54 protein-coding genes, 1 tRNA gene, 1 rRNA gene, 2 pseudogenes and 1 riboswitch are annotated in these 57,671 nt (G+C 42.8%); of the genes and pseudogenes, 16 read left to right on the forward strand and 42 right to left on the reverse strand.

All coding sequences use genetic code 11. The features are described 5' to 3' along the window. The first annotated feature begins 136 nt into the window (after positions 1-136). Complete coding sequence (locus tag DYE48_RS11795) at positions 137-448, forward strand: hypothetical protein (RefSeq protein ID WP_115823806.1); 312 nt, start codon at positions 137-139, stop codon at positions 446-448. Between the two features lie 28 nt (positions 449-476). Here DYE48_RS11795 and DYE48_RS11800 read toward each other — a convergent pair whose 3' ends face one another. The 5 genes from DYE48_RS11800 to DYE48_RS11825 form a co-directional block, all read right to left on the reverse strand. Continuing rightward, positions 477-1,043 (reverse strand): hypothetical protein, encoded by a 567-nt coding sequence (locus tag DYE48_RS11800; protein WP_115823807.1) that lies wholly within the window; start codon positions 1,041-1,043, stop codon positions 477-479. Beyond that, entirely contained in the window at positions 1,040-1,939 is a 900-nt protein-coding gene (locus DYE48_RS11805) for a hypothetical protein (RefSeq protein ID WP_115823808.1), read from the reverse strand. Before DYE48_RS11805 ends, DYE48_RS11800 begins: the two co-directional genes overlap by 4 nt. Before the next feature lie 370 nt (positions 1,940-2,309). Beyond that, complete coding sequence (locus DYE48_RS11810) at positions 2,310-2,528, reverse strand: hypothetical protein (RefSeq protein WP_115823809.1); 219 nt, start codon at positions 2,526-2,528, stop codon at positions 2,310-2,312. Next, positions 2,525-2,983 carry a hypothetical protein gene (locus DYE48_RS11815; RefSeq protein ID WP_115823810.1) on the reverse strand — a complete coding sequence of 153 codons (459 nt, stop codon included), beginning with the start codon at positions 2,981-2,983 and terminating at the stop codon, positions 2,525-2,527. Before DYE48_RS11815 ends, DYE48_RS11810 begins: the two co-directional genes overlap by 4 nt. 352 nt (positions 2,984-3,335) lie before the next feature. Further along, positions 3,336-3,722, reverse strand: a complete 387-nt coding sequence (locus tag DYE48_RS11825) for an ectoine synthase (protein WP_115823812.1) — start codon at positions 3,720-3,722, stop codon at positions 3,336-3,338. A 176-nt stretch (positions 3,723-3,898) separates the two neighbouring features. Between DYE48_RS11825 and DYE48_RS11830 the strand changes: the two genes are divergently transcribed. Next, on the forward strand, positions 3,899-4,594 hold the full coding sequence (locus DYE48_RS11830; protein WP_167449502.1) for a toast rack family protein: 696 nt from the start codon (positions 3,899-3,901) through the stop codon (positions 4,592-4,594). A gap of 122 nt (positions 4,595-4,716) precedes the next feature. Here the strand turns inward: DYE48_RS11830 and DYE48_RS11835 are convergent, their stop codons facing one another. From DYE48_RS11835 to DYE48_RS11855, 5 genes are all read right to left on the reverse strand, one after another. Next, positions 4,717-5,532 (reverse strand): GGDEF domain-containing protein, encoded by an 816-nt coding sequence (locus DYE48_RS11835; RefSeq protein WP_115823814.1) that lies wholly within the window; start codon positions 5,530-5,532, stop codon positions 4,717-4,719. 121 nt (positions 5,533-5,653) lie between these two features. Further along, entirely contained in the window at positions 5,654-6,565 is a 912-nt protein-coding gene (locus DYE48_RS11840) for a methyl-accepting chemotaxis protein (protein WP_115823815.1), read from the reverse strand. A 167-nt stretch (positions 6,566-6,732) separates the two neighbouring features. Beyond that, positions 6,733-7,203 carry a GNAT family N-acetyltransferase gene (locus DYE48_RS11845; protein ID WP_244199413.1) on the reverse strand — a complete coding sequence of 157 codons (471 nt, stop codon included), beginning with the start codon at positions 7,201-7,203 and terminating at the stop codon, positions 6,733-6,735. A 15-nt stretch (positions 7,204-7,218) separates the two neighbouring features. Then, positions 7,219-7,479: a hypothetical protein gene (locus DYE48_RS11850; protein ID WP_115823816.1), complete on the reverse strand. Its 261-nt coding sequence runs from the start codon at positions 7,477-7,479 to the stop codon at positions 7,219-7,221. A 122-nt stretch (positions 7,480-7,601) separates the two neighbouring features. Then, positions 7,602-8,816: an EAL domain-containing protein gene (locus tag DYE48_RS11855; protein ID WP_115823817.1), complete on the reverse strand. Its 1,215-nt coding sequence runs from the start codon at positions 8,814-8,816 to the stop codon at positions 7,602-7,604. Between the two features lie 214 nt (positions 8,817-9,030). Here DYE48_RS11855 and DYE48_RS11860 point away from each other — a divergent pair, with 214 nt between their 5' ends. Next, on the forward strand, positions 9,031-10,722 hold the full coding sequence (locus tag DYE48_RS11860) for an N-acetylmuramoyl-L-alanine amidase (protein WP_115823818.1): 1,692 nt from the start codon (positions 9,031-9,033) through the stop codon (positions 10,720-10,722). Between the two features lie 146 nt (positions 10,723-10,868). Here DYE48_RS11860 and DYE48_RS21175 read toward each other — a convergent pair whose 3' ends face one another. Continuing rightward, positions 10,869-11,042, reverse strand: a complete 174-nt coding sequence (locus DYE48_RS21175; protein WP_167449503.1) for a hypothetical protein — start codon at positions 11,040-11,042, stop codon at positions 10,869-10,871. A gap of 252 nt (positions 11,043-11,294) precedes the next feature. Next, positions 11,295-12,368: a PQQ-dependent sugar dehydrogenase gene (locus DYE48_RS11865; RefSeq protein ID WP_208639655.1), complete on the reverse strand. Its 1,074-nt coding sequence runs from the start codon at positions 12,366-12,368 to the stop codon at positions 11,295-11,297. 341 nt (positions 12,369-12,709) lie between these two features. On the opposite strand from DYE48_RS11865, the gene DYE48_RS11870 reads away from it, so the two are divergent. Continuing rightward, positions 12,710-13,708: a tRNA dihydrouridine synthase gene (locus DYE48_RS11870; protein WP_115823861.1), complete on the forward strand. Its 999-nt coding sequence runs from the start codon at positions 12,710-12,712 to the stop codon at positions 13,706-13,708. Positions 13,709-13,938: 230 nt separating this feature from the next. On the opposite strand, the gene DYE48_RS11875 is transcribed toward DYE48_RS11870, so the two are convergent. The 3 genes from DYE48_RS11875 to DYE48_RS11885 all read right to left on the reverse strand — a co-directional run bounded on the left by DYE48_RS11875 (position 13,939) and on the right by DYE48_RS11885 (position 15,606). Further along, on the reverse strand, positions 13,939-14,205 hold the full coding sequence (locus DYE48_RS11875) for a hypothetical protein (RefSeq protein ID WP_115823819.1): 267 nt from the start codon (positions 14,203-14,205) through the stop codon (positions 13,939-13,941). 279 nt (positions 14,206-14,484) lie between these two features. Next, positions 14,485-15,246, reverse strand: coding sequence for an aminoglycoside adenylyltransferase domain-containing protein (locus DYE48_RS11880; RefSeq protein ID WP_115823820.1), 762 nt, complete (start codon positions 15,244-15,246; stop codon positions 14,485-14,487). A 12-nt stretch (positions 15,247-15,258) separates the two neighbouring features. Beyond that, positions 15,259-15,606, reverse strand: coding sequence for a DUF4260 domain-containing protein (locus DYE48_RS11885; protein ID WP_115823821.1), 348 nt, complete (start codon positions 15,604-15,606; stop codon positions 15,259-15,261). A gap of 502 nt (positions 15,607-16,108) precedes the next feature. Here DYE48_RS11885 and DYE48_RS11890 point away from each other — a divergent pair. Further along, entirely contained in the window at positions 16,109-16,963 is an 855-nt protein-coding gene (locus DYE48_RS11890; protein ID WP_115823822.1) for a hypothetical protein, read from the forward strand. Positions 16,964-17,016: 53 nt separating this feature from the next. Further along, positions 17,017-18,144 (forward strand): toxic anion resistance protein, encoded by a 1,128-nt coding sequence (locus tag DYE48_RS11895; protein ID WP_115823823.1) that lies wholly within the window; start codon positions 17,017-17,019, stop codon positions 18,142-18,144. A gap of 810 nt (positions 18,145-18,954) precedes the next feature. Here the strand turns inward: DYE48_RS11895 and DYE48_RS11900 are convergent. Then, complete coding sequence (locus DYE48_RS11900; protein ID WP_115823824.1) at positions 18,955-20,751, reverse strand: BMQ_0737 family morphogenetic spore coat protein; 1,797 nt, start codon at positions 20,749-20,751, stop codon at positions 18,955-18,957. A 1,050-nt stretch (positions 20,752-21,801) separates the two neighbouring features. Between DYE48_RS11900 and DYE48_RS11905 the strand changes: the two genes are divergently transcribed. Then, positions 21,802-22,128 (forward strand): PadR family transcriptional regulator, encoded by a 327-nt coding sequence (locus tag DYE48_RS11905; RefSeq protein ID WP_115823862.1) that lies wholly within the window; start codon positions 21,802-21,804, stop codon positions 22,126-22,128. 18 nt (positions 22,129-22,146) lie between these two features. Further along, complete coding sequence (locus DYE48_RS11910; protein WP_115823825.1) at positions 22,147-22,806, forward strand: HAAS signaling domain-containing protein; 660 nt, start codon at positions 22,147-22,149, stop codon at positions 22,804-22,806. A gap of 90 nt (positions 22,807-22,896) precedes the next feature. On the opposite strand, the gene DYE48_RS11915 is transcribed toward DYE48_RS11910, so the two are convergent. From DYE48_RS11915 to DYE48_RS11980, 13 genes and pseudogenes are all read right to left on the reverse strand, one after another. Next, the gene (locus tag DYE48_RS11915; RefSeq protein WP_115823826.1) at positions 22,897-23,616 is read right to left on the reverse strand and encodes a putative immunity/bacteriocin fusion bifunctional protein; all 720 of its coding nucleotides are present in this window, start codon (positions 23,614-23,616) and stop codon (positions 22,897-22,899) included. A gap of 397 nt (positions 23,617-24,013) precedes the next feature. Beyond that, a pseudogene (locus DYE48_RS11920) lies at positions 24,014-24,136 on the reverse strand (aminoglycoside adenylyltransferase domain-containing protein); the annotation flags it as partial. A 115-nt stretch (positions 24,137-24,251) separates the two neighbouring features. Next, positions 24,252-25,229, reverse strand: coding sequence for an Ltp family lipoprotein (locus tag DYE48_RS11925; RefSeq protein ID WP_244199415.1), 978 nt, complete (start codon positions 25,227-25,229; stop codon positions 24,252-24,254). Between the two features lie 687 nt (positions 25,230-25,916). Next, a complete protein-coding gene (locus DYE48_RS11935) occupies positions 25,917-26,675 on the reverse strand; it encodes an HpcH/HpaI aldolase family protein (RefSeq protein WP_115823828.1) in 759 nt (252 codons plus the stop codon). Next, the gene (locus DYE48_RS11940) at positions 26,672-27,400 is read right to left on the reverse strand and encodes an alpha/beta fold hydrolase (RefSeq protein WP_115823829.1); all 729 of its coding nucleotides are present in this window, start codon (positions 27,398-27,400) and stop codon (positions 26,672-26,674) included. The genes DYE48_RS11935 and DYE48_RS11940 overlap by 4 nt, the downstream gene beginning before the upstream one ends. Further along, the gene (locus tag DYE48_RS11945) at positions 27,400-28,023 is read right to left on the reverse strand and encodes a cupin domain-containing protein (RefSeq protein WP_115823830.1); all 624 of its coding nucleotides are present in this window, start codon (positions 28,021-28,023) and stop codon (positions 27,400-27,402) included. Before DYE48_RS11945 ends, DYE48_RS11940 begins: the two co-directional genes overlap by 1 nt. A 91-nt stretch (positions 28,024-28,114) precedes the next feature. Next, positions 28,115-29,548, reverse strand: coding sequence for an aldehyde dehydrogenase family protein (locus DYE48_RS11950; protein ID WP_115823831.1), 1,434 nt, complete (start codon positions 29,546-29,548; stop codon positions 28,115-28,117). Between the two features lie 13 nt (positions 29,549-29,561). Beyond that, a complete protein-coding gene (locus DYE48_RS11955) occupies positions 29,562-30,761 on the reverse strand; it encodes an iron-containing alcohol dehydrogenase (RefSeq protein WP_115823832.1) in 1,200 nt (399 codons plus the stop codon). Between the two features lie 47 nt (positions 30,762-30,808). Continuing rightward, on the reverse strand, positions 30,809-31,972 hold the full coding sequence (locus DYE48_RS11960) for an ester cyclase (protein ID WP_208639656.1): 1,164 nt from the start codon (positions 31,970-31,972) through the stop codon (positions 30,809-30,811). A gap of 51 nt (positions 31,973-32,023) precedes the next feature. Beyond that, positions 32,024-32,788 carry an SDR family NAD(P)-dependent oxidoreductase gene (locus DYE48_RS11965; protein WP_115823833.1) on the reverse strand — a complete coding sequence of 255 codons (765 nt, stop codon included), beginning with the start codon at positions 32,786-32,788 and terminating at the stop codon, positions 32,024-32,026. Positions 32,789-32,810: 22 nt separating this feature from the next. Continuing rightward, positions 32,811-33,830, reverse strand: a complete 1,020-nt coding sequence (locus DYE48_RS11970; RefSeq protein WP_115823834.1) for a LacI family DNA-binding transcriptional regulator — start codon at positions 33,828-33,830, stop codon at positions 32,811-32,813. Between the two features lie 65 nt (positions 33,831-33,895). Next, positions 33,896-35,485, reverse strand: coding sequence for a sodium:solute symporter family transporter (locus DYE48_RS11975; RefSeq protein ID WP_115823835.1), 1,590 nt, complete (start codon positions 35,483-35,485; stop codon positions 33,896-33,898). Between the two features lie 43 nt (positions 35,486-35,528). After that, on the reverse strand, positions 35,529-36,533 hold the full coding sequence (locus DYE48_RS11980; RefSeq protein WP_115823836.1) for an ester cyclase: 1,005 nt from the start codon (positions 36,531-36,533) through the stop codon (positions 35,529-35,531). A 584-nt stretch (positions 36,534-37,117) separates the two neighbouring features. On the opposite strand from DYE48_RS11980, the gene DYE48_RS11985 reads away from it, so the two are divergent. Next, positions 37,118-37,837, forward strand: a complete 720-nt coding sequence (locus DYE48_RS11985) for a hypothetical protein (protein WP_115823837.1) — start codon at positions 37,118-37,120, stop codon at positions 37,835-37,837. Between the two features lie 237 nt (positions 37,838-38,074). Here DYE48_RS11985 and DYE48_RS11990 read toward each other — a convergent pair whose 3' ends face one another. Beyond that, positions 38,075-39,334 carry a GntP family permease gene (locus tag DYE48_RS11990; protein ID WP_115823865.1) on the reverse strand — a complete coding sequence of 420 codons (1,260 nt, stop codon included), beginning with the start codon at positions 39,332-39,334 and terminating at the stop codon, positions 38,075-38,077. A gap of 525 nt (positions 39,335-39,859) precedes the next feature. Here DYE48_RS11990 and DYE48_RS11995 point away from each other — a divergent pair. Both DYE48_RS11995 and DYE48_RS12000 read left to right on the forward strand, forming a co-directional pair. Continuing rightward, positions 39,860-40,216 (forward strand): response regulator, encoded by a 357-nt coding sequence (locus tag DYE48_RS11995; RefSeq protein WP_167449504.1) that lies wholly within the window; start codon positions 39,860-39,862, stop codon positions 40,214-40,216. 391 nt (positions 40,217-40,607) lie between these two features. After that, a complete protein-coding gene (locus DYE48_RS12000; protein ID WP_115823839.1) occupies positions 40,608-40,757 on the forward strand; it encodes an aspartyl-phosphate phosphatase Spo0E family protein in 150 nt (49 codons plus the stop codon). 487 nt (positions 40,758-41,244) lie between these two features. Here DYE48_RS12000 and DYE48_RS12005 read toward each other — a convergent pair whose 3' ends face one another. The 6 genes from DYE48_RS12005 to tenA are packed head-to-tail and all read right to left on the reverse strand — an operon-like array spanning position 41,245 to position 45,671. Next, a complete protein-coding gene (locus DYE48_RS12005; protein WP_115823840.1) occupies positions 41,245-42,264 on the reverse strand; it encodes a thiazole biosynthesis adenylyltransferase ThiF in 1,020 nt (339 codons plus the stop codon). Next, a complete protein-coding gene (locus tag DYE48_RS12010; RefSeq protein WP_115823841.1) occupies positions 42,261-43,028 on the reverse strand; it encodes a thiazole synthase in 768 nt (255 codons plus the stop codon). The genes DYE48_RS12005 and DYE48_RS12010 overlap by 4 nt, the downstream gene beginning before the upstream one ends. 2 nt (positions 43,029-43,030) lie before the next feature. Then, entirely contained in the window at positions 43,031-43,234 is a 204-nt protein-coding gene (gene thiS / locus DYE48_RS12015) for a sulfur carrier protein ThiS (RefSeq protein WP_115823842.1), read from the reverse strand. After that, positions 43,231-44,358: a glycine oxidase ThiO gene (gene thiO, locus DYE48_RS12020; RefSeq protein WP_115823843.1), complete on the reverse strand. Its 1,128-nt coding sequence runs from the start codon at positions 44,356-44,358 to the stop codon at positions 43,231-43,233. Before thiO ends, thiS begins: the two co-directional genes overlap by 4 nt. Then, a complete protein-coding gene (locus DYE48_RS12025) occupies positions 44,355-44,969 on the reverse strand; it encodes a thiamine phosphate synthase (RefSeq protein ID WP_167449505.1) in 615 nt (204 codons plus the stop codon). Before DYE48_RS12025 ends, thiO begins: the two co-directional genes overlap by 4 nt. A 3-nt stretch (positions 44,970-44,972) precedes the next feature. Then, on the reverse strand, positions 44,973-45,671 hold the full coding sequence (gene tenA, locus DYE48_RS12030; RefSeq protein WP_115823845.1) for a thiaminase II: 699 nt from the start codon (positions 45,669-45,671) through the stop codon (positions 44,973-44,975). Positions 45,672-45,827: 156 nt separating this feature from the next. Beyond that, a riboswitch (TPP riboswitch) is annotated at positions 45,828-45,936 on the reverse strand. A gap of 153 nt (positions 45,937-46,089) precedes the next feature. Between tenA and DYE48_RS12035 the strand changes: the two genes are divergently transcribed. From DYE48_RS12035 to DYE48_RS12055, 5 genes are all read left to right on the forward strand, one after another. Beyond that, positions 46,090-46,905 carry a YitT family protein gene (locus DYE48_RS12035; RefSeq protein ID WP_115823846.1) on the forward strand — a complete coding sequence of 272 codons (816 nt, stop codon included), beginning with the start codon at positions 46,090-46,092 and terminating at the stop codon, positions 46,903-46,905. Positions 46,906-47,358: 453 nt separating this feature from the next. Continuing rightward, positions 47,359-47,673, forward strand: coding sequence for an ArsR/SmtB family transcription factor (locus DYE48_RS12040; protein WP_115823847.1), 315 nt, complete (start codon positions 47,359-47,361; stop codon positions 47,671-47,673). Positions 47,674-47,759: 86 nt separating this feature from the next. Beyond that, positions 47,760-48,188, forward strand: a complete 429-nt coding sequence (locus tag DYE48_RS12045; RefSeq protein WP_089652953.1) for a DMT family transporter — start codon at positions 47,760-47,762, stop codon at positions 48,186-48,188. 11 nt (positions 48,189-48,199) lie between these two features. Next, complete coding sequence (locus DYE48_RS12050; RefSeq protein ID WP_089652952.1) at positions 48,200-48,664, forward strand: DMT family transporter; 465 nt, start codon at positions 48,200-48,202, stop codon at positions 48,662-48,664. Between the two features lie 844 nt (positions 48,665-49,508). Further along, positions 49,509-49,940, forward strand: coding sequence for a restriction endonuclease (locus DYE48_RS12055; protein WP_244199416.1), 432 nt, complete (start codon positions 49,509-49,511; stop codon positions 49,938-49,940). Between the two features lie 134 nt (positions 49,941-50,074). Here the strand turns inward: DYE48_RS12055 and DYE48_RS12060 are convergent. From DYE48_RS12060 to DYE48_RS12085, 6 genes and pseudogenes are all read right to left on the reverse strand, one after another. Then, a pseudogene (locus tag DYE48_RS12060) lies at positions 50,075-51,183 on the reverse strand (flavin monoamine oxidase family protein). Between the two features lie 606 nt (positions 51,184-51,789). Then, a complete protein-coding gene (locus DYE48_RS12065) occupies positions 51,790-52,221 on the reverse strand; it encodes a hypothetical protein (protein ID WP_115823848.1) in 432 nt (143 codons plus the stop codon). 102 nt (positions 52,222-52,323) lie between these two features. Next, positions 52,324-52,887 (reverse strand): hypothetical protein, encoded by a 564-nt coding sequence (locus tag DYE48_RS12070; RefSeq protein WP_115823849.1) that lies wholly within the window; start codon positions 52,885-52,887, stop codon positions 52,324-52,326. Between the two features lie 163 nt (positions 52,888-53,050). Beyond that, positions 53,051-56,812, reverse strand: coding sequence for an AAA domain-containing protein (locus DYE48_RS12075; protein ID WP_115823850.1), 3,762 nt, complete (start codon positions 56,810-56,812; stop codon positions 53,051-53,053). 547 nt (positions 56,813-57,359) lie between these two features. Continuing rightward, positions 57,360-57,473: ribosomal RNA gene (gene rrf / locus DYE48_RS12080) — 5S ribosomal RNA — on the reverse strand. A gap of 78 nt (positions 57,474-57,551) precedes the next feature. Next, positions 57,552-57,628: transfer RNA gene (locus DYE48_RS12085), tRNA-Met, on the reverse strand. Positions 57,629-57,671: the final 43 nt, after the last annotated feature.

Below are 57,671 nucleotides of genomic sequence, written 5' to 3' on the forward strand. Positions count from 1 at the left end.
TACCATACATTTCCTGAGTGTGAAGAAATATTCAGAAAATGATAGAAAAGGAAACGATTGTCCCGTTTCTATAGTCCCAAGTTCTAAACCTGCTTTCTCTGAATAAAATGATGGAGGATTAATTGGAGGTGTTTGTATGTCAGCAGCACGTATTCTCATGTGGGTGACCGCTGTTTTGGAAGCATGTTTAGGTATCCCATTTGTTGGCGGAACCTTTGTCATCTCATTATTATGGACTCCTTTAGCCGTCATGCTTATCCTTCATATCATCACACTTGTGCTCTCTCAGCAGAAAGGGAGAGAAACGCGAGGGAGCATCCTCGGAATCGTCACCTCATGCGTCGGCTGGGTTCCTTTTGTCGGTATGGTCATGCACATTTTGACAGCGATCTTTTTATTCATTGATGCGGCGGAAAGCGATCCGGAAATGGAAAAACAACCCGCTTAAAAAGGCGCCTCATGCTGAGGCGCCTTTTTTAATAGAGTGCAATTTTATGGTGTTCGTTATGAAAAGCCCGGATTAAGACCAGGAGCATAATCTCAAGGATAATAACCACAGCTATTCCTACGATGAATAGTGGGATGGCCATATTTTCCGAAAGGTTCATGGAGAAAGGCAATAAAGCATAATAAATAATGTGAGTAGTCACATATACCCTGAATAGCTTCTGTGTTCTCCTTTCAAGATCCTCATCTTCCTTTTTCTTTGCCCAATCAATCAACACATAGAAAAGGTAAAAAATGAGCACGAGTTTAATCAAACCGAGAGACTGATGGTAAATCGTAAGAGGGTCGAAGCCAATATTGACACCTTCGTTCGTACCTGCCGGCTGACCTAAAAAGGATTGTGGAATAGCAGTAACACTGATGATCAAGGCTGTCGATCTCGCCCCTTTCATACCTTTCAAGTTCCCATCCATTCCATTTAATGCACTTAATACGAGGAGATACCCGATAAAATCAGCCAGTACCTCAATTTGACCGAAATGAATGTCGATCAAAACAAGAAGCAAACCTCCGAAGATCCGATGAAATGGATTCATTGGCTTCCCCTCCTTTCAATAAGGAGTTCCATCTGTTCTGGTGAGAATTGCGGGTCATTCGATACGAGAAAATTCTGTGTGAAAGGCTCGCCACTTTTCGTCGTCCCTTCCATTTGGATTGAAAAAGAATAGGAGCGAATCGCATCGGTCTTTTCTTGCATCGTCAGCCTGATTCTTTCCCCACGCTCCATTTCAATTGGAAAGTCTATATTTTTCATAGAAGCCCCTGCCACTTCGCTCCAACCCTTATCCAGTTCTTTAGAGTACGTACGGGGTCCTCCCCCATCAGGCGTACCTGTTGAATCGATCGATGGAGTGTACAATTTCATCTTGAAATCATCATGAACTTCAGGGAACGGTGAGGACATCGATTCTATTTCTAACTCTTCTTTTACGGTGTAAGATCGAAAGGAACGGCCGTTACTGCTTCCTGAACTTGATTGTTGACGGAAAATCCCATTTCCCTTACTCAACTCACTTGATTCAACCGTGCCAATATCAGCTGTTATTGTTTTGCCTCCATTAAACTGAATCGTGGCTTCACCTTCATGATCGACTCCCAATTCTCTCATTTGCTGCTCATCAAACCTTGTTTTTTTCAATAAATAGTGTGTGGACCTGCTTCGGACATCCGGCCCATAAGCAGGATTATCGTTTGGAAATCCATAATAATCTGATTCCGCATATAAAGTGGTACCATCACTAAACTCTACACTCACGACACGTGCCGGATCACCTCTATTTGTTAAGTAATAAAGCTCGAACACCCCGGCACCACCATAAAAATGTTCGAGAAAAATCGGTTCCTCCAATTGTTTGGATTGATAAAACCATAAGTTACCTCCCCAACTGATCGCGATGATCAGCAGTGCGAGTATAAATGTTTTTCCTTTCATATGTATCTTCCTAACTTTTAATCTTTTCGTTGGCCGTGATTGTCCGTTCATGACCGCGCGCGGCTCAAACTTCCTGCGCGCGACTCAAACTTCCTGCGCGCGGCTCGGACTTCCTGTGCGCGGCTCGGACTTCCTGTGCGCGACTCAGATTTCCTGCGCGCGACTCGGACTCCCTGTGCGCGACTCGCATTTTTAAAATGGATGAAATTCCAGCACCTACCACAAAAGAAGCCTGGCTTTCCGGAGACCTCTACCATGTAAGAGGCCGCGAGTGGACCGAAGAACAAGCGATTCTGTTATTATGTACAACCTTGATGATTGACCTAACCTACCATCACAGATAGAGCTAGTTCATGGCTCTTTTCTTATATCATGAGTGCGATTTGAATGAAAGCAAGGAGGAAGTAAAATGCCGCGTATTTCTTTTGATCATCCATCCAATTTCTACACCAAGTAATAAAAAGAGTGCTCCGATGATAAGTGCATTGGTTTGGGAAGAAGGGTTGAATCCTTCATGAAATAAACTGACCGTCATCCAGATGATAGCCATGACACCGCAGACGGCGATGAAAATTCTAAATGCTTTCATGCGGCCATCCTCCTACCCTTTATGTATTCTTCATAGTAATACTCTTTCGCTTTCCATTTCTTAATACCATCTCTGAACCCCACAGCTAGCCCAATAACCAGGAATAGACCAAACATCATCCATGAAGCATTTGCTCCGATAATTGCAGGAAACAACACTTCTAAACTTTTGGATAGTGAAGATCGGAATTGAAAGAGAAACCGACGTTCCCTCCACCGTTCATCCCAAATCTGCCACAACTCTTCATTCGTTTTCCTACTCATATACGTTTCATAAACAAAAAATCCATAAAAGATAACAGCCCCCAGATAAAAGAGGCCCGGAATCATTTCAAAAAAGATCTGCCCAAAACCGATACACAATACCATCAATAAAAATAGATGCCACATAGAGCTGCGAGCTTTGTTCCTGATCTTTTTCTGATCGACGCTTTCTTTTTCTAATGCCTCTTCCATATAAACCCCTCGCAATATGTAATCAGATGAATAATAGACCATATAATGAGATACCAAAAATGAGTACACATAGAGTAATCGTGATCAGCGGCTCTCCTTTCTTTCCTGATTCACGCATATCCATCACTCTCATGATTACGATGGAAGTTGCCAGGAAAATCCAGCCCCATTCTGTTCGGAAGGGAAGATCTGTGAACAACATTAAAAGAAAAATGAGGACGGAAGCCCCTAAGAAAATATGTCCAACCTATTCCCAGGTTTTCACAACGACCCTCCTCACCCCATCCGGTCCCATTGTAACAAAAATTTCCGTTTTTATGGAAAAAAATAACCCTTCCTGGACTAGGAAAGGTTAAGATTCATCGACTGGATACACCCCATCTTCATCATGGACCTCATCCCCGCTGATGGGTGGACTGAAGACACAGATCATCCTCATATCCGTTTTCGCCCGTAACAAATGCTCATCATGTTCATCGAGCGCATAGAGGACGCCCTGCTCGATCGGCCATGTCTTTTGATCTTTGAGCGTGACGACTTCACCTTCGCCTTCGATACAGTAGACCGATTCCAAGTGATGCTTGTACCAAATGTGCGTTTCCGTACCTGCACGGATGATCGTGTCATGGACCGAATAGCCCATCCCATCCTTTTTGACGATAAGACGCCGGCTGTTCCACGTCCCTCCATCGACATCCTGACTCGTCCCGATTACATCTTTTAAAGCAACGACTTTCACAAGATCTCCTCCTTCTTTTCCAATCTATTCCCTATTCAAAAGAGTAGAACGCCCCTTTCAAGGACTTATGGAAGTAAAATACATCTCGAGACCTATGAAAGATACACCCACAGCCGCTGAGCAAATACGCTGAAGAACTCTATACTGGTTTTAGATGGAAAAAAGGAGCGGTGATGATGAAGAAGTTATACAAAACCCTTGTAGGCGCAAGTGCTTTGATGACATTGGCTGGATGTTCATTCGTCCATGCTGGTGAACAGGTGGAAGAGACACAGCGGATCCAACAAGATGATGCAGAAGAACTGAAAGTGGAAATCGATATGGGTGTCGGAGAGCTTACTTTAGGTACAGGATCGGAAGACTGGCTGGAAGGTTCGTTCATTTATCCTGAAAACCATTTGACTCCAGATCTTTATTATCAAGACGGCACCATCAGGCTTTCCCAAACGAAAGAAAAAAAGAAATTCATCAACAATCAAAAGAGTGAGTGGGACGTTCTCGTAACTAAAAGGATCCCTGTCGATCTTTCCATCCAAACGGGTGCAGCGGAGTCCACACTGGATCTATCCGCAGCGAAATTGCAGAACCTTTCCATCGAGGCTGGTGTAGGGGAAATGACCGTCGATCTATCCGGTGATTATGAGGAAAGCTTTGATGCAAAAATCGAAACAGGGGTTGGGGAAAGTACTGTTTACGTGCCTAAAGAAACAGGTGTGAAAATCACTGCAGAGAAAGGGATTGGGGATATAACAACGGATGGCCTCACAAAAACGGGAGATTCATGGGTGAACGAAGCGTATGATTCTAGTGAAACACGCATTCATATCGATGCTGAAATGGGAGTCGGAGACTTGAAGTTCATCGTAAAATAAAATCTATTGGACTTTTCTTGGAACGATAAGGACCTATAAGGGACAATGCGCTTAGGATGAGAAAATTTATGAAACAAAGAAAGCCGCTTGGACCATGTCTAAGCGGTTTCCTCTTATCGGCTTTAAGATTGCAGTCGAACTTTGCGCATATTTTTCGCTTTATACATCTCCTGATCCGCCTCATCCAAAATGCTTACAAAATCCCTATGACCAAATTCGAATTCACATACCCCGATGCTGACGCTGACACGGATGTGGTGTCCATCTTGGCAAAAAGGCGATTCGAAAGCATGGTGAATGCGGCTACCTAATTCTTCCGCACTCTCCCCATCCTGTATTTTTTGCAGAATAACAAATTCATCGCCGCTCAACCTGTATACTTGTGCGGTCTTTTTCACTATTTTCTGCAGGACGGCAGCGATGGATTTGAGCATCTCATCACCTGTCATGTGGCCGTATGTATCATTGATTTTCTTGAATTCATTCACATCAATGAACAACAGGGCACATGCACCGCTCTCATCGCCATTGAGGAAACGCTGCTGTAGGGCCTGCCTGTTCGGGATACGGGTCAGATCATCATGAAGGATGGTGTTCTGGGAGTGCTCCAAATTGACGAGCGTTTTGTTGATGTTCCGATTCAACTCACCGATAATGCCTCCGGAACGAAACTGCGTTCTTGCTGACAAGTCCCCGTTTCTCACTGAATTCAACACCTGGTTCACATGACGGATGAATATTTTTGTAAAGTAAAAATAAACCAAATAGTTGACCATTCCCAACAGCGATCCCGCGAAGACCGAAGCAATCATGAAGAATAAGAACAGCTGCCCGGGGATCGGGATGAACTGATTGAGCACAAGCGAAAAACTGATGCCCATGAGAACACCGAGAGCGATATAGATGACGAGCATCCACCTTAAATCATTCGTTATCATATCAAGACGACCTTTCCAAAAGGGTACGAATAAATACGCTCCTAAGACATCATTTAGACCTAGGCATATTTACCTCTAAGAGAAAAATACCCCTCCTGCTACATTTGAAACTTTCGGATGTTCAAATGATTCCGGACAAGGCCTCCGCTTCTTTTTTCAACGATTCCGCGGACCCAACGACTTCCTTGTAACCCGCTGACGCTTCGTTGATCTGCACTTGACCGCTTTCCACGTCTTTTCTGATCTGCTCGGTTCCTGATGTGATATTGGAAATCTCTTTTGTAATATTATCGATATTTTCACGGACCTCTCCGATCGATTCTTCCACTTTCGTTGAAAGCTTCCTTACTTCCTTCGCAACGACATCAAACCCGCGTCCATGCTCCCCGGCACGAGCCGCTTCAATGGCTGCATTCAATGACAAAAGGTTCGTCTGGGCAGCGATATCGCGGATCGTCTTCACGACTCCCTGGATGTCTTCCGCTTGTTTACGCAAATCTATGAGAACATCCGTATTCTCTTTCGATTTGACAGCGATTTCATTGATTTTGTCATTCAGTTCTTCATGTTGGCGGACCCCTTCTTCGGCCCTTGCATTTAATGTGGCGGACATCTCCTTCAAACTTTCCACCACTTCAGTGATTTCACTTTGACGCTTCGTAATATCTGTCGCGACTTTCATGACACCGACGATTTTAGCGCCATCGTAAACAGGCATGTAGGTCGCTTCAAGCCATACACGATTTCCTTTCGCATCTTTTCGCTCGATTTTATCCTGGTAGCTGCGCCCTCTCAACAAGCCGTTCCAGAACGTATCGTATTCCCTGCTCTTGGCAAAATCATCAAAACAAAAGTTCTGATGATGCAGGCCGATCATGTCATCGGTCGATCTGAACTGCATCGTGGATGAGAAGATTTCATTCACATAGGACACTTTCCGATCTGTACCGAATTGGATCATCGCCAAATTCTGTTCAGCCGCTTCAAACATCAGATCTTTCCTCACACCAGACTCTTCTAACTTATGTACCATCTTACCAGTCCTCTCCCGTCTAATAATCCATAATACCTATCTGTGTATTTGTTCATTATACTCAGAGGAAAGATGTCTGGCAATTTATAATGTTTAAGACGAGGGAATATAGCTGAAACTTTACAAAACGAAAACAAAAGCCCGGAACAACAGTCCCGGACTTTCGATTATTCTTTGATCATGGTAATGAAAGGACACACATCCGTCTGAAATGAATCTCGTTTGATAAAACCCATGTTCTCATACAGACGGATGGCCCGCTTGTTGAATGTCGCCACCGACAGCCGCACCGGTTTCCCTTCATGTTCCTGCTCGATTACGTCGAGGACCGTTTTTCCAAAAAGGTTCCCGTTCCCCTGCCCTGTAAGTAAAGGATGCATGCCGAGGCCCATGTCGACAGCCGCTTCATCATAGACGCCATCCTTCTCACCAGCCGGGACTTTCGCACTCTCTCCCGTACAAAAGAAGCCGATGAGTGCTCCAGTCTCATCCAATACCGAACGATAACTTCCGTCCAACCGCTCGACCAGTGTCTCTTCTGACAGTTCCACATTGTAAAAATCATAAGGCGGCTCGTACGTCCACCGGAGAGATTCCTCCGCATACTCTTTCGTCATTTCCTGTACAGAAAGCTTCACCCTGCTCCCCCTCTTTCAGCACCAGTCTTCTTCGTAATGTTCCATTTCAGCAAGCATCATCTGCAGCCGCGACTTTTCCGGTGCTTTTTTGATGTTATGTTTCTTTTCATACCGATACGCGCCTTTCCGGTGCGCTTTCGCCAGTTTTCCAGGGTGTTTCAACCACGGCCTGGGGGCACTTTCCTCATACTGTCTTACGTTCAGCAAAAAGTCCAGATGCTGCCGGATGATGCGCTCCCTGTGATGGCGGTAATAATCGGTACTTCTGTTTTTCATGGTTCCACGTCCTGTTCCTCGAGATTTGACACGATCCCGTAAGGAGGTTCAAGGAACTCCCTCTCCCTACAGGAACGTATCAAACGGCGTGGTTGTCATCATGATTTACACCTCCGTTTGGATCAGGCGAGCAGACACTCGTGCTCATAGAGGTACGCATACCTCAAGTCGATGAAAAGGAAGTGCTGATCCGTCAGCGGAAAACTGAACGTCCGCACCATTTCCTTCGTTTCGATATCTGAATAAAGACCGGAAAGCAACCCCGTATTGAGCGCCTTCATCTGCATGACGTTCTCTAAGAAATACGGACGGAACGCCCAATTGGAGCCACGCTTATGCGGCTCCAGTTTCCACGTATCGGCCTTTTTCCTGAAGTTCGAGGACACTTGCTGACCATCGATGTGGCAGACGAACATCCGGAAGCTTTCTTCATCGAATTTCTCTGTCACCCCTTCGATGAAAACATCCGCCTTCTTCGGCCCTTCCCATTTGGGCAAGAGATCCTTCACTTTCTTCTCCCATGCTTTAATGAAATCATGGCGCTGCTGCAGGAGACTTTTTTCACGCTGGACGTAGCCGGCCATCTTTTCCCCGATATTCAGGGCCAGTGACTCCCGGTCGACCGGTTGGAAGGCGGGATAACCGAGATAGAAGCCTTGGTAGTAGCGGCTGCCATGTTTCCATGCGAAATAGAGCTGATAATCATCTTCTATGTTTTCAAAAAGGAGTGCAGCCCCGATCCTGTGAGCGAGCATCGACATCGAGAACATGATGTCATGAAACGTGTCGCCGTTCTGCTGGCGGATGATCCTCGAGTCGATCTTCAGAATATGCGGCTCCAGCTGTCGGATGCGGTCGATGTTGGAGCTTTTTGCACCTACATGGTCGACAGCGATCTGGATGCCGTACGTTTTATAATAGAGGAGCAGATGGTTCAACGTCTCGAATTCTTCATCGAAATCATGCTCCGTGACTTCAATGACGATCCGCTTCATATCCAACCCTTTTTGTTCATAATCAAGCAGAGATTGCAACAGGTCGTCCCCATCATTAATCATCAGCTGCTTCGCATTGCGGTTGATGAACAACATCCCATCGGTCCCTTTTTCTAAAATTTGTTCGACTGCAAGCCTTAGTACATGCTGATCGACTTCGACTTTGAATTCTTCCGGAACGTCGGGGTCGAGGAAAAAGGGGCCTAAACTATGCCATGTTCCATCCTCTTCGTAACGCGCCAAAACTTCGTGGCCGATGACGTCTTGATTGATTGCGCTGACGATCGGCTGGAAGACTGGTCTGATTTTATGTAAATTGCCTAAGATATCCAGTGGATCCATATGTCCCCCTCCTGCTCTTCATCTTTATCTGTATCCATTATACATGATTTTTTCTTCTATTAATAAATGATAGGTCCATGATTTGGAAGCGAGCCCTACCCGGGAATAAAGTTTTATCATTAGAAGAATTGATCCGAATCCCTTATATGTGACTATACCTTTGGTCTGATATATTCATATAATACGGGGAAGTCCAGAAAGGAGACTGACTACTATGAAAACTGTTGTCATAGATGCTGGTCACGGAGGGTCGGATCCGGGCGCGACTTATCGCGGTTACCAGGAGAAGACCTTCAATTTGTCTATCGCCATGAATGTCCAACGCATCCTTTCGCAAAATTACCAAGTGAGAATTCTCATGACAAGAACGACAGACGTTACGTTATCCCTCGGCGCCCGTACGAGTCTTGCCAACCGGGTGAACGCCGACTTTTTCCTATCAATCCACAACAATGCAGCTGGAGGAAGCGGATTCGAAACGTATATCTATAACGGCCCGTTGAGTCCGAATACGCGCACCTATCAAAACATCATCCACGACGCCACGTACCGTGCGATCAGAGGTTACAATGTGCGCGACCGTGGCAAAAAGCGCGCCAACCTATATGTAACGAGGGAAACAGATATGAGCTCCCTTCTCGTCGAAGTGCTGTTTGTCGACAACCCGGGAGACCTCGCCCTGCTCAGAAATTCCACCTTCATCAATGATGTAAGCCGTGGCATCGCAGAAGGCGTCGCGGATGCCCTCAACCTTCCGAGAATGCAAACCCCTCCATCACCACCAGGGGATGACACGTTATACAGGGTCATCGCAGGATCTTTCCAAAACCGCGAAAATGCTGAACAACGGATCGAGGCGCTTGCCGGCCAAGGGTTCCCCGGCTTTGTCGTACCGACGACGATCTCAGGCACGACGTATTACCGTGTGCAAACAGGCGCTTTTTCTAATGAAGAAAACGCAAAAGAACAGGTAGAGCGTCTGAAGCGCATCGGAATTACGGATGCCTTCATCATACGCGGTGAAGATGACCCTGCTCCTCCACAGCCGGAACCGGAAGAGCCGGAAGACGGCTTGTACCGCGTCATCGCAGGATCGTTCCGAAACCGCGAGAATGCGGAACAAAGAATCGCGGCCCTCGCACAGGAAGGCATCGACGGCTTCATCGTCGAGGCAGAGATCAACGGAGTGACCTATTACCGCGTCCAGACCGGAGCATACTCAGATAAGGAAAACGCTGAGGCCCAAGTGGAAAGGCTCCAATCCATCGGCATCTCTGGTGCGTTCATCATCGGTGGCCCACCGAGTGAGCCAGGTCCAGAACCAGAGCCTGAGCCGGAACCAGAACCGCAACCTCCCGTCGACGACGGCGGTTATAAGATCCTCGGCGATATGTATTTGACGGCCTGCCAGCTCGATTCTTACGCGAAAACCGTCAACCCGGACGCCCCGGACCTCGGCCGCTTCTATTTGAAATATGGAGAAGCTTACGGCATCCGCGGCGACGTCGCTTTCGCCCAGGCACTCAATGAAACCAACTACTTCCGCTTCACCGGAGATGTGAGAGCAGATCAGAACAACTATGCCGGCATCGGCGCGACCGGTGGTGGCGCACGGGGAGCCACTTTTGACACACCAGAAGAAGGCGTCCACGCCCACATCCAGCACCTTTACGCCTATGCATCAACAGACCTGATTCCAGCAGGACTGGAAAAAGTCGATCCACGCTTTGACCTCGTCACCCGCGGCATCGCACCGACGTGGACCCGTTTGAATGGCCGATGGGCTGTTCCTGGCGAGACATACGCCCAGCTGATTTTGCAGCTTCATGAGCGGAATATCAATCATGCGCTTGAGGAGATGGAAGAGCAGCGGGGACAGTTGAATGATGTGCTTGATGAGATATAAAAATGAGCCAGTCTCCTTACTAGGAGTACTGGCTTTTTTGTTGGCTATGTGAGAGTGCTAACTTCTATAGGAACTATTTCAAACAGATTCATTAAGAGCAAGTAAAGCCTTACAGAAAAACTCATCTTCTTATCCGTGCATGAATATTAAAAACTAGTCGCTATCCAGATAAGTAAGAACGCAAATCCTACTGCAGCTACGAGGTGAACCCAATTCCCCTTCATTTTCCCCTTCGCCATATCCAAGTCCCTGAGAATAATCGCTCCCCAACCTACGACAACCAATAGAATAACGATGACAGACATAATCGTATCATTCATAAGAGCCCTCCATTTATTGTTCCATAGGACTCTATTACATGGAAAGTCCGCTTACAAAACTACTATAAGCTAAGTAGTGGTTTGCTAAAAGAAGTAGGATTTGCACAAAAACGTTCAGAGTGAAAGGTAGAATGATATTACAAGTGACAACGTTAGTCCTGATATAAAATGAAAGATGAATCGTCTTTCCTCTCGCTTCATTGGATCGTTAAAGCACAATAAAGAGAGCTGATCCTGAATAGACGTTTCGTATTAATCAGAAAGCGCCATTCTGTATAACCGATCGTCATTTTCCTGTCCTGTTCCTCGACCATCTAAATTATTACTAATAAAGTAAAGGGATCCATCTTCAATGAAAACATCTCGAATTCTGCCAAGACCTGTGACCAGTTCTCGATGTTCATTCGTTTCTAAATCAAATTCCAAAACAGCCGTTCCTCTAAGAGCGGCAACGTATAATTTCTCATCATTATCGGCCATTCCAGATGGAGCCCATGTTGTTTCGCTTCCTGAAGTGAATAAAGGGGAAATCAGATCTTCCTGTTCTTCTTCTCCTTCAATCACCGGCCAACCGTAATTTTGACCAGCTTCAATCCGGTTTACTTCATCGTTGGCATTATCCCCATGTTCACTTGCATACATCGTCCCATCCGATAACCAAGTCATCCCTTGAGGATTGCGGTGTCCATAGCTATAGACGTAGGAATCCGAAAATGGGTTATCACCCGGGATCGATCCATCTATGTTCATTCTTAAAATTTTACCGCCTAATGAATCAAGGTTCTGTGCGATTTCACGTTCAGAAGCATCTCCTGTCGCTGCATAAAGTTTTTCATCAGGGCCGATCTTCATTCTTCCTCCATGATGGTATGTACCACTGGGAATTTGGTCAAGGAGCAGATCCTCTTCCCTCCACCCATCATTTTCCAACCGAAGGGTTACGATCCGATTAAATTGTTCTTCCTTATCTTCATACGTATAATAAGCATAGGCAAGGTTCGATTCGGAAAAGTCAGGAGCTAGTACAAACCCAAGTAAGCCTGCCTCTGATGCTGTGGATACTTCTTCTTCAAGCTCCACCCTTTGTCGTTCTACTTCCCCCTCTTCTATTTTGACAATGTTCCCTGATCTTTCTGTTAAATAGAATGTATCTTCCGATTTTTGGATCGACCACGGAACCTTCAGATTTTCTGCCATCACTTCTACATCTTCAACAGGCAGGGACGATTCTTCTTCCGGGTTATCAGAAGAATCAGGTTGTTCATTTTCAGAACAACCTGCTATTAAAAAGACAGTCGTTATCGATAACGCTAAGATTTTTTTCAATTATATATTCCTCCCTATCTTACCTTCATCTATTGTTAATCTTTCGGATCATTGCGTTTTATGTTTTTATATACCCTAAAATAAATAGGAATAAATGTTCTCAATCGTTTAGTCGTCCATTCCCAGACTCACTCATCCATTTTTTCAATGGCAGCTGTAAAATCTTCATTCCTCTAAAGGCTCTATCTTTGATACCAGCTTATCCCCTTGCACTTTTCGCTATATACCATTAAAGTATATAATGGTTCAAATCCTGCCGAAATGGTAATGGATATAGAAGAAACATGAATATTCACAACAACAACTACGATCATTCTTATAAAGAAAGGGTTCAGATATATATGAAAGAAAATTTCTGGCATGAGCTGCCGAAACCGTTTTTTGTACTGGCACCGATGGAAGCCGTGACGGACGTCGTGTTCCGTCATGTCGTGAGTGAAGCGGCGAGACCTGACGTGTTTTTCACAGAGTTCACGAATACGGAAAGCTACTGCCATCCAAAAGGAAAAGACAGCGTACGCGGGCGTCTGACGTTCACAGAAGATGAACAGCCGATCGTCGCCCACATTTGGGGAGACAAACCCGAATACTTCCGTCAAATGAGTATCGGAATGGCTGAAATGGGCTACAAAGGAATCGATATCAACATGGGCTGCCCTGCTCCGAACGTTGCGACGAAAGGGAAAGGCTGCGGACTGATCCGTCGACCGGATGTCGCAGCGGAGATTATCCAAGAATCCAAAGCCGGCGGGCTTCCTGTCAGTGTGAAGACCCGTCTCGGTTATACGGAAGTGGACGAATGGCGCACATGGCTGAAGCACCTATTGGAACAGGATATCGTCAACCTTTCCATCCACCTTCGTACGAAAAAAGAAATGAGTAATGTCGACGCACACTGGGAGCTTATTCCGGAGATCAAGAAACTCCGTGACGAAGTAGCTCCACACACGCTTCTGACGATCAACGGCGATATCCCTGACCGTCAAAAAGGACTTGAACTTGTTGAGAAGTACAGCGTAGACGGAGTCATGATCGGACGTGGGGTCTTCCACAACCCGTTCTGCTTCGAAACAGAGAAGAAAGAGCACACGAGTGAAGAACTGCTTGACCTTCTGCGTTTGCAGCTTGACCTGCATGATAAGTATTCCGCAGAACTCGAGCCGCGTCTCTTCAAACCGCTTCGCCGCTTCTTCAAGATTTACGTTCGTGGATTCCGTGGTGCAGGTGAGCTCAGGAACCAACTGATGAATACAGAGTCTACGGATGAAGTACGTGCGCTGTTGGATGAGTTTACGGAGAATGAAGGAGTTAAAGAAGAACAGAGTTTTTCGATTTCTTAATTTATAACAACCAATCTCTAGAGAGAAATGCCATCGATGCTTTTCTCTCTTTTTTCATTTGGCTCTGATAAAAGTCATGTCCTCTTGCGACTGGCACACATACTTGTTTGTTACGTATGTCTCATTTGTAGCACAGCGAATAACCTTCAAAAGAGATGCAATAAATCCCTAGAGGAATAATTATAAAAAAAAAAAGCATGGAATCTTATCCATGCTTTTTTTCTAAGATATTAAGCTTCGAGTCCTGTGTAATGAACATCTTCATAAACACGCCCAAGCGATGTGTGCAGACGTTTAGAAATACTCTCCGCCTTTTCCATCGACGTATCGGTTTTAACAACAATCGTTTCGAAGTTTCTCTTCATACTTTTATTGGGCCATACATTCACGAATACGTCATATAACGAGTCATCTTCCTCGGTCGCCTGCAAGTAAGAGATCGTGATATAGTTTCCGCCAATATCTTCTATTTTTTGTGTAATTTGATTGTAATCCATCTGTTTCACCTCTAATAATAATTAATCTTCTGCTCAAGAAGCCAAAGAATGCCTTATCTACTATACATGAATTAGAGGGAAGATGATAGTCCGTTTTTGACCTGGGATTAGGAATAAACCATTCTGTGGAGAAGGACGCAGTGTAGTCTTTATATACGCGGTGTTTTTCTGGTGAGTTCAATATTTTAGTGGTTTCAAGATATCGTCTGCTCGCCTCTACTCATCGTTGCTCCCTCTCATTCGACTGTAGCAACGAACCAACTTCACGAAAGCCTACCATTATTTTTGCCTCCCCACCTTCTCTAGAAGGGAAGCCTCTATTTTTCCTTGATAATGCCGTTTGAATGATGAAAGTTCTTCATCTGAGATCGAAATCTCATCCCCCCGCCTACGCTTCAATACTTTCTCCACGGTTTTTGAAAAAGGAGAATTCAACGCCCACTGGCCGGCCTCATCCTTCGAGTAGATGCGTTCATCTTCCATATAATAATAGATCCGGAGAATGTTCAACACACTATAAACCGGGTCCTTCTCGACATTTTCCAGACAATCCTCATAGTCGCTCAGGATCGAATTCACATAGTCCTCTTTCGGAACGGGAGGGAATACTTCATCGGCCGGTTTTCCGAACAACACACACCCGCTGTGATGGATGATGGTCAGATGAGCGGCCAAGTCTGCGTCTCTCCGTGCTGCCCCGTCCGAATAAGTAGATACGCCCTCGAGAAAACGATTCCTCCAGTCCTCGCTGTAGTGGTAATCAAACGGGCACGGGTGCTGCCATTCGTTTAGTTGACGGCGGTTCAATACAGAGATTTCAATCGGATAAGGAGATCCCGACCGCTCGAGCAGAAAATCTGTCAGCTGGACGGCATCCATCCGGGACATCGGTCTTTCCGTCACGACGATCAAATCGACATCACTTTTCTCAGGCACAAACCCGCCTAATACGAGCGAACCATGCAGATACACGCCTGTTAAATTCTCACCGAAAATTTCATAGAACTTCTCCGTACAACCTACAAGAAAAGAATCGACCATTGATTTACCCTCCTAGACTTTTTGAAGATGAGTGTCCTTGAAACCGGTCGGATATTTCAACCCATACCCGAGCATCCTGTCCATCCCGTTATGCGCCATCCAGATCAAGCTGATCATCAGGAGCCCATCCAGGGATGCGAGATTAGCAGCTACGATGAACAATAACGGTAGAACGTAACTATGGGAAAGGTTATAGACAACCGCCCCTACTCTCTCATTGACGAGGTATCCGAGCATGGAAATGTCGAAGATCAATAAAAGGAATACGAATGCGAGCCAGCTGAAATCATTTTGCTGGTAGAAATACAGGCTTGCCATGAATACGAATGCCCCTTCCAAATGAAGGAAAACCCTCGTCACTTGAACCCCTCCTGTTCATGACTCTCAACACCAACATCGATCTATATCCATTTTGATAGGAATACTTGTATGACCAACATATCATTTTTCATTGGATTAAAGTTCAAATTTTAATAAACCTTTACAAAATGTTTAGTTATATAGCTTTGATAAAGATCGTAAGCCTCACTCCTGTTTATCAGAAGGGCTTCAGCACACGATACATAGCTAAAGACCGCACATACTTTCAATCAGTACACCTCAATGAAAACATTCACCCCCTACTACCATTCAAACTTTGAATAGTGTGATGTAAAATTGTGAAACATTATAGCTCTTATATACGTATATTCATAGTAAATGGAAGATAGATTTCCCACAGACAATAACTCCGACCCCTCCTTCTCATGTGGAGGTGACGTAGGCATATCTTAGTCTGAAACCCCATTTTGTGGTATTCTTGAAGTATTATAGATACATTTAGTCGCGGAAAAAGGAAAGACGGAAAAGGGGCTGACGAAGCATGGAAAACCTCAATTCTTTTATGCTTGAGAATTTGGAAAGAGCATTCATGCCACATACCTCCGAATATCAGCGCTACATCGATTTTCAAACGATGAGAGATATGAAGCAGGTGATCAAAGGGAAACGCCCTGTTTATTTCGATCTGGATATAAACGAACTGGTAGAGATGAACAAGCGATATATAATGGATGGATTTTGGAACGGTGTCTTCTTCTCCGCCGTGATCCCCAAGTCCAACACATTCAGGGGGACCCTCGAGTTTTACGGCAAGCCGCCGAAAATGCTGTTGGGCCGCTTTGAATGGATCGAAGAAGAAAATGCCTTCTTCCCTACTTTCTTGAAAGAAGAATTCACGAGAAAAAAAGGACTCGGAGGTACGCTAAGAGATTTTTCAGAAGTACTGTTCGAACATGTGAATACCTATGTCGAGCACATGGAAGTATCCGGAGAGAGTACAATGTTTGAACATCCTGAGGAACCAATCTTCGAAGACTGGGACTTCCCGTTTCTCGAAAACCATCCGGACCTTCAGCAGGAGTGGGCCTCCTTGAAGGAACGGACAGAGAAACAGTTCAGACGGATGGAAGAACTCGACATCGAAGAGCAATACGCCCTTGAGACGATGATGGACAAAGACGTCCCTGACTTCATCGCCTCGTTCCAACGATTGTCGGATGAAAATAAGGAAAATCGGAAACATGAACTGGTGGAGACGATGTATGATCTGCAGAAGTTCATCGAAACACTGGAGCGAAAAGAAGAAGAAAGCCATACGCAGAACTTTGCCAGAAGCAAAGGAATCATTGCTTCGAAATATAATAAGGAAGACGAAAACTTTCTTTCGCGAAAGTAAACGACCGTTTTGTTTTTCTTAAAACCAACGAATGACATACAGGAGGTATGGACATGAGTAAACATTCTCCCTATAAAGATAAAGAAGCGGAAATGAACCAACAGGACCTGAGAGAAGCGATGACGCTGATTGAAAAAGAAGATATCGACCGCCTGAACGAAGAGGCCGAAGCCTACGCAGGAAGGTTCGATTCATCCAGCGACGACTCCTTAACCGATGTGATGAGAGAACTCGGGGACCTCGGAGAAAAAGAACAGCGCGTCGCCGGGGAAACGATGGAAACGTTGAAGCGCCCTGTCAACGACCTCATGACTAAAGGCAATAACGAGATCCCAGAGACGTTGAAAGAACTTGAGACGATCGTATCGGACCTTGATCCGAAGCGCACCGAAGGCAACGGCGTGCAGAAGTTCTTCTATAAGCTAAGCAAAAAGCAGCCCATCGACCGTTACATGAAGAAATATGAAACCGTCGACTCGAAGATCGATACCGTCGTCCGCAGCCTGCTTGCAGGGAAAGACCGTCTGGAAGAAGACAGCGTCGAATTGCAACTCATCAAAGAAAATGCCCAGAAGCGTATTTATGACCTGGACAAGCAGATTTATCTAGGGAAGAAGCTGTTCGAGCTTTTGAAAGAAAAAGAAGCGACCGGGGAATACGACCTGGCGCTGCTTACAGAAGGAAAAGAGAAAATCATTACGCGGACGAGAAACATGACGCAAATGAAGAGTGTCTTGCACCAGAGTATTTCTTCTGTCGATATCATCAAGAAAAACAATGAAAAGCTGAAGGAATCGATCCGTAATGCGGTTACGCTGACGAAAAATATCATTACCGTCTCAGCTTCCATTCAGCTGGCGCTGAATAACCAGCGGAAAGTGATCGATACGGTGAACGGCGTCAATAAAGCGACCGAGGAGATGCTGCTTTCGAACTCCAGGAATCTGAAGGAGAATGCGCAAGAGACGACAGAGATGATGGAGAATCCTGCGATCAGTATGGAAGCCCTTCAGGAGTCTTTTGATAATGTATTTGATGCATTGAAGACTACTGAACAGTCGTCGGAGCGGATTATTGCTTCGAGCGAGCAGTTTATTGAAGAGATGGATACTTTGAATGAAAATGTGCGGAAACAATTGTCCCAGACGGGTAGTTATAAGCAAAGAGCGCTTCGTGACTGAAGCGCTCTTTTAATTTTAATTACTGGACAGATTAGTTGGTGGACTGGATAGATTATTTAGTAAATTGGTCAAATTAATCGAGTGAGAGCGCTCTTTTTCACGGAAAAAAAGCACACCTTGAAGCCAAGTATTAAAAAAGCAGGATCTGAATACATGTATAACCTGCTATCCATGGTGTCTGACGCTGGCCCGGATGTGTCAAATGAGGCACTCTTACAGCGATCGCTTCATAAAATCCAAGGATCTCAACAATGTGGGTCTGACTCCATGACTCCTATGCAGTTCCCCTCTTCCTTTATCTGCTATTCTGAAATCTTCGCACCAGAGCAGACCGCGTTACACCCCGCAAATGGCACCTGTGAAATGGTCTAAACAAATTTTTAAGAAGCTTAATGGACCGGTCACCTCACTACTTTAACTGACTTACCTTCCCTACATTACTTAAGCGTATTGCAGACACGAGAACATTTCAGATTTTTTCATGTTTGGAAGACGAGCAGATGAGATGACGGCACACATGGAGTCAGACCCACAGGGATGAGAGCATTGAAGTGCATGAAGCGTTCGCTGTAACAGTGCCTCCTGCTTTTGCATCCGGGCCAGCGTCAGACACCATGGATGGCAGGATGATCCTGTATCGATCTTTTACTTGGTCTTGCTGCACAGGGTTTCTGGACAGGAGAAGTCGTTATTAAATAGACATCCATCATCCTGTGTTATTACCATGTAAAAAAAGTGCCTGCCCCCACTTCGTCAATATTTTATCGAAGTGGGGATCAAGTACTTCCTTTCTACCAATTTAAAAGTATTTTACATAATTACTGTATTATCAACCAAATCGAAATCATCGAGCGACATTGTGAAAGTACTTCCACTAGTTGTAAAACCGACCGGAGCGATCATAGAAGAGGTATCGTCCACCGTACCCCAAGGCTGAGCTACATCCAGGATATTTCGCACCACTTGAATTTGATCGTCGTTAGGTGAAGTTCCACCGCCGAAGCGGTAATCCACGTAAACAGCAAATCGATTTTCATTCGGATTGATAATGGTATTTTCTTCTATAAGAATGGTATCAAGGCCGGGGAAATTAATTGGTAGAAAAATGATGGAACTCCCCGAGCGTGTCTGGTGATCAATATCATTCTCACGAATAAAGAGAGACACGTTCATAAAACCTGACGTGTTTAAGAGCGCAAATTGGGTGTGCCGTTCCATGGAGTTTCCTTCGATTCGAATTGTGCCATCAAACACGTCATTGCTATTTGCCTGCTCGAACGTGAGTGTCCCTCTGCTTGTGGGACTACCCAAAAAAGTATTGTCGGTAATTACGGTATCTCCTAAGACTCCTTGGAATTGTATAGAGTTCTCATCTCCGGTGTGGATGAAGGTATTCCCTGTAAGTGTCAGGTCTTCTGCTTTAATAAAAGCATTTCTCTCCCCACCCGATATCACCGATTCCCTAATTGTGATTCCTCGATAATAATCAGCAGTTCCCCTCTCAGGTATTACCAGCAAGGATTCGTCTCCAGCGGTCGGATCTGTGGGACCAAAGAAAGAAAGCTTCGAGATGGTGATGTTATCGGCTCGTAGTCTGAGACTTGTGGTATTGGTCAATGAATCCGGAAAGATCACATTCGTTTCTTCGGCTGAAAACCCCGTGATCGTTAGTGGTTTATCAATTGTGAGGAACGTGGTTTGTGGATAATTACCTGGAAAAACAATCAACGTATCATTGGGGTTTGCGTCGTCTACTGCTGGTTGTATTTCATCATAGAAGATACCTTGATTCACATTGAAGACTCTTCCGCTTGGTACTTGACAGCTAAAATCCTGTGGAAGCTCTATAGCACCCGAAGGGCATGGCACACAAGCTTCGGAAGTTTGGGTTAGGACTAAACCACAATTCCCGTTTGAACAGACCAGTGTTTCGTTACATGGAGTGGTACATGGATAACAGACTAAGTCCCCTGCAGAGATCCCGCCACATACACCTTCGGCCGCAGTGACTTCATACAGACATATAAGCGGAGGGATGGAGACAGTTAGTGTTGTATCTATTTGATTTTGCACCCAATCATATACGCGGTCGGTATTAAAACAAAATGCCTCTTCGGCTTGGTTTGGACTTATGGAATTCCGTTCACGACACGGCAGGGGATCCTCCGACAATTGCGGCGGGCATGAAAGTGGAGGAGCGGGCTTAGGACAAGGGCGCTGAAATTCTTGTTCTCTTGGTTGGCAGAACATAGCCTCAAGCTCCACAGTGACGTCAGCAGTCGATTGAACGCCGACGCATAAGTTCACATTGACATCAGCGAGAGTTTCATTTGGGTTATCGACAATTGTACAAACAAAACAATCTGAACTTGCGATTTGGCATTCTACACTTGTACCGGATGGTGCGCATAAGTAATACGTTTCACATATGCTGAAATCTGCTGTCCCGCTTCTGCCGTCGTCAAGCGTCACGTTCATTGTACCTGTAATTAAAACCCGGACTTTCTGGAGGGTAATGACTGCACCACTAGGGAGCGTAAACTGTTGTTCACTACGTCCACCAGGCTGAGGAATCTCTGAACAACTTACATTGGTGATTGTACACATGAATACTTATCTCCTTTTGATAAGTGAGCTATGAAAGGAAATAGTTTGAAAGTCATTTCCATTTTTACCACCTTCTTTATATTGAAGTTAAAAGTTATAGTATTCATATGCTCTTCTAACTTCTTACGATTGTGCGGAGGCGGATGTCAGCAGCCGACCACCGGTACGTTATGTAAAAAAAGTGCCTGACCCGCGCCAAGTGAACACTTTAGCTCAGTAGGGCTCAGGCACTTCCTTTCAAACATTCTTTTTCACAGAAAAAAACACACCTGATTACCAAGTAAAAAAAGCAGGATCTGTATGCATGTACAACCTGCTATCCATGGTGTCTGACGCTGGCCCGGATGTGTCAAATGAGGCACTCTTACAGCGATCACTTCATAAAATCCAAGGATCTCAACAATGTGTGTCTGACTCCATGACTCCTATGCAGTTCCCCTCTTCCTTTATCTGCTATTCTGAAATCTTCGCACCAGAGCAGACCGCGTTACACCCCGCAAATGGCACCTGTGAAATGGTCTAAACAAATTTTTAAGAATCTTAATAAATCGGCCACCTCACTGATTTAACTGACTTACCTTACTCACATTAATTAAGCGTATTGCAGACACGAGAACATTTCAGATTTTTTCATGTTTGGAAGACGAGCAGATGAGATGACGGCACACATGGAGTCAGACCCACAGGGATGAGAGCATTGAAGTGCATGAAGCGTTCGCTGTAACAGTGCCTCCTGCTTTTGCATCCGGGCCAGCGTCAGACACCATGGATGGCAGGATGATCCTGTATCGATCTTTTACTTGGTCTTGCTGCACAGGGTTTCTGGACAGGAGAAGTCGTTATTAAATAGACATCCATCATCCTGTGTTATTACCATGTAAAAAAAGTGCCTGCCCCCCACCTCGTTAACACTTTACCGCATCGGGGGTCAGGCACTTTCAGTTAGGGAAACCTGAAGGATTTATACTTAAACACACGAAAAATAAATCAGTAGATAAGTTTTCACTATATACGTTTTACACATAGTGATTTTTGTTGTACAATACAAATATGAAAACAAATGATTCTTGGAAAGTGCAGTTACGTAAAGGTGTTTTTGAGATTTTAGTCCTTTCCTTCATTAGCAAGAAGCCGATGTATGGCTATGAAATTAATGCAGCCATTAACGAATTCCCAGAATTTGAAATTCCAAATGGCACCATTTATCCCATACTTCGAAGATTGCTTAAAAACGAATGGGCTACTGCTTATTGGATGAAGTCATCGAGTGGACCAGAGCGTAAGTATTACGAAATAACTGAAGAAGGAGGTAAGATTTTAAAGGATCGAATTGAGTTTTACAGAACACTGAACGATACGCTTTCGTCCCTAGAGTAAGGAAAAAGGAGCTGGAAAATGGATAAAAAACAATTCTTTTCTATTGGCAGTGTAAGGAGCTATCTTGATGATCTTAACAAAAATTTGCAAAGCTTACCATTAGAAGAGAGAAATAAATACTTAGCAGAAATAAAAGCAGATATACACGCTAGTGCTTTGGATATCGAGGAAAACAATAAGATTGAAAGTGAAGAAGTCCTAGCAAAAGAAACATTGCAATCGTTTATGTCACCGGAAAATTTGGCAGACGAAATACTCAATGAACATAAAAATGATTTTGCTGATAATCATAAAGCTAATAAATCTACTGCTCAACTTTTCACTGGGTTTAGTGTCGGGGGCCTAGGAGCTTTATCCGTTCCTATACTTATCGGCTTTATAAATATTTCTGCCACCCTTCCATTTCTTATCGCTATACTAATCGGTACAGTAACAATAATAGTAAATAAGAAAGTACTTTGGAATCAACAGATGGTTAGTTACTTTAAGAAGACAATAAGATATTCCACATTTGGGTATCTTGCTTTAGGGTTCGGATTCTTTGCAATTAGATTGATCATTTCAGGAGAGCTCGACAATTTCGTTATTTATTATACTTTATTCTATTTGGCTATTGGAGCCCTATACATTTTAGCCTTAAATAAAGTTTATCAAAGAAAAGCAGTACAGTTGCAATAATATTAATAGCGTTTCTTGTAATTAAACCAAAATAAAAGAAGCGCATCTAATTAGATGCGCTTCTTAATCTTATGTTTTAAATTGATCATTTTAAGTAAAGGAGCAACCCACAAGGAAAGCTGCATTACATGCCAGGGAAGCTGCAACACCAGCAGCCGGAATAAATACTGCAAGTCCACCTGTAGCTGCTGTACATGCCAGCAAGCCAGAAGCGCCACAAGCAAAACTGATTCCGTTAAATGTGAAGTCAGCTGTTTGGAACTGACCAGATCCCTCAGTGTTGGAAGTTTCCTGTTTAACATCATAGGACACTAAACTTTGAACTTGGAAATCTTCAGCTAACGTAGTGTCAACTTTATTAAACTCGTACCTGATTACCTCATCATTTGCTAAGTCTACCCACACAGCTTTTTGTGCAAGCTTATTTTCATTTTTAATGTAGAATTCTGTAACGATTCCTACATGTTCATAAACCTTCTCGTCATCCTTTAGGTTTTTAAAACTAATGTAACTAGACGTTTCCTCTTCCTTAGTATACCCCTCTGTTTCCAACTGGTCGAAAATCATGGCATAATCAGCATCTTTTTCGGAAACCAAATGATCCAATTCATTTACAACGCTTTCCCCAGGTTCCATATTTGTTGTAGTCCCATCTTCCTCAAGCTGGGCAATCAATTCATCAACATTGGCACCTTGGCATTCCTCACAATCACCAGATAATGTAGAAGCTGCGCTTACTGGGGTAGCTGTGTTTGCAAATGGCATGGCTAGAAGTGTGATAGCCATCATAGAAACTAAAATTTTCTTCACATGACTTCTCTCCCTTTTTTTGTAATTATGTTGCAACACAATAAGAACTTTATCACCCTTATTTTACAAAAACAACATAATTTACCAAAACTGGTACATAAGTTACATACCTAGTGAGTGGAAATAGTAAATAAGATTCAAGTGTAGTTGTTTCTTATATAGTTAAATTTTATATACCGCTAGAGTATTGACACCTAGATAGCAGCCATTTTTTGATGCCTTAAGTTTTCCTATAAATGCCTGGTACACTACTGTCTTTAAAAAAACTCCCTAATCTTAGGGAGCTTTTTGAAAGAGAAGCGTATCACTTTATCCAAGCATCTACTTCTTTCCGGTAAAATGCCCGTTGAATGCAAGCAGTTCTTAGAAAAAACAGCTTCTTCTCCTCTCCTTCTTTTCAGCACCTTCTCCACCATAGAAGAAGAAAAGAGCTCATTTCCCACCGTCCAGCCTCATCCTTCAAAAGAATTTTACCCTTTTTCAAATAAAGATAGACCCGGAGGATATTCAATACACAATAAACAGGGTCATCCCTTCACGAATCCGTCTTACGAAGAGCACACATCCTTTTTCATAAAGGATTGTCACAAGGGCAGCTGAATCTAATTGATGGTGCCTGCCCCTTCCACCTTCGATTACAATCCCACTTGACTGGCCGCATAAGCTGCATGTTCTTGGCTGAAGCCTTCAAAAACCAATTGATCAATCAGACCCTGTCTTGAGAATGCCATAAAATCAAGATACTCCTCGGCCTTGATCACCGCCTGTTCCTGCCAATCCACCGAAATATGTTCTACACCATAGGTGGCATCTTCTGTGCTGAATCCCTCAAACTCCAATTGATCGATCAAACCTGACTTCGAGAATGCCATGAAACTTAGGTATTGCTCAGCCATAGCTACCGCCTGCTTTTGAGAAACGGTTACGCTGTCTTCTTTAGCTTTACGCTCTTCCTCCTCCTTTGCTTTCCGTTCTGCTTCCTCTTTAGCCTTACGCTCCTCTTCTTCTTTGGCTTCCTGCTCTTTTTGAGCTTTTTCCCTAGCTTCCCGTTCTTCTTGTTCCTTCTGGGCTTGTTCTTTAGCTTCTCGCTCTTCCTGCTCTTTCTGCGCTTGTTCCTTAGCTTCTCGTTCTTCCTGCTCTTTCTCTGCTTGTTCTTTCTCTTCTTGTTCATTAGCCTCTCGCTCTTTATCTTCCTCTTCCTGTTTCGCCTTCGCCTCAGCTTCTTTGTCTGTTATAGAAGCATTAACCTCTTCCGTGACCGGGACATCCTCGCTCATCGCTCCCACAATAAGGACAAAGACTAGTAATGCGAGAAGACAGCCCCCTGATTTCAAAAAGTTTCGAAGCCTGTTCCCCTTTCCTTTCACGAAGGCTAATATGAAAAAGACGACCATACCTGCTAAAGCTAATATCATTAGAAACCCTAAGAAGATTAGAAAAGCTCCGTCAGCAGATCCTACAAACATAGCCAGGACGAAACAGGCGAACAGACAACCACCAGATTTTAGAAGGTTCCCGCGCCTGTGATCCTTCCCTTTTACAAAGGCAAAAACAGAAAAGATGATCATCCCTGCAAAAGCCAATGAAATTAAAATCAGTAAGAATGCGTCCACAAATAACCTCCTCTGATTTTTATAACATCTCCTTCCAGTATATTAATCAAGAAGCGATACTATCCTTTTTCATTCGGGATGTGAAAACGTTCTAAAATTTGCAACCTGCTTACCCGACATTAAACTCAAATGATGTACCACACCAAAGAGCGCTTCATGGCTGAAACGCTTAGCTTGTAGAATGAAGGTGCCTGAGATGATGGGTAATCCTACGCGTTAACACATTAGCGAAGTGGGGTAGGCACTTTTCTTTTGATGCCCTGAAAACGACAGAAGAATCGTCGGAGCGGATTATTGCTTCGAGTGAACAGTTTATTGAAAAGATGGATGCTTTGAATGAAAATGTGCGGAAGAGGTTGTCCCAGACTGGTGTCCATAAAGAAAGAGCGCTTCGTGACTGAAGCGCTCTTTCTTTATGGGTGGCTATCAAGGCTTAAAATTCCAACACTGCACCTTACAAGTTAGTTGAGCATCAATGGTCCTTTTTAAAATGAACCCGATATCACTGTCTGGTCCCTGATAAGCTGGAGTGTTAACTCACTGGGGGCAGGCACCATACCCTAAAAAATTCTCTATTACAAGCATTACTTGAGAGGACTTTATGATAGAACACTATCAAACCGCTCAATAGTTTATACTATTGAGCGGTTTCTATAATATAGAATAAAGAGAGAAGTGAAAATTGATCTATTTGTTAGTTGACTGTAAAACGCTCCCTAGAGCATTTGCAATTACCGTTATGGCAACAATTCCTACATAAGAAGCCCCTTTATCATAAGCTTTGTTAGCTCCAGTGGCATCATTAGCAACCGTACCTATTTTAATATCTCGTTCTTTGGCTTCCATGTAAATCCTTTCTACAACTCTCCTAACTTCCGGGTGATTAGGTCCTTCCTCTTTATACCCCATATTGACTGATAAATCTGTGGTTCCAATAAAAGGGAAGTCTATCCCTTCGACATTGATAATTTCGTGAAAGTTTTCTGCAGCTTCCAAAGTTTCGATGTGAGGAATGACTAATATTTCTTCATTCGATTCGTCTAAAAAATTTTTTCCTTTTTCTTTTCCATAGTGAGCAGCCCGATGTGAATATGCTGCTCCTCTCCGACCTCTGGGAGGGAATTTTGCTTTTTGGACTGCTTCTTCTGCCTCTTCTTTCGTATTGATCATCGGTACTTGAATACCTAATGCCCCGCGGTCTAATGCCTTTTGTATACTCGATTGATCATAGGAAACACGGACAATTGGCACAAGGTCAACGGAATCAGCGGTACGAATCATATCTTCTAACTCAGTTGGGCTAAATGCTCCGTGTTCATCATCAATAACCACAAAATCATAACCAGCATACCCGATCATCTCAACTAGTGGAGGAGAATAGATCCCTAAAAAGCTACCCAATACACTTTTACCTTTCTCCAATTTTTCTTTCAGCGGATTCTTCAAAAGTCATTCCTCCCTTCGGTTGTTTCTAATAACCAGGCACGTAGAGCTTCGCTAACTGCCTCAGGCTGTTCTAAACTGCTCAAATGGCCGCATTGATCAATGACTTTCAAGGTAGAGTTTGGTATTAATTCTTCCATTTCTTCATGAAAAGCCGGGGGGCACACGTTATCTTGCATCCCTGTCAATAAAAGAGTGTCGCACTGCAACTGCTCCAAGTTCTGTCTCGCATCTGATCTTGTAGAAACGGCTTTAAGCTGGCGTATATAGGCTTCAGGTCCAATGTTTTCTCCCATGCTTACGATGGTCGAAACTAACCTCTGATCCTGTTGTCGATTGGGATGAATCAAATTAGGCAATAATTCCTCTTTGAGGACTTCCATAAACCTTCCTTGTTCCACCAAGTGCTCGAGATGATCCCATGTTTCCAATTGCTCAGGTCGGGGGGCATATGGGTTCGAATTAAGAAGAGCAATTTTGCTGACACGCTCTGGTGCTTGACGGACAACTTCCATCGCTACTATGCCCCCTAAGGATAATCCAGCAAGCGCAAAAGTATCTGGAGCTCCTTCCAGTACAGATTGAGCCAGCTCCTCTATAGACGTAGCTACCGTAAGATCAATGACAGTCATATCTGCAATGTCGTCAAGACTTGCTAGTTGATGATTCCATAAACGTTCATCACATAAGGTACCTGGCAGAAGGAGTAGTGGGGTTTTGTGAGCCATTACCTTTCTCCAGACCGAAGTTTTTCAGCTATTTGTTTCTCTAATTCTTCAAAGTTATCAGGTTTGATCATTTTTCCTTTTTCATCGGCATGGAATCCAAATTCTGAGGCTTGCTTAATGATTTCAGGTGCCCAGTAGGGATCTTTCCCGTCATACACTTTATGTTGTTCTAAAACAGCAAAACACCAAGCATCTTCCTCGCTGATATTTTCGAATCCTCTCCATAACCCTGGAGGTAAAGAAATCATATCCCATTGATCAATAATCGTTTCCCCTTCTATTTCTTCAGGGCTATCTCCCCAATAAAAACGCCACTTTCCAGTCAATGGAACAAAGGCCTCAATATAATCGTGACTATGAAAGGCTGGACCATTTCCAGGCGGTGCTTTCACCATGCCAATTTGAAAGCCATGGGGTTCTGTAATTTCCGGAGAATATTTGTCGTTTTCACTGGCCGTATCACCGATTAAGGCATAATTCAATCGTTGGTGTCCAGGGATGATGCTGTCTATAAACATTAAAGGAATCGATTTTGATTTCAACTCATCAAAGCGAACGATCCAGTTTTTCTCCATTTCCTCATTAGTTACGGATTTTTTAACTCTTGGCTGTTGATTTTCCATACAATCCTTCCTTTCTAATTCTATAATTCATTGATTTTTATTTTGACTGAGACTACTCCCCCTCCCTAACTGCAGAGAGGAACTACTCATTTTATAATTTAAATGTGATGAGCTTCATTTCTGTCATCTCTTCGATAGAATACTTGATCCCTTCCCGACCGGTGCCGCTGTTTTTCACTCCTCCATACGGCATTTGGTCTACCCGGAATGTCGGAACATCATTGACCATCACGCCACCAACCTCAAACTTTTCAGCTACCTCAAACGCTTTATTAACAGATTCTGTGTAGATGCCCGCTTGAAGACCATATTCTGAATCGTTCACTAAGGAAATAGCTTCATCCAACTCTTTATATTTTGTAATTGTTACAATAGGGGCAAAAGCTTCTTTACAATTGACTAAGGAATTCTGGCCCGTCTCAGTGAGGACGGTCGGCATGAACATATTCCCCGATCGTTTCCCCCCCTCTACGATGGAAGCTCCAGATTGAACAGCTTCTTCTAACCAGTTTTCTATCCGTACCGTTTCATTGGGATGTATAAGAGAAGAAAGGTCTGTTTCCTCTGAATGGGGATCTCCCAATACCAGTCGTTTTGTTTCGTTAACAAAGCTTTCTATAAAATCTTCATAAAGAACTTCGTTTACGTAAATACGTTGAACAGAAATACATACTTGACCAGAATAGGCAAAAGCACCTTCTACACAACGCTTCGCTGCTCCCACAATATCTTCTGTACTATCAATGATTACAGCTGAATTTGACCCAAGCTCCAACGTCACCTTTTTCAGTTCAGCTTTCTCCCTAATACTAAGACCTACTTCATAACTGCCAGTGAAAGTGATGTATTTCACTTTGTCATTTTTCACAAGCAAATCCCCAATCTCACTGCCTTTTCCCGTAACAACATTCAATCCACCATTGGGCAGACCAGCTTTTTGAAAAAGTTCAGCTGTGAACAAAGCACTTAGAGGAGTTTGTTTTGCTGGTTTCAAAACTACTGGATTGCCCGCAGCAATAGCTGGTCCAAGTTTATGAGCAACAAGGTTGAAAGGAAAGTTGAATGGTGTGATGGCTGCAACCACTCCAACAGGTTCACGAACGGTATAACCAAACCGTCCACGTCCACTTTTGGCTGCATCCATAGGAATCGTTTCCCCATGAATACGCTTTGCTTCTTCTGCAGCAAATTTGTAAGTTTCAATTGTTCGTCCCACTTCGCCTCTTGCAGCTTTCAACGGCTTCGCGCATTCCTTAGCTAGTATAAGAGCGGCTTCTTCTGCATGCTTTTCAAACAGAGAAGACACTTTCTCAAGAATGTTCGCCCTTTCTAAAGCAGTCAACTTCTTGATTTGACTAGAAGCGTTATCTGCTGCCATAATCGCTTGTTCTACCTCGTCCTCAGAGGCCAATGGGATATATCCAATCAATTCTTCACTGTATGGAGATGTCAATTCATAATATTCGTTTGTTTCCTGCCAACTGCCATTGAGAAACAATGACTTTTTTATGGTAGTATTCTGCAAATCATCTACTCCTTTATTGGCCACGATAGGCATTTTCATAGATTTTTAATATTTGTATTTCTGTTAGTTCATAAGGCGTGTTTAAAAGAAGACGATCAACTTTTGATGCTTGTTTTGCAAGTAACGGAAGATCTTCTTCTTGGATCCCAAGCTCTGATAGGGAGGTAGGGAGGCTTAATGTTTCTAACAACTCATAAAGGTAATGGACAACCGCTCCTTTTGCTTGATGGGGATGGTTTGTAAAATCACCCAGATGCAAAAATGAAGCCACCTCCACCATTTCTTCCATACAGGACTGCCCGATCACTTCGAATACAAACGGCATGAGTAGCGCATTCGCCACCCCGTGCTCTACATGGTACTTCCCACCTAGTGGGTAGGCCAGAGCGTGGACCGCCCCGACTCCTGCATTAGCTAAGGAAACACCAGCAAGTAGACTAACCCAGCTCATCTCTTTTCGCGCTTCTAAATCTTTTCCGTTATGGACGGCTTTCGGAATATTGGCAGCGAATAATTTCATCGCTTTTTCTGCATAGATTTTTGTCATTGGAGTCGCCCGCGCAGCTACATACGATTCTAGAGCATGTGTGAAAGCATCCACGCCTGAAGCGGCTGTCACTTTTGGAGGGCAAGATAAAGTAAGGACAGGGTCCACAATGGCTACATCAGGCAACAAACTTTGACTCACTAGCCCTCGTTTCACTTCTTGTTCTTCATCACCAAAGATGGCGTTCATTGTGACCTCTGAACCTGTGCCTGAAGTAGTCGGTAATAGAATGCATTTAACGTTTCGTGTCTCTATGGATTTTTGCCCGCTGAAGCACAAGGAAAGGTCCTCCTCATGCGCCAGGGCAGCCGTTGCTTTAGCTACGTCCAGAGCACTTCCCCCTCCGATTCCGATAATCATGTCACTCTCATGCTTTCTCACCCTATCAATCGAATGAGCAAGCAAATCAAAACTTGGCTCCCCTGATATATCAGTGAATGTAGTGATATCTTTGTCTAGAGGAGCGAGAAGATCCAAAATTTTCTGTACAACTCCTACTTTTTCCAAACCTTTATCGCTGATAAGGGTGATTTTACTGGCATCCAGTTTCTTCACTTCTTCTGCAAGAGTGAGGTTGGCATTCACTCCGAACCGAACATACCCTGGCATGAAAAAATCCTGAAAGTCTTCCGTTTTCACTTGTGGCTGGATCGTTTGCATTGACATTTTATTCCCTCCTATATTTGAATGCGCATTCAAAAAATAATACATGTTTACTCACTTTCTTCTGAATGGAAATAATCATCCTCTGAATCTATGTGCACCTGCCGGAGTACATCTAGACCGTCAAAGGTAATCCATTCTTCCACCACCTTCTGGTTATATACTTTCAAATGACTAATACCTGGGATTTCCACATGGTTTCCACTAGGTTCTCCGAAATATCCAATACCCTCATGAAGTCCCATCATCCTCCATCTGACCGCCACATCCCATTTTTCATGAGAAAGTTCGTTACAAGTCACCCTTTCCACGATGAACTTGGCATTTGGAAATGATGCAAATAAACTCACAAGCATGCCCTGTATTTGTTGCGTACCAATTAAATCCTTGTCACAAATATAGTGGACGGTGGAATGATCCATATAAAAGTCTTTGACCTTGTTGAACAGCCTCCGTTCCCATATGTTGTTATAGAGTTCAAGAATGAAGTCTCCAATTTCGAACTCATCATGTTTAGGTATATAGGCAGTAGGTATATACTGCCCTTCCATTGTTTCATTAGCTCCGAACCTTGTTTGCAATGAGGCTTTTTTGTTCTTCGTTTTTTTAGCCAATTGTTTTGCGACTTCAACAGGATCAAGATCTAGCTGCTGAACTATATAGAGGTTATCCCTGACCAACCATTCTTCAATGATTCGGTTGGAATGTACGAAGCAATCCACGATCGTCCGGAAGAATGCTTTTTTCCCTGTCGAAGGTCCAAAGGATGAACCTCCAAGATTCGTAGCTTTTGATGCGATACGATGGGAAGAGTAAAAACCTTCTTGGTCATTCCCCGACCAAACAACGTTTTCTCCAAGCAATCTTCGGTCAGGGAAAGCGTGCAAGGTTTGTAAAGTCCCGGATACGACTTCATTGATCCCATGAATATTAAGGGTACCCGTATGCATAACGACATTATTGTGATACGTGTCATAAATCACGCCAATGCCTTTTTCCTCCCAGATGTTATGAGTGATCTTCATGATATAGTCTACAAAATCCAAATAATCCTCATCGAACCCTTTCATGCTCTGCTTTCTCTCTTTATTCTGAGAATACTCATTATAATCCGCGTACCCGACCGAATTTACTTCACTTGTGTCGCCATAATAAACGCGATCATGACTTAAGTTTCTATCATGATTCATAAACTCATTTTCTGTACTTTCCATAAATACGCTCCTTTCGACTTTTTGAATCCGCATTCAAAATTGGTTACACATTTAGATGGCCGTCCAGCCTCCATCTACTTTAATCGTTTCACCTGTAATAAAATCGGCCATATTCGATGCCAAAAAGATCACAGCTCCCGTCACGTCCTGAGGTCGCGCAAGTTTTCCTAAAGGAATCCTGTTGATGACATCTTCTCGGAACGAAGGCTCCTCCAACATCTGTTTGGTCAATTCTGTTTCAATAAATGTAGGAGCCACTGCATTCACATTGATATGTTGAGAGGCCCATTCGACAGCCAGAGCTTTCGTAAGTTGTACAGCACCGCCTTTACTTGCACAATAAGGCGCTCGTTTGAAATAACCTACAAAAGCCATTTGTGAAACAATGTTGATGATCTTCCCCTTCTTCTTCTTCAGCATGTACCGCCCGGCCTGCTGAGAGCAGAAAAAACTGCCTTTCAAATTTGTGTCAATCATGGAATCCCAGTCTTCTTCTGTCACTTCAAAAGCTGACTTTGGCAAGTTCACACCTGCATTATTTACGAGGATATCAATTCCTCCCATGAGCCCAGCAGCTTCATCTACCATCTGAATAACTTCAGTGACTTCTCTCATATCAGCTACGATATAATAATGTGGTGTGCAAAACCTACTCAGTTCATTCGTAGTCTCTATTAAGGCATTCTCATCCCTTCCTGTAATGACAACAGAAGCACCGAGTTTAGCGAATTCGATAGCTACATCTCTTCCTATCCCTTTACTTCCTCCAGTTACTATGACATGCTTCCCTTTTATATCAGAGAAATGGGCAGTCATCACTTCACTCCTTTCCTCTTCTTTATGGTTTGTATATGCCTGTCGTTTTTCTTGATATAAGCTCAGGTTCTAACACAATCTGTATCGGAGCATCCACATGTTCTTTCTCTTCAATTAACCCCACCAGTTTTTCTAGAGTTAACATCGCCATTTTCTCTTTAGGTTGAGTGATGGTTGTCAGTCCTATGAATTGGTTCTTGGCAAGATCTATATCATCGAATCCGATAACGGAAAGTTGATCAGGTACTGAAATACCTACACTAGCAGCAGCATCTAAAACAGCCAGTGCCATCTGGTCGGAAGATGCAAAAAAACTCGTAGGCCTAATCTGTTGGTTTAATAGATTCTTCGCAAACAGATAAACTTCATCATAAGAAAACTCACGATCATATATGAACTTCTCATTCATTTTCAAACCAAACTTATCAAGTGCATCTTTAAATCCTAAATTACGCAGATGTGTCGTTACATATTTAGAAGGACCTGCAATATAACTGATTTCCCGGTGATTAAAATGGTAGAGGTGTTCAACAGCGAGCTGAGCCCCTTTATAGTTATTGACTGCAATGTAGTTGGCATGATCATGCTCCATAATGCTGTTGTATAGAATAATAGGAAACCCTTTATCGTAAAGTTCCTTGATTTTTTGATTATCCTTGTCTGCTGAGGCGATAATGATGCCGTCTACTCTTTTTCCCATCAGTGTCTGAATGTATTTATTCAAGTTTTCCTCACTATGATTGGTATTACAAAGAATGACGTTATAATCCATTTCTTGCGCTTTCCTTGTAATCACTTTTGCAGACTCTGAAAAGAATGGGTTTGTAATATCACCAAGAATCAAGCCGATGGTTCTCGTTTTCTTGCTGGCCAAACTTCTGGCAATTTCATCTCTAGTAAACCCTAATTCCTCGATTGCTGTAAGGACCTTTTGCCTTGTTGTCTCCTTCATAAAAGGATAGTTGTTCAATACTCTTGAAACAGTCGATTGTGATACTCCAGCTTTTTCAGCAACATCATAAGCACTAATGCGATCTTTCATGTTTTAAAATCCCTTCTATTATATACATTTCATCTTTTAAAATGAGAACATTCAGTCTTCTTTCATTATAACTGAATGAGGAGTAGAAAGACCGTTTGAGCGATAAAGAATCCTAATAAAATGTAAGTGTACTTGTCGATGGCACCAGGTAAAATAGACGTCCCTTCCTGATCTTCGGTTCGACCCTCTGCCTTAAGCTTTGATCTTTGACCAAGAATTGTGAATTCTTCGTAGCCCACTTTTTTTGTTTTGAAAAGAAAACTTGCTGTGTAACCAATGATTAGTGTAAAAGCACAGCCTATAGGATAATTCCATAACCAGTTCACAATTCCCATTTTGCCTATGTAGGCTGTTAAAATGATTCCAACTACAAAACCTACCGCAACCCCTTTATCATTTGCTTTTTTCGTCAACATGCCAAGAAGGAACATAGCAAGAATTGAACCAGAGAAGTAGGAAAGGTAACTTCCGACTACTTGAAGAATGGAAGCTGTCGTGTCTCCGAAAGCCAATAATGTAAAGACAATCAACAACAATCCAAAAACCAGAGTGAAAATCATAGAAACTTTAAGCGAAGCCTGTTCGCCTTTTGTTATGAATTTTTCATACACATCTTTTATGAAAACCGTGGTGACGGAGTTCAATACAGAGTCAATACTCGACATGGCAGCTGCAAAAACCCCAGCTATCATGAGTCCAAGAACACCAACAGGGATATTGGAAGCTATGAAGGTGATCATAACATTGTTGGAATTCTCGAATGAACGGCCATCCATCGTGATATACAACAACACGCCAATTAACATAAATACAAAAAACATGATGTTCATAACAAAACCACTGATACAAATGGACTTCTTCACTTCAGTTACGGATTTGGCAGCAAACATGCGCTGCGTTTGGGTTTGGTCTGTAGCATAATATTTCAACCACAAGAAAGTACCACCAATTAGAGCCACCCAGAACCCGTTTTCGAGTTGGACATCCAAAGAGAAATCAAGCGCTGCAAGCTTTCCATTTTCCTTCGCTTCACCCAAGGCTTCAAAGAAACCCACCTCCAGGTTTGCGATGATAATCCCCATGGTCACTATGAGTCCTCCCCAGAGGACAACCATTTGTATCGCATCGGTCCAAATTACCGCTTTTATCCCTCCAAGAAGCGTATATATGATAGATACGACGACGACGATAGGAACGACCACAGACAAAGACCACCCCGTAAATTGCTGAATGATTAAGGATGGGATAAACAGAAATGATCCGACCTGAATGATATTCGATACAACAAATCCAAAAACTGCCAGCATCCGGCTGATCCCACCAAGCCTCATCTCAATATATTCATAGATAGACGTAACATCCAAGTTGTAGAAGAATGGCAGAAATACGGACAACGTAATGATCATGACAATAGGGATACTGTAATTCAACATAAAAGCAATCATACCTGACGTATAGGCCCAACCTGGACCTCCGATAAACCCATTAGCACTCATCGTGGTAGCAGCAATCGATAAAGCGATCGGTAGGGTTGCTACGGATCTGCCACCAATGAAATAATCTTTCTGTGATTTATTTCCCTTCCCTAGCATGTACCCCATAACAATCAAACCTGCCATGTATGCCACAATAATCGTTATATCAATTGGATGCATGTGATCACCATCACTCTCCTGTATTATTCAAAATATTTCACCTTCACCTGATAAGGTATTGTCTTTTTCTTAACCTATCGAAAATATCAATATCCAACTGAAGCAAATATTCTACAATGTCTATCAAAACCCAGTTTTCTGCTAGTAAATCATCTTCTCTCCTCCACCAATCCATAACTCTCATCGTCACTTTTTTATTGGGGGCTGGTATTCCCAACCATCCCGCGCCAGTGTGTGTCGCTTCCACACTGGGCCACCCCGTTGAAGCGATGTAAGTGCCATCAGCAAATCTTGCAGCATGATTGTGCCCACCAACACGATCTGGTAGAGCTTTGACAAAAGGACCTTGATGGTAATCTTTGAATCCTTGTATTCCTTTTGTCGTCCCTATTCCTCCAGGGCCATACCACATAAAGTCCTCTTTCCAGAATGCTTCCAACCCCTGTTTTTCTAATCCAGATGAAGCTTTCCTTAGACCTTTGAAGATCATATTCTCTACCAGTTGGAGAGACTTCGCTCTCTCATGAGTATCGTCTTCTTTCATCAAAAGTCCATCGTATGTAGAAGGGCCGGGTACATTAATTTCAGGAGCTAAGGCTGGAATGAATTTGAATCCTGCTTGTCTCATAACATCAAGCATATCGATTAACAATCTTGTTTCTATAATCTTTCCATCCTTGATTTTATGGAACTCCCCAAACCTTATCCACGTCGCATGTTGACTAGCTGGAATCTCCAGCCAATCATTTATAAATGTTCCAACAAAGTTTCCGGTGGCAGTGACCCAGTGATTTTCTTGGTACTCTCCTGCCATGAGAATATAGGAGTCTTTTTTCAAATCTGGAAAAGAACGAACTAATGGTTTGTAGAAAGTGTTTATTATCTGATCAATACCCTCTACTTTGTTAATGGGATGAAAACAATAGAGGACTGCATCCTCATGATAGTAATCCCTAATGTTCTCAGCGATATTATCATTATTTGAGTTGTACAACCTTGACGAAAGTTCATGAATCATTTTCTTATTTTTCAAATGTACAGATTCCATTTAACCCCTACCTTATTAAAATTTTTAACTCTTGAATCCGCATTCAAAACAAACAAAAAATTAATACTCAAAGTAAGTCGTATACATTATAGATTTTTGAATCCGCATTCAAAAATTCACAAAAATAATTTGAATGCGTCTAGAGACTTCCTCCTTCCTTTAAGAGTTACTGAGAATTATAAAGAAAAAAATTACAATAGTAAAGGATATTTTTTAATTTTCTAAAAATTCAGCCGCTATTGAGTTTAGGTTTTTTTACTGTACAATCCAATTAACATTATCCTGGCAACCAGTTGAACGAGAAAGAAAGAAGAAAGAAAGTGCCTGACCCCCACCACGTTAGCACTTTAGCGCAGTGGGGGTCAGGCACCTTCAAGGCACCTTCATATTGCCTTTTATAACAACTTTTTAATACTCTCAACTTCCATCTTATGGTTAAACAACAGTCCTCCAGGCACCTTCCCTCAAAACACTTTTCATTTTGAAAGATTATTTTCTTCTTCGACAAAAAACGAAGCTAAATTACTGGATGATTGGAATATAATGAAAGAAATTAATTATTCTTAATGAAAGCAGGGATGTTAATGAAAACAAAGCACGTTCTTTTAGTTTTATTGTTTTGTATTGGTTTTGGTGTATTACTTGCCTCAACCTTTTTTTCCAAAGGAGACCCTGTTGTACCATCTGAAGCTACAGAAGACACAATGAAAGATTTAGAAGAAAGTGAGTTCTTTAAATACATCGAAGGCGCATCCTACATATTAGGAGAAGAAAATTCTGGCGGTTCATACAATATAACACTTAATGTCCTCGTCAATAGTTCATTTGACAACCTAGAACGTTGGGATATTATCGGCATGACAAGTCATTTCTATGAAGACTACCTACAAGGAGACTATGTGAATTGTGGAAACAGGGACTGTTTTATCCGCGAATTTGTATTAACGTCCCCAGAAAATGAATACAAGCTCGTAGACGAAGAAGAGTACACCGAATTTCGTTCTCTGTTAATCAACGGAGAGGACAAATATACCTTCGAAGAGTTCAAAGAAAGAAATGGAAAGATTGCGGACCAAGAAGCAGCAAGAGCAGCAGCTTCAGAACCAACCATCAATGGCACTCGCTATTCCACCATCCATACTTATATGAAAGTTGCTTATGAGGAATTAACCAATTACGGAGAAAGTTATGATCCCGAATATCACGATCCCCTTGTTGCAAAACTTGCGGCCGATGAGTTTGGGATAACTAAAGCAGAAGCCGGACGTATTTATGAAAAAATAGAAATGGAAGCTTTGAAATAAGGCGCTGTTACAATTTATTTTTGTTTTTTCTTTAAAGGTCCTTTATATGTTTTTCAAAATAAAATTGATGGATGGTTTATGAATCTCGAACAACAAGACTTTAGGTGGTCCTTTCAGCAGTGCAGTAAAGGAAAAAAATGCCTGACCCCCGTCGCGTTAACACTTTAGCGAAGTGGGGGTCAGGAACCATCACCAAATGAAATACATGATTAGGAAACATTCGAACCGTCCCTGCTTTTACAGCAAACCCGCATAAATAATTGTAGAAACAGTCACAATGACCAATCCTATCAACGTTTCATAAGGCAGAGCTTTCAACCGTTCTTTCATTCCCATGAACAGACTATCCCGTGAAATGTGAAAGAGCGGACCGTGTGGCAAATGGTCAAAAGCACTAGCTCCCGCATTAATCATCGTGGCAGCGGCTAAAGCACTGACGCCATTTTCTAACAATATTTCTCCAAACACGTTACTGGAAATCGCTGCCGAAGACGTGGCTGAAGCTGTGGCGAGTGCCATAAACGAACCTGATAGAGGTGCGATGAAAGAGATGGGTAAATCAAATGCATTTAAGCCGCTCATAATCATACGGCTGAGTGAGGAATTCACGATAATGCCGGCTAAGGTACCCGTTGCCAGTATTAAAATGGATATTCCAGACATTTTTTGAAGTCCGCTCGTCATAAAAGACTTTAAATACGGGGTTTTCCTCATGATAATGGCCCCGAAAATACCCCCTGCGGGCAATGCAATTAATGAGTCCACTTCAATACCTAATAATGGCTGTAAAGATAGGATGAAAATTGCAAACAAAGGCCCTGAAATGGCTGCCAAAAAAGAAGGTTGATTGATTTCATCTGTCTTTTCCGCCATGATTTTAGTGACCTTAGATCCTTTATCATTCAATTTTTTCGCAATAAAATAGGTACACCCTGCTCCCACGATGGCTGGTGCGACTCCAGCAAACATGACGCTCGTTAATGGTATGGAAAAGCTTTCAGCCGCTGCAATGGTATTAGGGTTAGGCGACATCACATTTCCTGCCCTGGCCCCGCATACGACAGCGATTAACACACTTAACCTGGAAACTCCGGTCCGTTTGGCGATCATCAATGCGATTGGTGCAACCGTAATGACTGCTGCGGCGATGAACACCCCTACTGCGGTTAATACTAACGCGGATACTGTAATCGCTAATAATGCCCTTGTCTCTCCCATTTTGGACACAATGGTGTTGGCAATGACGTTGGCCGCGCCTGATTCTATTAAAACGCCAACTAACACTCCGGCTGCCAGAATCCTTAGTACAGCCGGGGTCAATAATTGAGCCCCGCCGATCATGAATTCCAGGGTAGCAGCTAAACTGAGCCCGCCTACGATCCCCCCGGCAATAGCACCTGCCATCATGGCATACGGAGGGTTAATACTCCGGAATATCAAAATAATCGTAATTGCCATTGCCACTAACACACCTGTAATACTAACCTCTGCGCCGATCATCCTCACCACTCTTTCCTGATCCATAGATGTATGTACCATAACATATATTTTTTACGGTGACCTTCCAAAGTTTGTGGTTATCGCTTCATTAAATAAAAGCTAATATCATCTCTCGACTACAAAAACCGTTCATACACCCCGCTTGCCCACTATTATGGCAGCATTTTTTTTTGCTTGGAAGAATGAACAGGAACAATTCGGTAATTTCATACAAGATACTTCCCAAAAAGAACCCTTGAGCGTTTGGATGGATCTTACCCTCTAATCATTAAATTTCATGTGAGTAACACAGCAAATGATAGACCTCTAATCTACCTATGCTAATAAGGATGAATCTTATCTTTATCTATCTTATTCATGAAAGTGCCTTCTTCCTTAGCAAAAAGCAGAACGGCTGCAGCTATGCTTTTGACTTTTCCATTCCCCCAATGTTCTATTTATTCTGTTATGATATGGGGGGGTGAACATTTACACAGGTATAAAGTTAGGGTTAGGGAGACCATTCGACGTAAGGAAGATCATATGCCTACTGCACTATTGGTAGATAATTCTCGAGAGAAACTTAGATTAAAAAGTATATTAGAGAGACATTCCTACAAAGTTTTGGCGGAAACGGAAGATTGCATGGAAGTCCTCTCCCTTTATGAACGATATCATCCAGACCTTGTTCTCATTGATGTTTCCATGTCCGATATGGAAGGTTTAGAATGCTTAGAGGAGCTACATAGCAAGTATCCAAAAGCACAGGTGATTGTTTGTTCTGAGCTTAGTGATATCCGGCTCCTTGACCGATGTGCTTCATTAGGAGTCATTGACTTTATTCAAAAACCACTTCTTCATAGACTCTCTTCAGCTATAGAAAAATTACATGAAAAATAAAGAGATCACCCCTATTTTGTCAGTGCATTCATTCTGCACTGGCATTTTTATGCATGAACAGGAGACTTAGAGAATAAGGTTGAAGGTGACCACATCAACACCCCTTCTAGCTATTGCAATGAGTCCCTCTGTTCGTTACGCCAGAGCTTTTGCTCTGGCGTAATTTGTTTCCCTTTAAGTCCTCTGCCTCATATTCACTAAATAACTGGGGTGCTTTTTTCAATGTTAAAAATCGCTTTCCTTTAAAGCTGCCAAAATCCAGGATAAGGAATTTAGTCCCTGGCACCTTTTACCTGTTTCAAACTGCCACGATCAAAATCATTCGAATTGTCAGGATATTGTAAAGACATGTGTTAATCTTGAGTTGGAAGAGTTTACGCGGAGGATTACTATGGATGATATTTCATTGTTAGAAGAAAAAATAGAATCTGTTCGACAAGAAATGTATGATGCCTATTTAAATGGAGCAGACGATGATGATGTTTTACACATATCTCAAAAGCTGGATAAACTTCTCAATCAACTTCACTCATTACTATAGATGCACCACGGACGTCACTTATTTTTAAAGAATGAAATGTAAAAAAGACCTGCTAAACAGGCAAAAGTAAAGAACAGAATGATCGGACCCAGGAAGCTATCATTTAACAGGAAAGAGTTTACCATCTGCTTTCAGCTCCAAGAGAGTAATTTTATGTATTCTTCCCATATTTCGCTCCTTTTATCACACCTGTTACGAAATTTTACACTCTTAAATAAATCTAACAAAAGAGCAGTCATCTAACGAATCGTAGCTGAGTGAACTGTTTAAGGAAAAATGCATGCTCTGTTTCGTAAGAATTCATCTCATAAACGAGTAGTCATAATGAAAAAGCGCTTCGTAATTGAAGCGCTTTTTTGTGCTCAACAAATAAGTTTGTCGCTTATCTACCTTTTGTCATTTCTTCATTAATCATGTTCTCTTATTCTTGAAACATATTACACTCGTACCCGTGCCTTACCCTCGCCTTTGCAAATTGGATGTGCTGTTAACCAAAGTACCGATGATAAAGTGTCTTCGCTTCTGTCTCATCCTGCGTTCCGTGTATCAAAGCACGACCGTCCTTAAATAGAACCATCCTCCTTTTCCCCGTTGTAAAAGAAACAAGATATGGGTTTTGTTCTACCTCCCCCTCTTGTTTAGCAAGTGTTTGAGCGACCTCTTCTAAACTCCATTCCCTGTTTGCCGGAGGGCGGATTTGTACTGAATCCCGTCCACATAAAACAGCCGTTTTCATTTGTTGGCTGTATTGTAAAAATGGATAAGTAGGATGGTCTCCACAAGAAGGACAGCTTTCGTTTTTCATCTTAGAAACGTTGATGGATGTTTGTTGATTCTCCCACAGGTCAAAGGAAACTAGCTTCCGACTGACCGCCGACCAATCCTCCACTAAAATTTTCATTGCCTCTACGGTTTGGTGAGCCACGACCATCTGCACCGCAGGACTGATAATCCCGGCAGTATCACAGGTCATACCACCGCGGGGCACTTGATCCAGCAGGCAGTTCAAACAAGGGGTCTCTCCTGGAACAATGGTATAACTGATGCCATAACTGCTCACGCAAGCTCCGTAAATCCATGGAATCTGATATTTTTGAGAAAGATCATTCATCATCATCCTTGCATCAAAATTATCGGTCGCATCAATCATGAGATCGACGCCATCCAACAACCGTTCCATATCAGATGGAGTCGCATCCATGACGTAGGCATCGACTTGCACCTCACTGTTCACCTCAAACAACCGTTGTTTCGCAGCTACTGCCTTTGGAAGACGGTCTTCGGCATCCTGTTCTGAGTACAATTGCTGCCTCTGGAGATTGCTCCACTCGACATAGTCGCGGTCAATCACGGTTAGCCGCCCGATCCCTGCGCGAACGAGGGCTTCTGCATTCCCAGTCCCAAGTGCGCCTGCCCCAAGAAGCAGCACGTGTTTGTCTCTGATTTTTTTCTGACCTAATTCTCCAATGGGAGAGAAAAGCGTCTGTCTGGAATAGCGTTCATTCATGTCCGGCTCATTCCCTCCATCGGGCTGCTTGCTGTGGCATAGCGTTTTTTCGGAATTCTTCCTGCTTCATATCCGAGACGCCCCGCCTCGATTGCTAATTTCATCGCTTCGGCCATTTTCACTGGGTCTTTCGCTGCTGAAACCGCTGTATTTAATAACACACCGTCCGCTCCAAGCTCCATCGCCTGTGCAGTATCTGCCGGCGATCCGATCCCGGCATCGACAATGACAGGAACCCTTGATTGCTCGATTATGAAACAGAGATTTTCACGGTTGATAATCCCTTGTCCAGAACCGATCGGAGAAGCTCCCGGCATAACCGCATGAGCACCCAATTCTTCCAGCCGGCGGGCAAGCACGACATCATCAGACGTGTACGGAAGAACCGTGAACCCTTCTTTTATCAGTTCTTCCGTTGCCTTGAGCGTTTCTACAGGATCTGGGAGTAACGTCTTGTCACAGCCGATCACTTCTACTTTGATCATATCGCAAAGCCCTGAAGCTTTCGCGAGTTTAGCATGTCGGACTGCTTCTGCTGCCGTTTTCGCCCCCGCCGTGTTCGGAAGGAGCGTATATTTCTCGACATCGAGTTGTTCAAGGAAATTCGGCTGGCTTGGTTCGAAAATTTTCATCCGCCTTACGGTAAAGGTAAGGATATCGGTACATGATGCCTCCACCGCTTTTTTCTGAACGTCAAAATCCGGATACTTTCCTGTACCTAACAATAGACGAGACTTGAATTCCTGGTTACCGATTTTCAACATCTTCATCCGCCTCCTACAAATTGTACGATTTCAATGCGATCTCCATCATGGACCTTGTTACCTGATCGTGATTCCTTCTCCAAGATGGTTTCATTCTGTTCAACGATGACCACCCGCTGATCCAATTGAAAATGACCCAGTAGCTCACCGATCGTATCGACCGTTTCCGGAACAGTCAGCCATTCACCATTGATTCGTAGTTTCATAGATTCACTCCTCTATGTGATAAATTCCCAGTGGTGATCCATTCCTGAGGAACATGCTTGCCTTCGATTAAGTCCGCGATCACTTTTCCTGTTATCGGTGACAATAAAATGCCATTGCGATAGTGTCCGGTAGCGATAAATAGTCCAGCATGATTTTCGTGCGGACCCAGATACGGAATGGAGGCTTCCGTTTGTGGGCGGAGCCCGGTCCAGGCTGTTTCCCACTCCGCAAAAACAAGTTCAGGAACTAACTGAGTCGCTGCTTTGATTAATGGAAATAATCCGCCCAAGGTTACCGTTTCATCAAATGTGCCAGGTTTTTCTGTCGCGCCGATCACCAGACGTCCTCCCGATTTTGGAACGATGTAACACCCTTTAGAAAAGAACGTCCCTTGAATGAGTCGACGCTTCGTTTTCACAGAAAAACATTCACCTTTAACCGGATACATAGCCATCCCGGAATTCTGTTTACCAAGCAAATCTTCACTCCAGGCCCCACAGGCGACTACGACATGGTCGGCGCTTATGTCTTCTCGATTTGTTCTTACTCCCGTGACCTGATTCCCTTCTTTAATCAAACTTTGTACATCGGTGTACTCGAGAAGTTCTGCCCCAAGCTCTACCGCTGACATGGCAAAAGCCTTCGACAAATCTGGAGCGGACACTTGGCCATCGTTGGGGAGAAATAACGCGCCACTCAACTGAGAAGACACCGCCGGCTCTTCCCTTTGCAATTCAGCAGGCTCCATCCACCTCGCTTCCTCCCCACGGTCTCTTTGAACTTCCCCATACGCGATCAGCTCTTCTCTTTCTTCTTCATTTGTAGCCATTTTATAGATGCCCTTTTGCTGGAGCCCAATATCGATGCCGCTATACGCTTTCAACTCTTCAGCCAGTGCCGGAAACATCGCCCGACTTGCTTTAGCGAGTGAATACAATGAATCGTTTCCGTCTTTCAGCTCCGACTGCGCTCCAAGCATGCCAGCAGCAGCCGAAGATGCTTTGCCGGCAATCGACTCCCGTTCCAGAAGAAGAACAGAGCATCCCCGCTTGGCCAAATGATACGCGATGGAACTGCCGATCACCCCAGCACCGACAACAATCGTTTCATAATGCTTATTCATAACATCCTCCCTCCATCGATTTCCTTCCTGTAAGCCTGCGCTGCTTTCACAGGGTCCTCCGCCTGGAGAATGCCTGACATGACTGCAATCCCCTGAGCTCCCGTACGAATGACATCCACTGACCGCTCCGGAGTTATCCCACCAATGCCAACTACCGAGCAGCCGACATGCCGGATGATTTCACGGAGCGAATCCAATCCTTTCCCCGCTTTTCCCGGCTTGGAGGAGGTCGGATAGATATTTCCGTATAGGAAAAAATCCGCTCCTTCCTCTTTGGCATCTATGGCCTCTTTTAATGAATGAACGGATTTCCCTACATTCAGTTCGGGAAAGGTTTGCTTCACTTGTGAGACTGGGAGGCTGTGGTGAGTCAACTGCACCCCGAAGCCTCCTGCTACAAAAGCAACGTCAGCCCTGTCATTGAGGATGATACGCTCCATTGGAAAACCGGCATCCGTCAGCTGTTGAATGCCAGCAAAAATTTCAGCAGCAGAGCGTTGCTTTTCTCGAATGTGGAGAAAATCGATTTCCTGCTGGACCGCGCTCACTGTCTCGCTTAGTTCAGCAAACGTCTGCTCTCCTGTAGAAATCACATGAATGGACGGCCTCACGATTCACTCTCCTTTCCCTGCCAAGAGAGAAGTTCTCATATCAAACGGCCATTCTTCCATGACATAAGCCATTTCCCAAAACTTGTATTCATACTGACTGCTAATCACAAACAACTCTTTCATCCGCTCACGGCCCGCTTCCGATTTCAATTCCGCCAGATCATCCAGCCGCTGGATCTGCTCCTCTACGAGCGTCCGGAACCAATCCCCGCCATAGGTGCCGATCCACTCCTGATAAATCGGTTCTTCCGGCTGATGATCTTTCAAGTGCTCCCCGACTTCATAATAAAGCCAATAGCACGGAAGAATCGTAGCGATAATCTCTCCCAAATCCCCATGGTAGGCGCCCCGGTACATATGGGAGGCGTACGCATACGCCGTCGGAGAAGGAGTGAACTGGTTGCGCTCCTCTTCTGTGATTCCGAGCCTTTTTGAAAAGTTCTCGTGAAGCTCCATCTCTGCTTCATACGTCCCTTGAGCATGAGATGCCATACTGGCCATCGTTTTCATGTCCTCGGACTTTGCCGCTCCCATCGCCTGGACTCTGGAAAAATGGGATAAATAATAAGAATCCTGAAGGACATAGTAGCGGAACTGGTCGAGGGATAACGTCCCTTCTCCAATCCCTTTGACAAATGGATGGTTGAAACTTGCTTCCCAAATGGGGTTCACCGCGTCGCGAATCTGTTGTGAAAATTTCATGATCAATCTCTCCTTTTCCCGACGATCCACGGTCAAGGAAAAAAGAAATAAGATGCAAGCACTCTATGCATCTATTTCCAGACACTAAAAAAACCACTTTCTTCATATGCGTAAAGAAAGTGGTTTCATGTGTAAACATCTATATGTAGCTTAAGATACACGTAACCGCCACTTCCCTACGCTGGTATCAACCAGATCAGGTTCTAAGAGTCTTAAAGCTACACTTTAATCTCAGCCTTGTGAGAAGGCACCCCTAGTGGATCGTCTATGTTTTTTGATTTCACTGATATCGTAACATGTTCTGAATCATTGTCAAAACATTCCTGAAAAACTTATCAATTAAAATATCATTGACTTTCAAATTCATGGCCCCTAGAATTCATTTAGTATTTTCTATAGCATGAATTGGAGTGTTTTCATGAGTCGCTTGAAAAATTTATCAGTACTATTTGCCGCCTCCATCATTTTAGGAGCAGCCTTCAACCTGTTTTTGATCCCCAATGAAGTCTTAACAGGTGGGGTGACCGGGCTGGCTATGGTGTTCGGGATACTTACTCCTATAAGTGCGGGTATTTGGTTAGTGGTTCTGAATGCCCCGATCTTTATTCTAGGATGGATGAAGCTGGGAAAAGAGTTTATTGCGAATAGCATATTTTCCGTAGTTGTCACCTCCATCACGATGCAATATCTCCCTGTCACTCAAGTAACCGAAGATGCCTTGTTAGCCTGTGTATTCGGAGGAGCGATTGCTGGTGGATCCATTGGTTTGATCATCAGGTTTTACGGATCCGGTGGTGGAGCTGATATTATTGGGCTTCTCCTCACGTTGAAGCGTGATATCCCGTTAGGAGTATTGATTTTTGCTATCAATAGTGTGGTTGTTTTTATCTCCGGCTTTGTTTTTTCATGGGAATTAGCTCTGTACACCATGATATCCATTTATATTACTGGAATAGTTATCGACCGTGTTCATACCCGCCATGTGAAGCTTAGCTTAATGGTTGTATCCGATCGTGGGGAAGAAGTGAAAAGTGAGCTGCTGGATAATTTAATCCGTGGCATCACTGTCATGTACGGTCAAGGTGGATATTCAAACACAGAACGTAAAGTGCTCTATACGGTTATTACGCGTTATGAGCTTGCATTAGTTAAATCACTGATTACAAGTATTGACCCCAAAGCATTTGTTAGTGTCAGTGAAACGGTAGAAGTCATAGGAAATTTCAGAAGATAAATATAGACATTAAAAATGCCTGATCCCACTCCGCTAAAAAGAGCACTTGGGGTCAGGCCTTTTTACTCAGGAAGCGCACACGGGAAATTCCTTTTTCTTGTCACATAGCAACGACTAAATCGATAAAAGCACGAAACCTGCAGGATACTCCTGCTTCGTACCAGGGTTGAATTTGATCTGCTACTTCTTCTGCACATCCAAATAATTTTGGCTTTGGTAATCGATAGAGAGGCATGAGTGACTGCAGCTCTTGTGCAGGCTTTGTTACACCTCTTAAGACGCAAATGAGGAAATTCTTCTATTAGATATTGCCAAATTATTAAAAGACTGTCTGCTTTATATGGCTAAAGTGGGCAATCTTTTTTAGAACCTTCCCTGAATTTTATGGTTCCACCTCTTATTTAATATCTGCTAAATTGACATATCGATAAAAACCGATATATAATATGGTTTATGGAACCAATTGATGTATTTAAGGCTTTATCCAACAAAACTAGACTTAACATTTTACAGTGGCTGAAGGAACCGGAGAAGCATTTTCCTAAACAAGGCGCTCACCTGCCAAAGGAGGTAAGTTATAAAGGGGGAGTATGTGTAGGTGACATTCAAGAAAAAGCCGAAGCTTCTCAATCTACGGTATCTCACTACTTGACGATGATGCAGAAAGCTGGTCTTCTTGAATCTGTCCGTTATGGCCAGTGGACATACTATCGAAGAAATGAAGAAGCCATTCGTCAGTTTGCTGAATACCTTAAAACAGAAATCTGAGTTGGTTGATTTCTGTTTCTTTTTTAATATAATATATCGATTATTCTAGATATTTAAATATAAAGATCTCAGGAGGAATTCATTCCATGCGTTACATCTCATATATATTAGCGTTATTGGCAGGAGCAGCGCTTAGTTTTGAAGGAGCTATTTATGGTGAATTAGGAAAAACGATAGGAAAACTGGAAACTAGTTTTTATAACTTCTTTATTGGTTCGATCATCCTCGGATTACTTTGGCTATTCTTTGGAAAAGGGAAATTTTCTTATATCGTTGAAGCACCTAAATGGACACTGCTTGGGGGTGTCTTGGGAGTTGTCTATTTAACATCTATTGTTATAAGTGTTCCATTTGTCGGTGTCGGAATAACTATGGTTGCAGTAATTATTGGTCAATTAGTAATGAGTATAGTGATTGAACATTATGGTTGGCTTGGAAGCAAGAAATCCAGAGTCAATAAAGAAAAAATATTCGCTGTTATTTCAATGATTATAGCACTTATTTTAGTTTACTAGGAGGTCTCGAAATGGGTATATTAATGATTCTATTCACCTTTTTAGGTGGTCTCACATTAAGCGCACAATCAGCTGTTAATGGTACATTCGGTCGTAAAGCAGGAACCATCGAAACGACCCTGTTAACTTTTCTGACTGGAACCATGTTTCTAGCAATTATTATACTATTCTTTGGTCATGGAAATTTGCTTGCCATTGTAGAAGTACCTAAATGGCAATTAAGCGCCGTATTTTTAGGTGTGTTGTTTTTACTTTTCATAATAGCCGCTGTCCCTAAAATCGGGGTCATTGCAACCAATATTACGGTTATCATCGGTCAGCTTGTCATCGGTATTCTTATTGATAATTTCGGTTGGTTCAACAGTTTAGTAATTCCTTTGGATATGAAACGTGGTTTTGCATTACTCTTTATGATTATTGCTCTTTACTTTATCTATAAGGGAAATACACGTGCCAGCGAAGAAATCTCTGCATAGTATAGTAAAATTCAAAACACTGCAATCGTTAAAGATAAGATTGCAGTGTTTTTTTATTAGATAGAATATATCTATTGAATGGAAGTGTTGGTCATTTAAAATTATCAGTGCCTGATCCCGCTTAGCTAAAGTGTTAACGCACTGGGGGCGGACACTTTCATTCAGGCCTTTTTAATCAGGAAGCGCCGACCCATCCCCGCTCTTCACAGTTGTGCCGTGAGGGTGACTACAACAGGTTCGTTTTTTCTATTCTTCCTGACGAAGAAATGATGTCCCTTTAGAAACAAAACCTTCCATAATATCTTTTGGCACCAAACTTCCACCTGTTGCCCAGACTAAATGAGTCGCATGACTTAAACGGGAGCCATACATGCGGTCTAAATGTTGTTGGATGTCAACGGAAGAAGGACCGTACATGCCTGCAAGTGCTAATGTTCGTGCCTGACCCCCACCACGTTAACACTTCAGCGCAGTGGGGGTCAGGCACTATTTTTTATTACTTTCATCCATTTCGGCAAGAGTAATTCCAAACCAGTATAATCTCCTAATCATTGGGCAAAATACCATCTGATCTTATATAAGGTGGTTGATTAAAATATTTAAATACTACATAAAGCAATGGAAAAAAATACAACAATTCAAGTACTGGTCATTATCAGAGAAGGCGAAATTCATTGGAATTTCAAACTTGCTTTATTACTGTGTTGTTTGTCTATTTCCTACTGATGGAATCATATATCTTTCATTCCTTCTTTTCTTTCTTTATTCGGTTATTTACTTAGCTTTTTTGGTCATTAAAATAATTCTGAAGAAATACAACAACTTATCCTATAACAGCAATCAATTGAATGATCTAATGGAAGAAATCGATTCAATGAGTGGTATTCAGTTTGAAACAGTCCTTTCTCACTTATTAAGAAGTGAAGGATATGATGTAAAACGAACTCCTAAGTCTGGTGATTATGGAGCAGACCTTGTCTTAAGAAAAGGATCAGATGTCATTGTAGTCCAAGCGAAAAGGTCCTCTAACAATATAGGAATATCAGCCGTAAATGAAATAGTTGGTGCTTCAGGGTATTATAAAGCCAATAAGAGGTGGGTCATAACCAATCAATTCTATACGAATGCAGCCATTGTACAAGCACATAAAAACAAAGTGAAGTTGCTGGACCGTGATGATCTTATCCTAATGTTAAGACATTACAATAAAAACTCCATTAAAAGAAAACCTATACTTAAAGATATCTCAAAAGAAAAAACCAATCTATGGCGGTAGATTGGTTTTTTCTTTATAAATATTGTCCGGTCATATTTTAGTTTCGAATGGGGCGTTCACGAGTATAAGACAATCGGACGTTTGTTACTAGGCTACTACAAAAAGAATCTCCTACGCGTCTTTCTAATACTCATTCAAAAGTTGTTATTTAGAATATTGATTTCATTAACTGCCTTTTCAGCTGCCAGGAGGGCACCATCAAGATGGCCACCAGACTCTGAATCGGCCTCTGTACCAGAAAATATAATTTTCTTTTCCCATACCCCTTTTTTCTCTGGTAGACCATAGCTCGGAAAATCTCTGAGCGGCTCTAAATCTTCCTCAGCAGCGGTTTCGGAATCTTTGGACCAATCTTTGTATAGGATCGCCCTCACGTTTTGAGCGGAGGTTCCAAAAAGCCTGACCAATTGATCGATGACCAATTGTAACACTTGATCCTCCCCCATTTCCCGGCGCCCTTTCGGTGGCATGCCGAAGAATCCAAATAATGCACCAGACCCTTTTTCAGGAGAAGCATCATGGATTTCTTGTAACACGGTCCCACCCAACTTGTTGCAAATCCAGAGAGGCCTGCCTCCCTCCAAAAGGGACGATCGTAGACTGCTATTGCTTTGGCTTGTCCAGCCATCCACGTAGGTTTGCTTATTAGGTCATTGATCGTATCTTGAGGGAGTGAAGGAGAAAAATCAATATGATGCGCCACCATCCGTGGTGGTAATGCTAAGATAACAGCACTTGCTGAAACTTTTTTTCTCCTTCTATCCTTAATGTCTGCTTCCACAGTAATAGCCCCATCTTTATCAAGTTGAATGGCTGTAACTCGGGTTCCAAGCTCAATGAACCCGGAAGGAATCGTATCTTCTACAGCATCGATCAGAGACTGCACCCCGCCTTTGAGGCGAATTGACCTTTCATTCGAATTTTCCGGAAGCACAAAACGCTCTGGCGACATGTTTTGGGATCGTTCTGAAAGCATCGCCCCTTTTGTGTGCTGGACGAACGTTTCTAGATTCAGTTCTTGAACAAGGTTGGTAATCGTGCTTTCATATTGCGGCCAGTACCAAGTAGGGCCGAGGTCGAATTTGCCCAGGTCAGGTCTATTTGGATCTGAAGTACTCAAGACCCTACCGCCAATCCGATCTCGTGCCTCCAGCACCTTACACTCTACGCCTTGGGCAGCAAGTAGAGATGCAGCACGCAGACCGCTTAAACCAGCACCAACAATGACTACAGGATTTTTCACATTCCTTCCTCCTTTCCATGGTTTGTAAACTGTGAATATGCTTTAAAACCAAACTTTTTCACCTGATTCCAGGCTTGTTCATAGTCTTCATTTATTTATCAGATTTGAACCATCATGTCATCATAAGTCAAGGGCCCCTGAAAATCCGGCTAATTGTTGAGCTCCTTGTACAAATGCTATTATGATCTGTGGCTATGCCTTTGAACTAAATGGATCATCTATGATTCCATTTTCTTTCCCCTATTCTATCCTTTTATTTACCCTTCAGACAAGCACAATAGTGGAAGCGCAGGGACGGTTCCAGTGCTTCCTTAAGGTCGTTTCAAATCTAAAACGAGTCTTTCATGATAAAAACATAAGGTTCCCTATGTAACATGAAGCAAGAATAGATTTTTGGGCCTTTTCTAGGTGCAGGATGACCTCCCATTTATAGCACAGCCAAAAAAGAGAGAAAAGCCCAAATGCCTCTCCTCTCCTGTAAAAATCTTTTATCAATTATATACTTAGTAAGCACAAGAACTGTCCCCGCTCTTCATATGAATTATCATGTCGTTTCAAAGTAGCAAACATAGATCATTCAAAATAATACTCTACAAAAAAGAATATCTAACTCTCATAGATACTGACCTTAATATTCCTTTGTTTACAAACCCACTCAAGGGCAGGGTCACCTTCAGAACATATTATCCTACAATTAATTGATTTGCCAGCATATTCCCTTTTCAACATATCATATCCAGCTATAACTTGACCTATCACTAACCTATTAAGCTTATTCTTAACTTCTATTACTTCTAATTCATAGTTAAACGTGATTAATGAATTAAATTTATCCTGATAGTTCTTGTAATTATAAATATTACAAGTATTACCAGGAAAGACCACACCATCAAATCTTCTCACCTTTGAACCTGTTGGCCAAATGTCATTTCTTCTATTAGATCCAATAGGAACCTCTAGAAATAAATGCCCTCCTTTTTCTTCCAAATACTTATTCAATAATTTATCTTCACTAGTTTTTGGAAAAGACTCAGTCATAAATTATCCTCTTTCTTCTTTCATCTTCCCTTTGTAGTAACCTTCATTCTCCACCAACATCTAGACTTTGTTAAAACACTGTGGTTCAATCATTTTCCCATCCTATTTAACCTGTGAACCCATAATACTATCAATGTTCTCCTTTAAATTCCTATACTTTACAGGCTCACAGTATTTTTGAATAGTTGAAAGCGAAATAGATTTTTGTTCAGGAAAGTAATAATTAAGGAATGAAGTTGAGAGCACGTAAAAATCCCATCGATTGACGTTTAGAATGTCATAGTCTGATTTATCCTGATCAGCAAATACACAAAATACATAACAATCCGAATTCCTTTGTGCTTCAGAGCTCATTTCTCCTGTTGAGGAATCCCAAGCTCTTGCTTTAGATATATTAAAAATAATCTTTGAAGGCTGCTTCTCTTTCCATGTTTGGATATAAGCAGATGATTTTACCTCTATAAATTTTCCATTATAGACAAAATCCGCTTTGTCCCACTCAATTCTAGGTACATTTGTTAGTCCTAAAGCATTCCCCACTAAAAATTCAGCTAATATCCCTCTATTAGTGTTACTTAATAAATCTGAATAAGCCCAACTCCAAAACTCAACGATTGTGGCCTCCGATCCTTTTATTGGTAAGTCTTTAGGTATTTTAGAATTCATTTCATTACTCCCTTCTGAAAAAATGCCTGACCCCCACCGCTGTACCGCGGTGGAGATTAGGCACAATGTTCTTAAATATAGCACTTACTTATAGAGTGTGATGTGCGAACCTCATCACCCTACTAACGCGAAAGGCCCTTGATTCCACGAGCACTTATAAATATCAGCTAGTTCTGACTTCCTCTCTGACTCTTTCTTCCTCTACCATTTTCCTTACCATTTGATCAATCCGCTCCACTTCCGAAGGAGCATCTTTCCACCAGCTTCTACTCCATATTCTAGCTATCGTCCACCCTTTACTTTCAAGGAATCGTTGGCGATAAACATCACGTTCCCGTGCGGATGGGGCACTGTGATACATCGCACCGTCACATTCAATGCCTAGAATATAGCGGTCCGGGTTCTGCGGGTGCACAACAGCCATGTCGATGCGGTATCCGGACATACCGACTTGAGTATCGACTTTATAGCCGATTTTCGTCAGGCTGTTATAGACCTCTTCTTCAAATGGAGAGTCAAAGTGCAGGCTGTCATTCTGTCTTTTTGTGTTCATTTCTTCATTCAAATCTGTCAATACGGATTCAATACGTTCCTTTTTGAGCTTGGATACGGCTTGGGCATACTCCATGTAAGCTTTAAGGTGCCTTGGACCGTCATGCTTGGAGTTCGTGACATTTAATTCAGAAGGTTCGATGCTGGAAACGAGATGAATCTCCTGCTTCGCTCTTGTGACAGCCACGTTCAACCTATTTTCTCCACCTTGCATCCCGAGAGAGCCGAATCGATTATAAACACGGCCTTCCTCATTTTTCGCATAGGCTATGGAAAAGATTACAATGTCCCGTTCGTCACCTTGAACGTTTTCGATATTCTTAACAAACACACGCTCATCCATATCTTTACCCATGACCTGATCATAAATGACAGCAAACTCCTGATCCTCTTCGGATAGTCGGTCAATCTCATCTTCTATAGCCTCTTGTTGTTTCGCATTGAACGTGATGATCCCAATCGATTTGGTATGATCTTCAATCAATTTTTCTTTCAAAAGTTGAACGACGTACTTCGCTTCGACCGTATTGCGTTGATTCAACCAACGTCCATCTGTCTTATGCCATTGCAAAGAGGCTGGATCTTTCAAATGGTGAACGTTGGGAGCAATCTGGATATTCCCGCCATAGTAAGCATGATTGGAGAAATTGATCAGCTCTTCTGATTTCGATCGGTAGTGCCATTCCAAAAGGTGACTTGGCAGAACACGTTTCGTCAAGTTCAGGAGACTTTCTGATTCTTCAATATCATCGATTTCGTCGTCTTCATCCACCTCTACACTCCCTTTGAATAAGGAAGAAGGCGGCAGCTGCTTCTCATCTCCAGCAACAACGACTTTTTCACCTCTGTAAATCGAAGGAATCCCATTTTCCACCGTACACTGGGAAGCCTCGTCAAAGATTACCAAATCAAACATGTTTTCTTCCAATGGAAAAATCGCCGATACAATATCTGGAGAAACGAGCCAAACAGGCATGATATCCGTCAGACCATGCAGAGCGTATTCATTAACAAGTTTACGTACCGGCCAGACCTTCCGCTTCTTACCTGTTTGATGCCTGATCTCCTTGGCGACTTTCGAATTATGGGTCAGAAAACCTTGTAACACCTCCGCCATCTGGTTCTGCAACAAGCGGATAGAAAGTTTCTGTTTCTTCTCCAACAACTCTTTCAAATGACGCCGTGTATACTCTACATCATTCGTGCCTACTTTGGATAAGGAGGGGTGCTTGCGTTCGGCCTCATCTATCCAATAGATATAGGCCGACTGCTCCGCGATATCCTTCCATCGGTTTTCCAAATCCGCTGAGATTTCTTTTTCCTTCAATTGATCAATCATGGTCTGGACGGCTTTCGAGCCTTCATCATACATGCGATCCATTTCTCTTAGTTCATCAAAATCTTCCGTAACGAAATTCAGCTGAGTCTCCAGTGTGGAAAGGGGGATATCCCCTTCCGAAATTCTCTTTTGGAAATAGTCGACCCTCTCCTCTGAGAAGTAATTCTTCAGTTCACTTACGTTATGCTTCATCCGTTCCGAAACTTTCGAGAGTTCATATAAAATGGAAAGACTCTTACGGAGGACCGGCCAATCTTTCGATGATGTCCCTTTGAATTTTTCACCATCCAGCAACTCTTCGATAATCGTCTTCCCGGTGAAATTCGTCCAAACCCACAACCTCAGTTTCTGCAGCGTCTTCTTTTCTTCCGCCGTCAAATCATCATAAATTTTCTCGATTTTCTCATCGACCTGCCAGCTGTACTCGGGTGTGATGGATTCGTCCTCGAAGTGCTCTAAATGCTCCTTACTTTCTCTCGCTTCTTTAATAATTTTCTCGAATAACTCGATGATCTCTACGCGGTCTTTCATCTCAAGCGCGCTGAACGACTTGCGATCTTTGAGTGGATAATCCTTTTGCCCGAACCGGTCGTAGTAGCGGGCATAAGAGAAGATATGCATCAGAACATCTTCTAAATTATGCTTATCCAAATCACCAAGTACACCTTGAAGCTTAAGAATGGCTTCCTGCTCTTTTGCAGGTTTACTCTTCCCATATAAATCATAGGCTCTGTAACCATGAGGCTGCACTTCAAAAAGACCTCCGGCAATGTCATTCAACTTCTCCTCTGCTTTCACAAGACGAGTCGAGATATCAGACAATTCCTTTTCCAGTTTCTCATAACCTTCAGTTGAAGAGAGAAGTGAATGCAGCTTTTTGTATAAAACATTCCGATCGTTCTTTTCATCATGTAATAAAGCGATATTGGAGGACAATCCAAGCGCATCCATTCGTTGATACACAACATCGAGCGCGGCTCTCTTCTGTGTTACCAGAAGTACTTTTTTCTGATTAGCCATTGCATTTGCAATCATGTTCACAATAACTTGTGATTTCCCTGTTCCCGGAGGGCCATGCACGACGACACCCTTCTCCTTCTCTACCGACTCGATGATCTGTTCTTGTGAAGCATCTGTATCCAGCACAAGAAATTTAGACTTCTCTTTCTCGAGCTTCTCTTCGAACGACGATTCACCACTCGGCAGGTTATCGACTTCATGCGGAGATTCATCCCCTTCAAGCATCAAAAGATCAGAAACCATACCGAAGGCTGTGTCACCTTCGTCGATCCGCTTCAAAAACTCTTCATAATCTTTCAATAGAGCAGAGTTACCTTGAGGAAAATGACCGATCACGGCTTGTTTCTTGAGGCGGAACCGTCCTTTAGCAAACGTAGGGATTTCTTCTTTCGTGTAACTTCTCACTCTTGTAAACGACTCATCTTCATCTACTGCCGTTTGGAGGGAGTGGCTCTTCAACCATTCAGCAAGCATTGATAAATCGTTCGAAGCAGACTTTTCTTCCGCTTCCTCAAACAGCGTTTCAGTCACGTGGAGACCACTGAACTTTTGTAGAGCCAAAAACAGCGAACGATTCAACTGAGGTTCCTCACCATCTATAGGGGTTACATGCCATTCGACCCCATGCCGTTTCACCCGCTCGAGTCTTACAGGATAGAGAAACAGCGGTGCCCTCACATATGTACCATCAGACATGGACCCCTCGAGAAATGGGTATCCCAAATAAAAATCATACAGTCCTGTCTCTTCCTCTATGGAATTGATGTTCCTAAACAGGGTTGTCAGTTTATTCGAAAGAACCATGGATTCTTCATCATCCGCCTTCGATTTAACAATTCGCTGTGAGCGTTGATCAACGAGGTTATTCACAATCCCGGATGTCTCCAAATCCACTTTTTCTAATTCATTTAAATCAAACGTCCATTTATTATAAACCTTGAGCATCCGAATTGAACGATTGCGGCGGCTCAAATCGTTCAAACGATCCCTCAATAGTGTCATTTTTTCTTTCATTTGGATCACCTTTGTTTCCTTAATTTAGTTATTTCCTATTATACATGATAAGACAGACAGGATTAAGCTCCGAGTTTCTTCGACACCGCTATTTAAAAGAAATCAGAGGGTACTATTCTTTCAATCGAACTCTTTCGTATGTAAGAGTGGATTTATATAAAAGAAGAAGCGCCCCCAACTAGACACTCCCTCTTAGTTTATTGTTTATGGATACTAGAAATGTAGGTTTTCATGGATGTTAATTCGACGGAGGTGCTGAGATTCTTAAATTATCGACGGTAGGCTTTCCACTAATTGTGGCCATTCTTTCTTCAATCATGGACACATCGAAAACGAATAAAAGAAAAATGAATACAAGCCAGCTAAAATCGTTTTTGCTAGTAGAAAGACAAACTTGCGATAAAAATAACTATAACGAAAGGTATAAAGGTGACATTAATAAACGGATGGACTTGCAAGAATTTTTTAACACCCTGGCTCACCCTCTACACTCAAATGAGCATACGAAAAACCCTTCAGGAAATAAATCCTGAAGGGCGAATGAATGATGTGGCGGCGTCCTACTCTCACGGGGGTAAACCCGACTACCATCGGCGCTGAAGAGCTTAACTGCTGTGTTCGGCATGGGAACAGGTGTGACCTCTTCGCCTTCACCACCACATCAATATAAAGTTTGAAGTAAACTCTCAAAACTAGTATCGCTGTTTTCACTTATTATGGATGTTTATAGAAAAATAATTGGTTGCGGGGACAGGATTTGAACCTGTGACCTCCGGGTTATGAGCCCGACGAGCTTCCAGACTGCTCTACCCCGCGATAGTGTGGGAAAATTTTTTGGTCCCATAATATAAAAAGTTCG

This window comes from Halobacillus trueperi (assembly GCF_003386945.1).
GTDB classification, from domain to species: Bacteria; Bacillota; Bacilli; order Bacillales; family Halobacillaceae; genus Halobacillus; species Halobacillus aidingensis.

Bases quoted from the DNA above. Each gene is read 5' to 3' on its own strand.
- DYE48_RS11795 (WP_115823806.1), top strand. From the start codon at position 137: ATGTCAGCAGCACGTATTCTCATGTGGGTGACCGCTGTTTTGGAAGCA.
- DYE48_RS11800 (WP_115823807.1), bottom strand. From the start codon at position 1,043: ATGAATCCATTTCATCGGATCTTCGGAGGTTTGCTTCTTGTTTTGATC.
- DYE48_RS11805 (WP_115823808.1), bottom strand. From the start codon at position 1,939: ATGAAAGGAAAAACATTTATACTCGCACTGCTGATCATCGCGATCAGT.
- DYE48_RS11810 (WP_115823809.1), bottom strand. From the start codon at position 2,528: ATGAAAGCATTTAGAATTTTCATCGCCGTCTGCGGTGTCATGGCTATC.
- DYE48_RS11815 (WP_115823810.1), bottom strand. From the start codon at position 2,983: ATGGAAGAGGCATTAGAAAAAGAAAGCGTCGATCAGAAAAAGATCAGG.
- DYE48_RS11830 (WP_167449502.1), top strand. From the start codon at position 3,899: ATGAAGAAGTTATACAAAACCCTTGTAGGCGCAAGTGCTTTGATGACA.
- DYE48_RS11835 (WP_115823814.1), bottom strand. From the start codon at position 5,532: ATGATAACGAATGATTTAAGGTGGATGCTCGTCATCTATATCGCTCTC.
- DYE48_RS11840 (WP_115823815.1), bottom strand. From the start codon at position 6,565: ATGGTACATAAGTTAGAAGAGTCTGGTGTGAGGAAAGATCTGATGTTT.
- DYE48_RS11850 (WP_115823816.1), bottom strand. From the start codon at position 7,479: ATGAAAAACAGAAGTACCGATTATTACCGCCATCACAGGGAGCGCATC.
- DYE48_RS11855 (WP_115823817.1), bottom strand. From the start codon at position 8,816: ATGGATCCACTGGATATCTTAGGCAATTTACATAAAATCAGACCAGTC.
- DYE48_RS11860 (WP_115823818.1), top strand. From the start codon at position 9,031: ATGAAAACTGTTGTCATAGATGCTGGTCACGGAGGGTCGGATCCGGGC.
- DYE48_RS21175 (WP_167449503.1), bottom strand. From the start codon at position 11,042: ATGAATGATACGATTATGTCTGTCATCGTTATTCTATTGGTTGTCGTA.
- DYE48_RS11870 (WP_115823861.1), top strand. From the start codon at position 12,710: ATGAAAGAAAATTTCTGGCATGAGCTGCCGAAACCGTTTTTTGTACTG.
- DYE48_RS11875 (WP_115823819.1), bottom strand. From the start codon at position 14,205: ATGGATTACAATCAAATTACACAAAAAATAGAAGATATTGGCGGAAAC.
- DYE48_RS11880 (WP_115823820.1), bottom strand. From the start codon at position 15,246: ATGGTCGATTCTTTTCTTGTAGGTTGTACGGAGAAGTTCTATGAAATT.
- DYE48_RS11890 (WP_115823822.1), top strand. From the start codon at position 16,109: ATGGAAAACCTCAATTCTTTTATGCTTGAGAATTTGGAAAGAGCATTC.
- DYE48_RS11895 (WP_115823823.1), top strand. From the start codon at position 17,017: ATGAGTAAACATTCTCCCTATAAAGATAAAGAAGCGGAAATGAACCAA.
- DYE48_RS11900 (WP_115823824.1), bottom strand. From the start codon at position 20,751: ATGTGTACAATCACCAATGTAAGTTGTTCAGAGATTCCTCAGCCTGGT.
- DYE48_RS11905 (WP_115823862.1), top strand. From the start codon at position 21,802: ATGAAAACAAATGATTCTTGGAAAGTGCAGTTACGTAAAGGTGTTTTT.
- DYE48_RS11910 (WP_115823825.1), top strand. From the start codon at position 22,147: ATGGATAAAAAACAATTCTTTTCTATTGGCAGTGTAAGGAGCTATCTT.
- DYE48_RS11940 (WP_115823829.1), bottom strand. From the start codon at position 27,400: ATGGCTCACAAAACCCCACTACTCCTTCTGCCAGGTACCTTATGTGAT.
- DYE48_RS11945 (WP_115823830.1), bottom strand. From the start codon at position 28,023: ATGGAAAATCAACAGCCAAGAGTTAAAAAATCCGTAACTAATGAGGAA.
- DYE48_RS11955 (WP_115823832.1), bottom strand. From the start codon at position 30,761: ATGTCAATGCAAACGATCCAGCCACAAGTGAAAACGGAAGACTTTCAG.
- DYE48_RS11960 (WP_208639656.1), bottom strand. From the start codon at position 31,972: ATGGAAAGTACAGAAAATGAGTTTATGAATCATGATAGAAACTTAAGT.
- DYE48_RS11965 (WP_115823833.1), bottom strand. From the start codon at position 32,788: ATGACTGCCCATTTCTCTGATATAAAAGGGAAGCATGTCATAGTAACT.
- DYE48_RS11970 (WP_115823834.1), bottom strand. From the start codon at position 33,830: ATGAAAGATCGCATTAGTGCTTATGATGTTGCTGAAAAAGCTGGAGTA.
- DYE48_RS11975 (WP_115823835.1), bottom strand. From the start codon at position 35,485: ATGCATCCAATTGATATAACGATTATTGTGGCATACATGGCAGGTTTG.
- DYE48_RS11980 (WP_115823836.1), bottom strand. From the start codon at position 36,533: ATGGAATCTGTACATTTGAAAAATAAGAAAATGATTCATGAACTTTCG.
- DYE48_RS11985 (WP_115823837.1), top strand. From the start codon at position 37,118: ATGAAAACAAAGCACGTTCTTTTAGTTTTATTGTTTTGTATTGGTTTT.
- DYE48_RS11995 (WP_167449504.1), top strand. From the start codon at position 39,860: ATGCCTACTGCACTATTGGTAGATAATTCTCGAGAGAAACTTAGATTA.
- DYE48_RS12000 (WP_115823839.1), top strand. From the start codon at position 40,608: ATGGATGATATTTCATTGTTAGAAGAAAAAATAGAATCTGTTCGACAA.
- DYE48_RS12005 (WP_115823840.1), bottom strand. From the start codon at position 42,264: ATGAATGAACGCTATTCCAGACAGACGCTTTTCTCTCCCATTGGAGAA.
- DYE48_RS12010 (WP_115823841.1), bottom strand. From the start codon at position 43,028: ATGTTGAAAATCGGTAACCAGGAATTCAAGTCTCGTCTATTGTTAGGT.
- thiS (WP_115823842.1), bottom strand. From the start codon at position 43,234: ATGAAACTACGAATCAATGGTGAATGGCTGACTGTTCCGGAAACGGTC.
- thiO (WP_115823843.1), bottom strand. From the start codon at position 44,358: ATGAATAAGCATTATGAAACGATTGTTGTCGGTGCTGGGGTGATCGGC.
- tenA (WP_115823845.1), bottom strand. From the start codon at position 45,671: ATGAAATTTTCACAACAGATTCGCGACGCGGTGAACCCCATTTGGGAA.
- DYE48_RS12035 (WP_115823846.1), top strand. From the start codon at position 46,090: ATGAGTCGCTTGAAAAATTTATCAGTACTATTTGCCGCCTCCATCATT.
- DYE48_RS12040 (WP_115823847.1), top strand. From the start codon at position 47,359: ATGGAACCAATTGATGTATTTAAGGCTTTATCCAACAAAACTAGACTT.
- DYE48_RS12045 (WP_089652953.1), top strand. From the start codon at position 47,760: ATGCGTTACATCTCATATATATTAGCGTTATTGGCAGGAGCAGCGCTT.
- DYE48_RS12050 (WP_089652952.1), top strand. From the start codon at position 48,200: ATGGGTATATTAATGATTCTATTCACCTTTTTAGGTGGTCTCACATTA.
- DYE48_RS12065 (WP_115823848.1), bottom strand. From the start codon at position 52,221: ATGACTGAGTCTTTTCCAAAAACTAGTGAAGATAAATTATTGAATAAG.
- DYE48_RS12070 (WP_115823849.1), bottom strand. From the start codon at position 52,887: ATGAATTCTAAAATACCTAAAGACTTACCAATAAAAGGATCGGAGGCC.
- DYE48_RS12075 (WP_115823850.1), bottom strand. From the start codon at position 56,812: ATGAAAGAAAAAATGACACTATTGAGGGATCGTTTGAACGATTTGAGC.